The sequence below is a fragment of the uncultured Rummeliibacillus sp. genome (genome assembly GCF_934216135.1).
GTDB lineage: Bacteria > Bacillota > Bacilli > Bacillales_A > Planococcaceae > Rummeliibacillus.
Genome location: NZ_CAKQBI010000023.1, coordinates 1 through 48,798 on the forward strand (window position 1 = coordinate 1; position 48,798 = coordinate 48,798).

Annotated in this window: 71 protein-coding genes; 13 read left to right on the forward strand and 58 right to left on the reverse strand. The window is 33.6% G+C overall.

Going from position 1 to position 48,798, the window contains the following annotated elements; translation table 11 throughout:
* Nucleotides 1–490 precede the first annotated feature (490 nt).
* From Q0977_RS13225 to Q0977_RS13390, 34 genes are all read right to left on the reverse strand, one after another.
* Nucleotides 491–1,192, reverse strand: coding sequence for a hypothetical protein (locus Q0977_RS13225; protein WP_299514779.1), 702 nt, complete (start codon nucleotides 1,190–1,192; stop codon nucleotides 491–493).
* Nucleotides 1,193–1,197: 5 nt separating this feature from the next.
* Nucleotides 1,198–1,977: a hypothetical protein gene (locus tag Q0977_RS13230; protein ID WP_299514782.1), complete on the reverse strand. Its 780-nt coding sequence runs from the start codon at nucleotides 1,975–1,977 to the stop codon at nucleotides 1,198–1,200.
* Nucleotides 1,978–2,301: 324 nt separating this feature from the next.
* Nucleotides 2,302–3,720: a spore germination protein gene (locus Q0977_RS13235; RefSeq protein ID WP_299514785.1), complete on the reverse strand. Its 1,419-nt coding sequence runs from the start codon at nucleotides 3,718–3,720 to the stop codon at nucleotides 2,302–2,304.
* Nucleotides 3,721–4,054: 334 nt separating this feature from the next.
* Nucleotides 4,055–4,843 carry an N-acetylmuramoyl-L-alanine amidase gene (locus tag Q0977_RS13240; RefSeq protein ID WP_299514788.1) on the reverse strand — a complete coding sequence of 263 codons (789 nt, stop codon included), beginning with the start codon at nucleotides 4,841–4,843 and terminating at the stop codon, nucleotides 4,055–4,057.
* Between the two features lie 2 nt (nucleotides 4,844–4,845).
* A complete protein-coding gene (locus tag Q0977_RS13245) occupies nucleotides 4,846–5,097 on the reverse strand; it encodes a phage holin (RefSeq protein ID WP_299514791.1) in 252 nt (83 codons plus the stop codon).
* A gap of 1 nt (nucleotide 5,098) precedes the next feature.
* The gene (locus Q0977_RS13250; protein ID WP_119416641.1) at nucleotides 5,099–5,344 is read right to left on the reverse strand and encodes a BhlA/UviB family holin-like peptide; all 246 of its coding nucleotides are present in this window, start codon (nucleotides 5,342–5,344) and stop codon (nucleotides 5,099–5,101) included.
* 77 nt (nucleotides 5,345–5,421) lie between these two features.
* Nucleotides 5,422–5,670: a hypothetical protein gene (locus tag Q0977_RS13255; protein ID WP_299514796.1), complete on the reverse strand. Its 249-nt coding sequence runs from the start codon at nucleotides 5,668–5,670 to the stop codon at nucleotides 5,422–5,424.
* A gap of 121 nt (nucleotides 5,671–5,791) precedes the next feature.
* Complete coding sequence (locus tag Q0977_RS13260) at nucleotides 5,792–5,986, reverse strand: hypothetical protein (protein WP_299514798.1); 195 nt, start codon at nucleotides 5,984–5,986, stop codon at nucleotides 5,792–5,794.
* An 81-nt stretch (nucleotides 5,987–6,067) separates the two neighbouring features.
* Nucleotides 6,068–7,231: a siphovirus ReqiPepy6 Gp37-like family protein gene (locus Q0977_RS13265; protein ID WP_299514801.1), complete on the reverse strand. Its 1,164-nt coding sequence runs from the start codon at nucleotides 7,229–7,231 to the stop codon at nucleotides 6,068–6,070.
* Nucleotides 7,232–7,329: 98 nt separating this feature from the next.
* Nucleotides 7,330–7,602: a hypothetical protein gene (locus tag Q0977_RS13270; protein ID WP_299514804.1), complete on the reverse strand. Its 273-nt coding sequence runs from the start codon at nucleotides 7,600–7,602 to the stop codon at nucleotides 7,330–7,332.
* A 212-nt stretch (nucleotides 7,603–7,814) separates the two neighbouring features.
* Nucleotides 7,815–8,000 carry a hypothetical protein gene (locus Q0977_RS13275; RefSeq protein ID WP_299514807.1) on the reverse strand — a complete coding sequence of 62 codons (186 nt, stop codon included), beginning with the start codon at nucleotides 7,998–8,000 and terminating at the stop codon, nucleotides 7,815–7,817.
* A gap of 96 nt (nucleotides 8,001–8,096) precedes the next feature.
* On the reverse strand, nucleotides 8,097–8,234 hold the full coding sequence (locus Q0977_RS13280) for an XkdX family protein (protein WP_299514810.1): 138 nt from the start codon (nucleotides 8,232–8,234) through the stop codon (nucleotides 8,097–8,099).
* Between the two features lies 1 nt (nucleotide 8,235).
* Complete coding sequence (locus Q0977_RS13285; RefSeq protein ID WP_299514813.1) at nucleotides 8,236–8,556, reverse strand: hypothetical protein; 321 nt, start codon at nucleotides 8,554–8,556, stop codon at nucleotides 8,236–8,238.
* Nucleotides 8,557–8,574: 18 nt separating this feature from the next.
* Nucleotides 8,575–9,612, reverse strand: a complete 1,038-nt coding sequence (locus Q0977_RS13290; protein ID WP_299514816.1) for a hypothetical protein — start codon at nucleotides 9,610–9,612, stop codon at nucleotides 8,575–8,577.
* Between the two features lie 3 nt (nucleotides 9,613–9,615).
* Nucleotides 9,616–10,683, reverse strand: coding sequence for a hypothetical protein (locus tag Q0977_RS13295; RefSeq protein ID WP_299514819.1), 1,068 nt, complete (start codon nucleotides 10,681–10,683; stop codon nucleotides 9,616–9,618).
* A 13-nt stretch (nucleotides 10,684–10,696) separates the two neighbouring features.
* Nucleotides 10,697–11,545 carry a phage tail family protein gene (locus Q0977_RS13300; protein WP_299514970.1) on the reverse strand — a complete coding sequence of 283 codons (849 nt, stop codon included), beginning with the start codon at nucleotides 11,543–11,545 and terminating at the stop codon, nucleotides 10,697–10,699.
* A 15-nt stretch (nucleotides 11,546–11,560) separates the two neighbouring features.
* A complete protein-coding gene (locus Q0977_RS13305; RefSeq protein ID WP_299514822.1) occupies nucleotides 11,561–15,832 on the reverse strand; it encodes a hypothetical protein in 4,272 nt (1,423 codons plus the stop codon).
* A 3-nt stretch (nucleotides 15,833–15,835) separates the two neighbouring features.
* The gene (locus Q0977_RS13310) at nucleotides 15,836–16,126 is read right to left on the reverse strand and encodes a hypothetical protein (RefSeq protein WP_147414497.1); all 291 of its coding nucleotides are present in this window, start codon (nucleotides 16,124–16,126) and stop codon (nucleotides 15,836–15,838) included.
* Nucleotides 16,127–16,161: 35 nt separating this feature from the next.
* On the reverse strand, nucleotides 16,162–16,617 hold the full coding sequence (locus Q0977_RS13315; RefSeq protein WP_299514829.1) for a tail assembly chaperone: 456 nt from the start codon (nucleotides 16,615–16,617) through the stop codon (nucleotides 16,162–16,164).
* Between the two features lie 59 nt (nucleotides 16,618–16,676).
* Nucleotides 16,677–17,207 carry a phage major tail protein, TP901-1 family gene (locus Q0977_RS13320; protein ID WP_119416239.1) on the reverse strand — a complete coding sequence of 177 codons (531 nt, stop codon included), beginning with the start codon at nucleotides 17,205–17,207 and terminating at the stop codon, nucleotides 16,677–16,679.
* Between the two features lies 1 nt (nucleotide 17,208).
* Nucleotides 17,209–17,640: a DUF3168 domain-containing protein gene (locus Q0977_RS13325; RefSeq protein WP_299514835.1), complete on the reverse strand. Its 432-nt coding sequence runs from the start codon at nucleotides 17,638–17,640 to the stop codon at nucleotides 17,209–17,211.
* Nucleotides 17,641–17,644: 4 nt separating this feature from the next.
* The gene (locus Q0977_RS13330; protein ID WP_299514838.1) at nucleotides 17,645–18,064 is read right to left on the reverse strand and encodes an HK97-gp10 family putative phage morphogenesis protein; all 420 of its coding nucleotides are present in this window, start codon (nucleotides 18,062–18,064) and stop codon (nucleotides 17,645–17,647) included.
* Between the two features lie 2 nt (nucleotides 18,065–18,066).
* On the reverse strand, nucleotides 18,067–18,393 hold the full coding sequence (locus Q0977_RS13335; RefSeq protein WP_299514841.1) for a phage head closure protein: 327 nt from the start codon (nucleotides 18,391–18,393) through the stop codon (nucleotides 18,067–18,069).
* Nucleotides 18,383–18,742 carry a hypothetical protein gene (locus tag Q0977_RS13340; protein WP_299514844.1) on the reverse strand — a complete coding sequence of 120 codons (360 nt, stop codon included), beginning with the start codon at nucleotides 18,740–18,742 and terminating at the stop codon, nucleotides 18,383–18,385. Before Q0977_RS13340 ends, Q0977_RS13335 begins: the two co-directional genes overlap by 11 nt.
* Nucleotides 18,743–19,042 carry a hypothetical protein gene (locus Q0977_RS13345; protein WP_299514847.1) on the reverse strand — a complete coding sequence of 100 codons (300 nt, stop codon included), beginning with the start codon at nucleotides 19,040–19,042 and terminating at the stop codon, nucleotides 18,743–18,745.
* Nucleotides 19,043–19,086: 44 nt separating this feature from the next.
* Nucleotides 19,087–20,133, reverse strand: a complete 1,047-nt coding sequence (locus tag Q0977_RS13350) for a major capsid protein (protein WP_299514850.1) — start codon at nucleotides 20,131–20,133, stop codon at nucleotides 19,087–19,089.
* A 26-nt stretch (nucleotides 20,134–20,159) separates the two neighbouring features.
* The gene (locus Q0977_RS13355; RefSeq protein WP_299514853.1) at nucleotides 20,160–20,477 is read right to left on the reverse strand and encodes a hypothetical protein; all 318 of its coding nucleotides are present in this window, start codon (nucleotides 20,475–20,477) and stop codon (nucleotides 20,160–20,162) included.
* Nucleotides 20,478–20,491: 14 nt separating this feature from the next.
* Nucleotides 20,492–21,106 (reverse strand): DUF4355 domain-containing protein, encoded by a 615-nt coding sequence (locus Q0977_RS13360; protein ID WP_299514856.1) that lies wholly within the window; start codon nucleotides 21,104–21,106, stop codon nucleotides 20,492–20,494.
* Nucleotides 21,107–21,391: 285 nt separating this feature from the next.
* Nucleotides 21,392–22,402, reverse strand: a complete 1,011-nt coding sequence (locus tag Q0977_RS13365; protein WP_299514859.1) for a phage minor head protein — start codon at nucleotides 22,400–22,402, stop codon at nucleotides 21,392–21,394.
* Nucleotides 22,399–23,784 carry a phage portal protein gene (locus Q0977_RS13370; RefSeq protein ID WP_299514862.1) on the reverse strand — a complete coding sequence of 462 codons (1,386 nt, stop codon included), beginning with the start codon at nucleotides 23,782–23,784 and terminating at the stop codon, nucleotides 22,399–22,401. Before Q0977_RS13370 ends, Q0977_RS13365 begins: the two co-directional genes overlap by 4 nt.
* An 8-nt stretch (nucleotides 23,785–23,792) precedes the next feature.
* Complete coding sequence (locus Q0977_RS13375) at nucleotides 23,793–25,064, reverse strand: PBSX family phage terminase large subunit (protein WP_299514865.1); 1,272 nt, start codon at nucleotides 25,062–25,064, stop codon at nucleotides 23,793–23,795.
* Nucleotides 25,061–25,837 (reverse strand): phage terminase small subunit, encoded by a 777-nt coding sequence (gene terS / locus Q0977_RS13380; RefSeq protein ID WP_299514868.1) that lies wholly within the window; start codon nucleotides 25,835–25,837, stop codon nucleotides 25,061–25,063. Before terS ends, Q0977_RS13375 begins: the two co-directional genes overlap by 4 nt.
* A gap of 16 nt (nucleotides 25,838–25,853) precedes the next feature.
* Nucleotides 25,854–26,288 carry a DUF1064 domain-containing protein gene (locus Q0977_RS13385; protein ID WP_299514871.1) on the reverse strand — a complete coding sequence of 145 codons (435 nt, stop codon included), beginning with the start codon at nucleotides 26,286–26,288 and terminating at the stop codon, nucleotides 25,854–25,856.
* Nucleotides 26,289–26,342: 54 nt separating this feature from the next.
* Nucleotides 26,343–27,071 (reverse strand): DUF4145 domain-containing protein, encoded by a 729-nt coding sequence (locus tag Q0977_RS13390; RefSeq protein ID WP_299514874.1) that lies wholly within the window; start codon nucleotides 27,069–27,071, stop codon nucleotides 26,343–26,345.
* A 117-nt stretch (nucleotides 27,072–27,188) separates the two neighbouring features.
* Between Q0977_RS13390 and Q0977_RS13395 the strand changes: the two genes are divergently transcribed.
* Complete coding sequence (locus tag Q0977_RS13395) at nucleotides 27,189–27,320, forward strand: hypothetical protein (RefSeq protein ID WP_299514878.1); 132 nt, start codon at nucleotides 27,189–27,191, stop codon at nucleotides 27,318–27,320.
* Nucleotides 27,321–27,465: 145 nt separating this feature from the next.
* Here the strand turns inward: Q0977_RS13395 and Q0977_RS13400 are convergent, their stop codons facing one another.
* From Q0977_RS13400 to Q0977_RS13410, 3 genes are all read right to left on the reverse strand, one after another.
* The gene (locus Q0977_RS13400; RefSeq protein WP_299514881.1) at nucleotides 27,466–27,945 is read right to left on the reverse strand and encodes a sigma-70 family RNA polymerase sigma factor; all 480 of its coding nucleotides are present in this window, start codon (nucleotides 27,943–27,945) and stop codon (nucleotides 27,466–27,468) included.
* Nucleotides 27,946–27,958: 13 nt separating this feature from the next.
* Nucleotides 27,959–28,114, reverse strand: coding sequence for a hypothetical protein (locus Q0977_RS13405; protein ID WP_299514883.1), 156 nt, complete (start codon nucleotides 28,112–28,114; stop codon nucleotides 27,959–27,961).
* A 219-nt stretch (nucleotides 28,115–28,333) separates the two neighbouring features.
* Nucleotides 28,334–29,116 carry a hypothetical protein gene (locus Q0977_RS13410; protein ID WP_299514886.1) on the reverse strand — a complete coding sequence of 261 codons (783 nt, stop codon included), beginning with the start codon at nucleotides 29,114–29,116 and terminating at the stop codon, nucleotides 28,334–28,336.
* 231 nt (nucleotides 29,117–29,347) lie between these two features.
* Here Q0977_RS13410 and Q0977_RS13415 point away from each other — a divergent pair, with 231 nt between their 5' ends.
* On the forward strand, nucleotides 29,348–29,845 hold the full coding sequence (locus Q0977_RS13415) for an SH3 domain-containing protein (protein ID WP_299514889.1): 498 nt from the start codon (nucleotides 29,348–29,350) through the stop codon (nucleotides 29,843–29,845).
* A gap of 60 nt (nucleotides 29,846–29,905) precedes the next feature.
* Here Q0977_RS13415 and Q0977_RS13420 read toward each other — a convergent pair whose 3' ends face one another.
* From Q0977_RS13420 to Q0977_RS13445, 6 genes are all read right to left on the reverse strand, one after another.
* Nucleotides 29,906–30,100, reverse strand: coding sequence for a DUF3954 domain-containing protein (locus tag Q0977_RS13420; RefSeq protein WP_299514892.1), 195 nt, complete (start codon nucleotides 30,098–30,100; stop codon nucleotides 29,906–29,908).
* Between the two features lies 1 nt (nucleotide 30,101).
* Nucleotides 30,102–30,374 carry a hypothetical protein gene (locus Q0977_RS13425; protein ID WP_299514895.1) on the reverse strand — a complete coding sequence of 91 codons (273 nt, stop codon included), beginning with the start codon at nucleotides 30,372–30,374 and terminating at the stop codon, nucleotides 30,102–30,104.
* A 151-nt stretch (nucleotides 30,375–30,525) separates the two neighbouring features.
* A complete protein-coding gene (locus Q0977_RS13430; RefSeq protein ID WP_299514898.1) occupies nucleotides 30,526–30,708 on the reverse strand; it encodes a hypothetical protein in 183 nt (60 codons plus the stop codon).
* Complete coding sequence (locus Q0977_RS13435) at nucleotides 30,708–30,863, reverse strand: hypothetical protein (protein ID WP_299514901.1); 156 nt, start codon at nucleotides 30,861–30,863, stop codon at nucleotides 30,708–30,710. Before Q0977_RS13435 ends, Q0977_RS13430 begins: the two co-directional genes overlap by 1 nt.
* Nucleotides 30,864–30,972: 109 nt before the next feature.
* On the reverse strand, nucleotides 30,973–31,188 hold the full coding sequence (locus Q0977_RS13440) for a hypothetical protein (protein ID WP_299514904.1): 216 nt from the start codon (nucleotides 31,186–31,188) through the stop codon (nucleotides 30,973–30,975).
* A gap of 4 nt (nucleotides 31,189–31,192) precedes the next feature.
* On the reverse strand, nucleotides 31,193–31,432 hold the full coding sequence (locus Q0977_RS13445) for a hypothetical protein (protein ID WP_299514906.1): 240 nt from the start codon (nucleotides 31,430–31,432) through the stop codon (nucleotides 31,193–31,195).
* A gap of 138 nt (nucleotides 31,433–31,570) precedes the next feature.
* On the opposite strand from Q0977_RS13445, the gene Q0977_RS13450 reads away from it, so the two are divergent.
* On the forward strand, nucleotides 31,571–31,918 hold the full coding sequence (locus Q0977_RS13450; protein WP_299514908.1) for a CPCC family cysteine-rich protein: 348 nt from the start codon (nucleotides 31,571–31,573) through the stop codon (nucleotides 31,916–31,918).
* A gap of 96 nt (nucleotides 31,919–32,014) precedes the next feature.
* On the opposite strand, the gene Q0977_RS13455 is transcribed toward Q0977_RS13450, so the two are convergent.
* The 12 genes from Q0977_RS13455 to Q0977_RS13510 all read right to left on the reverse strand — a co-directional run bounded on the left by Q0977_RS13455 (nucleotide 32,015) and on the right by Q0977_RS13510 (nucleotide 38,872).
* Nucleotides 32,015–32,245, reverse strand: a complete 231-nt coding sequence (locus Q0977_RS13455) for an ASCH/PUA domain-containing protein (protein WP_299514910.1) — start codon at nucleotides 32,243–32,245, stop codon at nucleotides 32,015–32,017.
* An 18-nt stretch (nucleotides 32,246–32,263) separates the two neighbouring features.
* Nucleotides 32,264–32,482: a hypothetical protein gene (locus tag Q0977_RS13460; RefSeq protein WP_119416219.1), complete on the reverse strand. Its 219-nt coding sequence runs from the start codon at nucleotides 32,480–32,482 to the stop codon at nucleotides 32,264–32,266.
* Nucleotides 32,482–32,691, reverse strand: a complete 210-nt coding sequence (locus Q0977_RS13465; RefSeq protein WP_299514913.1) for a hypothetical protein — start codon at nucleotides 32,689–32,691, stop codon at nucleotides 32,482–32,484. Before Q0977_RS13465 ends, Q0977_RS13460 begins: the two co-directional genes overlap by 1 nt.
* Nucleotides 32,692–32,702: 11 nt before the next feature.
* The gene (locus Q0977_RS13470; RefSeq protein WP_299514916.1) at nucleotides 32,703–33,581 is read right to left on the reverse strand and encodes a hypothetical protein; all 879 of its coding nucleotides are present in this window, start codon (nucleotides 33,579–33,581) and stop codon (nucleotides 32,703–32,705) included.
* Nucleotides 33,529–34,308 carry a DnaD domain-containing protein gene (locus Q0977_RS13475; protein WP_299514919.1) on the reverse strand — a complete coding sequence of 260 codons (780 nt, stop codon included), beginning with the start codon at nucleotides 34,306–34,308 and terminating at the stop codon, nucleotides 33,529–33,531. Before Q0977_RS13475 ends, Q0977_RS13470 begins: the two co-directional genes overlap by 53 nt.
* Before the next feature lie 185 nt (nucleotides 34,309–34,493).
* Nucleotides 34,494–35,303 (reverse strand): recombination protein RecT, encoded by an 810-nt coding sequence (gene recT, locus Q0977_RS13480; RefSeq protein WP_299514922.1) that lies wholly within the window; start codon nucleotides 35,301–35,303, stop codon nucleotides 34,494–34,496.
* A gap of 13 nt (nucleotides 35,304–35,316) precedes the next feature.
* Complete coding sequence (locus tag Q0977_RS13485; protein ID WP_367269478.1) at nucleotides 35,317–36,252, reverse strand: YqaJ viral recombinase family protein; 936 nt, start codon at nucleotides 36,250–36,252, stop codon at nucleotides 35,317–35,319.
* Between the two features lie 73 nt (nucleotides 36,253–36,325).
* Nucleotides 36,326–36,517 carry a hypothetical protein gene (locus Q0977_RS13490; RefSeq protein WP_299514924.1) on the reverse strand — a complete coding sequence of 64 codons (192 nt, stop codon included), beginning with the start codon at nucleotides 36,515–36,517 and terminating at the stop codon, nucleotides 36,326–36,328.
* A 382-nt stretch (nucleotides 36,518–36,899) separates the two neighbouring features.
* Nucleotides 36,900–37,169: a hypothetical protein gene (locus Q0977_RS13495; RefSeq protein ID WP_299514926.1), complete on the reverse strand. Its 270-nt coding sequence runs from the start codon at nucleotides 37,167–37,169 to the stop codon at nucleotides 36,900–36,902.
* Nucleotides 37,166–37,693, reverse strand: a complete 528-nt coding sequence (locus tag Q0977_RS13500; protein WP_299514929.1) for a helix-turn-helix transcriptional regulator — start codon at nucleotides 37,691–37,693, stop codon at nucleotides 37,166–37,168. The genes Q0977_RS13495 and Q0977_RS13500 overlap by 4 nt, the downstream gene beginning before the upstream one ends.
* Nucleotides 37,694–37,781: 88 nt before the next feature.
* Complete coding sequence (locus Q0977_RS13505) at nucleotides 37,782–38,078, reverse strand: DNA-binding protein (RefSeq protein WP_299514976.1); 297 nt, start codon at nucleotides 38,076–38,078, stop codon at nucleotides 37,782–37,784.
* Between the two features lie 2 nt (nucleotides 38,079–38,080).
* Nucleotides 38,081–38,872, reverse strand: a complete 792-nt coding sequence (locus tag Q0977_RS13510) for a phage antirepressor (protein ID WP_299514931.1) — start codon at nucleotides 38,870–38,872, stop codon at nucleotides 38,081–38,083.
* 66 nt (nucleotides 38,873–38,938) lie between these two features.
* Between Q0977_RS13510 and Q0977_RS13515 the strand changes: the two genes are divergently transcribed.
* Entirely contained in the window at nucleotides 38,939–39,517 is a 579-nt protein-coding gene (locus Q0977_RS13515; protein WP_299514933.1) for a hypothetical protein, read from the forward strand.
* Here the strand turns inward: Q0977_RS13515 and Q0977_RS13520 are convergent.
* Genes Q0977_RS13520 through Q0977_RS13530 form a run of 3 tightly spaced genes read right to left on the reverse strand, consistent with a single transcriptional unit; the run spans nucleotide 39,488 to nucleotide 40,669 of the window.
* Nucleotides 39,488–39,658: a hypothetical protein gene (locus Q0977_RS13520; RefSeq protein WP_299514935.1), complete on the reverse strand. Its 171-nt coding sequence runs from the start codon at nucleotides 39,656–39,658 to the stop codon at nucleotides 39,488–39,490. The two genes, Q0977_RS13515 and Q0977_RS13520, sit on opposite strands and share 30 nt — an antisense overlap.
* A gap of 53 nt (nucleotides 39,659–39,711) precedes the next feature.
* Complete coding sequence (locus Q0977_RS13525) at nucleotides 39,712–40,395, reverse strand: hypothetical protein (RefSeq protein WP_299514938.1); 684 nt, start codon at nucleotides 40,393–40,395, stop codon at nucleotides 39,712–39,714.
* A gap of 52 nt (nucleotides 40,396–40,447) precedes the next feature.
* Entirely contained in the window at nucleotides 40,448–40,669 is a 222-nt protein-coding gene (locus tag Q0977_RS13530) for a helix-turn-helix domain-containing protein (protein ID WP_299514941.1), read from the reverse strand.
* Nucleotides 40,670–40,816: 147 nt separating this feature from the next.
* Here Q0977_RS13530 and Q0977_RS13535 point away from each other — a divergent pair, with 147 nt between their 5' ends.
* The 9 genes from Q0977_RS13535 (at nucleotide 40,817) to Q0977_RS13575 (ending at nucleotide 48,672) form a co-directional block, all read left to right on the forward strand.
* Nucleotides 40,817–41,224, forward strand: a complete 408-nt coding sequence (locus Q0977_RS13535) for a helix-turn-helix domain-containing protein (protein ID WP_299514944.1) — start codon at nucleotides 40,817–40,819, stop codon at nucleotides 41,222–41,224.
* A 94-nt stretch (nucleotides 41,225–41,318) separates the two neighbouring features.
* Nucleotides 41,319–42,377, forward strand: a complete 1,059-nt coding sequence (locus Q0977_RS13540) for a hypothetical protein (protein ID WP_299514947.1) — start codon at nucleotides 41,319–41,321, stop codon at nucleotides 42,375–42,377.
* A 228-nt stretch (nucleotides 42,378–42,605) separates the two neighbouring features.
* Entirely contained in the window at nucleotides 42,606–43,757 is a 1,152-nt protein-coding gene (locus tag Q0977_RS13545; RefSeq protein ID WP_299514950.1) for a thermonuclease family protein, read from the forward strand.
* Between the two features lie 4 nt (nucleotides 43,758–43,761).
* Nucleotides 43,762–44,595, forward strand: a complete 834-nt coding sequence (locus tag Q0977_RS13550) for a hypothetical protein (RefSeq protein ID WP_299514953.1) — start codon at nucleotides 43,762–43,764, stop codon at nucleotides 44,593–44,595.
* A gap of 187 nt (nucleotides 44,596–44,782) precedes the next feature.
* On the forward strand, nucleotides 44,783–45,559 hold the full coding sequence (locus tag Q0977_RS13555) for an FRG domain-containing protein (RefSeq protein ID WP_299514956.1): 777 nt from the start codon (nucleotides 44,783–44,785) through the stop codon (nucleotides 45,557–45,559).
* 12 nt (nucleotides 45,560–45,571) lie between these two features.
* The gene (locus Q0977_RS13560; RefSeq protein WP_299514958.1) at nucleotides 45,572–46,474 is read left to right on the forward strand and encodes a ParA family protein; all 903 of its coding nucleotides are present in this window, start codon (nucleotides 45,572–45,574) and stop codon (nucleotides 46,472–46,474) included.
* Complete coding sequence (locus Q0977_RS13565; protein ID WP_299514961.1) at nucleotides 46,471–46,857, forward strand: hypothetical protein; 387 nt, start codon at nucleotides 46,471–46,473, stop codon at nucleotides 46,855–46,857. Before Q0977_RS13560 ends, Q0977_RS13565 begins: the two co-directional genes overlap by 4 nt.
* A gap of 70 nt (nucleotides 46,858–46,927) precedes the next feature.
* Nucleotides 46,928–47,395, forward strand: a complete 468-nt coding sequence (locus Q0977_RS13570; protein WP_299514964.1) for an ImmA/IrrE family metallo-endopeptidase — start codon at nucleotides 46,928–46,930, stop codon at nucleotides 47,393–47,395.
* A gap of 104 nt (nucleotides 47,396–47,499) precedes the next feature.
* A complete protein-coding gene (locus Q0977_RS13575; RefSeq protein ID WP_299514967.1) occupies nucleotides 47,500–48,672 on the forward strand; it encodes a tyrosine-type recombinase/integrase in 1,173 nt (390 codons plus the stop codon).
* The last annotated feature ends 126 nt before the right edge of the window (nucleotides 48,673–48,798 follow it).

The window sequence follows — 48,798 nt, forward strand, 5'->3', positions numbered from 1 at the left end:
GCATATACTCTTCGTATGGATTCATGGTTTCATCCTCTTTCATATTTTGTTTAAAATCCTTGATTTATAAGGTTTTTCACTCTATTCATTGTAGCGATTATCTCTAAGAATTTCATCTTTTTTCAATCCAAATGTTACTTTTTTGTTATTTTTTTGTTACTTTTTAATTTTCGTAAACCATTGATATTACTGCAATTGTTGTTTCTATTGAGTAAAATCAGGAGATTTTTAATCTTAAATTTTATTGATAACAAGCAAAAAATTTCATTCTTTATTCCACTAAAACCAAATGCTTTTCAAACAAAAAAGAGCTGGCCATTAGGTCAGTTCTTTTAATATTCTCTATAATCAACTGGTGAAATATTGACCACATATTTTATGATTACTCGATGTTGCCTCATCAAATACGAACGTCTGTTTTCGCTATAAAGAACATTTATTCTTATTTCAAAATAAAAAAGGCCAGTTTTAAAACTGGCCAACATTATATTTAATTTGTTTGTAAGGTTTCTTTGTAAAGCATAGGCTTTAAAAACAATAGTAAATCTATATCTTGCTCTTGTGTAAAGCTTTGCATTATGACTACTGTTCTGTTAGCGGTAATCATAAAATCATATGTATTTTTTGCAAAAGCAATAGAACAATTTAATGAACTTAATTTACCAGCTGCTTTAAAACGATCATAGTCTTCGCTAAGATTCACATGATCGCCATATAGAGCTACACTCTTCAAATTACCATCATTAAACCCATTTAACCATCCACCCCATACATTTTGAGTTTGCTGGATTAAAAATGGAAAGTCTACTGATGATCGTTCTACTCTAAAACCGGGAGTGAATATTTTTTCAAACTTCTTAATAAAATCATTTACTGATCCTTTATTTCCTTCTATTAAAAGAAGCTTCAAATCATCATTATAATATGCACTCATGTCGTTATTTTCTATAAAAGAATTAAAAACGGCATCTTCACCATATGCCCTTCCTTTTTTCTTCTTTACTTTTTCATGATGAATATTAAGTTTATCAAAACCTTTATAATAATCTCTTTTAATTAATTTGATAGAACTTATTGGATCATCAACCATACCTGATAAAGAGATTTGTTGCTCAGTACTAATTTCCTCTTCCGCTTCCAAGTTCTCAATAATTGAAAAATCCTTAACATCTAGAAAATGATACGATCTCATAATTTTTATCCCCCTACTAACGAAATGAAATTTAAAGAAGAATTTTGAAAGTCTGATATGTCAGAAGTTGTACATTCTACACTTTTTTCTGTTACTTTTATATCTCTTCTTCCCAATTTTGTTTCTTCACTTATAGAGTACCATAATTTTCTAATAGTCCCTTGTTTAATATTTTTTGTTATAAGGTTTATAAAAGGATTTTTACCCTCAAAGGAAATCTTGAAAGAAAAAGTTTGATTAGTTGGTTTACAACTAGTTTCGATAATCCTTAGATTTGGAATTATCACATCTTCAAGTTTTTTTATAGAATGACTGTAAGAGCTATTAAAATCTAAAATCCGCATATATATTTTCCCTATTTGTTCGACTCCTTCATCATCTAAAAACTCACTATATTCTAAAGAATAATGAAGACCATTCATTGTTAATCTATATGTTGTATTACTAATTTCAAAAAAATCTTGAATATCATTTTTCTCGCGGATTTTATTCAATATAGCAATAAAATCACTTTCCTCAAAATCCCCTTCATATCTAGCTGCGACGTTCCAAACAGATGAAGAATTACTTAAAATAATAGATACTCTCGTAATAAATAAATTGAAAGAATCCCAGCAATTATAAAGCGTTGTAATTATTCCAATAGCCCCAGTTAGTATAGAAAGAGTGTTAAACCAATCTTCTAAAAACTTTTGCCAGTTGTTATATATAAAAATTGACCCAGTAGAGATTAAAAGGATTACTATGGCTAATAGTACATAGCGGTTGTAGATGATTCTTTTCATTTACTATCCTCCTAATAATCATTATTAACTATTATAATAATTAAAATAACTATATATGTAAATATTTATAAACAAGAATTATTGTTTATATTTATGAACAGAAAAGCCCTATCTCCAATATGAAAGACAGTGCTATTTACAAATTATGTATTCAATCTTTCGAGGTCTTTAAGGATATTTATACTAACTTTAAATAAAGATAAAAAAGCCCCATCCTCCATGTGGAAGACAGGGCATCTAATTACTTCAATTTTATCTTCTGACCAACATAAATCAGATTTTCATTACCTAATTAGCGTATATGAAAATTTTAAATTAATATATTCAACTTCTAGTTTTGTCTTTTGTTTTTAACATCTCTGGACGTGTTTTATATGATTTAGCAGGCAATCTAAACACAGAAGACATCACCGTTTTCCATGATAAATCCCCAAATAAATTCATATATGATACCCCAAATACTCGGATATTAGATAAATAAATCACTAGAAAGAATAATGTCATGAAAAAACCAAATAATCCTAAGAAGCCGGAAGCTATTACAAAAATATATCTAACAATACTTACACTTGTGATAAGCGCTTGATTTACTAACATAAATGTAGAAACAGTCGAAACCGCAATAATAAGAATCATAGATTGACTGGTTAATCCAGCTTTAATTGAGGCATTACCTATAATAAGCCCTCCTATTACCCCTAAAATAGAACCCAGTGATGACGGTAAGCGTAGCCCTGATTCTTTTAATAAATCAAAGATAAATAACATAATTAACATCTCAAATACTGCTGGAAGTGGAATCCCACTTCTTGACTGAACAACTGTTGCTATTAATTGAAATGGTAACTGTTCTTGATGAAACTCTGTAAGTGCAATCCAAAAACCCGGTAGAAAGGTTCCTAATGAAATTCCAACAATCCTTAACAAACGGACAATAGATGTATACAATGGTAGATATTCAATATCTTCGCTTGACTTTACTAATAAGAAAAAGTTGACAGGTAAAATTAATGCATAACTAACACCATCCACTAAAATAAGAAATCTTCCTCTAACTAATGCTTGTAAAGCGAAGTCTGCTTTACCTGTATATTGACTTTTTGGAAAAAGTCCAACTTTCTTAAAAACATGTTCTAATAAAAGATCACCACTAACAATGATATCTGTATCTACATTTTTTAAACTTTTTTTAATTTGCCTTAAGGTTTGCTCATTTGCTATATCATCCAAATACAATATGGCTACTTTTGTTTGCGAACGTTTCCCAATTTCTAGGTTTTCTACCGCTAATGAATTCGTTGGTAATCGTTTTCGGATTAATGCAATATTAATATCAATGTCTTCGATAAAATTATCTCGAGGTCCTAAAATAGTTGCCTCTAAATTTGTCTCTTTGATTTTACGATTTGGTTTTAAAGCGATATTGCATGAGTAAAGTAATTTTTCTTCTTCAAAGTAAATTAGTACAAATCCTCTATATACAATCTTTATTGCTTCTTGTTCTGTATTGACCTTTTTCAGAATAGGTAAATGTAAATCGACCAATATCCGCTTTTCGAGGGAACCAACTAAATTGTTGCAGAAAAAACCAATACGTTCGATAACAAGTTTATTGAATAGATAAGTGTCATACATTGCATCACATGTAATTAGATGTACTGTTTGTTTTTGAAATTTATATTTTTGGAAAGTTACATCAGCTGATTTTTGAAAAAGTTTTTTTAGCACTTCAATATTAGTCAATGATTCATTCTGCCCTATTTTGATCACCACTTTTGAGAATGTTGATTACTTAGTGTAAGTTTTAACAAAATGAATATGTATCATTCACCATATTTATATAAAAACCTTCCACATTAATGTGGAGGGTTTAAAAATTAGCAGAAAAAAATAAAAGGAGATCAACTTTTTAGTTTCAGTTTCGTAATTTTTTTGTTATATGTATTTATTTTTTATTTTTTTATTTAGTTATTACAAATGTAGGGAACATGCAGTAGTGTTTTTAAAAGGACAAAAACAAATCCCCTACATTTATATTTATATAATATTCAGCATGCAAATCACTTCAATGCATTGTTTAGATTTTCTCTACATACTCTTTATTTGCAGTAATAAATAATCCTGATTTTGTTTTTAAGCGATATGTTGAACCGTACTTTACAATCCCTACAATCGTATATTTAGTACCCCTTTGGCACAATTCCACACGAGTTGATTTGTCGCTAAAGCTGACACCTTTATAAGCGTAGCAAGGTTTCTTGATACGAAATAACCCCGAACCGCTCTTATAGTAGCTAGGTGCTTCCACAGTTGGTTTACTTACCGTTGTAACCTTCTTTCTATATCCTAATTCATCAGCAATCACTTTTGCGATTGCTTGGCTTAAATCCTCAAAGTTCTTACGATATGCCGTTGCATCCTTCTTACTTGTTACAAAGCAAACCTCTAAGAGAATTGCCGGCTTAGATGTGTTACGCAAGAAGTACAGTTCTTTTCTTTCCTTTGCTCCACGATCTAAGATGTCTAAAGCATTTGCCATAGCTTTAGACATCTTAGTTGATAATGATTTTTTATCGTAGTACAAGCACTCTGTTCCAGTCGCACCAGCTGAAGCACTATTGAAGTGAACGCTAATGTCTAATGCTCGTTCTTTGCTATTGTGATAATTCACGATATTTGCTAAGTTTTGTTGTTGATTTGTAGCAGTAGTTTCATGGTACTTGTAGCCTTTACCGTTATAATCATTTGTTAAAATGCTATACACCCGATTAACAACTTTTTTAGCTTCATTGTGCTCGTTTAATATCCCAATTGCTCCTGAAACTTTATCTCCATGACCTGAACTGATTACAAATTGTTTTACCATTATTATTTCAATCCTTTCTTTTTCAATAATTCTTCTTGAATTTTAGCTTTTTTGCTTAATAGATAGCTATTCTTATAAACTCCATATGCCACTAAAACAAAAGGTACTGATGCTTCTAATACACCAACAAATGCATCAATAGTTTCATTGTTAAAATGTGCAAGAGTAACTCCAATTGATTGCAAAAATAAAAGGACGGCTCCAAGCCATCCTCCGAATAATCCAATATATTGTTTTAATTTTTCTGTTGTCATTTTAATCATCCTTTTCCGTAAATTTTTCAATGCGATCCACGCGAGTTTCTAAAGAAGATAAACTTCTATTTATCCCCTCTAGCGCAGTCGCCGTTTTTGCTTGGGATTCGTTTGAACGTTCTAAATGAGCCATGAGTTTATTTTCTCGCTGTTCAGAACGCCGCATTACATAAATGGTTAGTAGGACGCATAAAATCGCCCACACTGCTTGGCTTGTTGCTATTTCGCTTGCTGTTTTTACATCCATTGGCTACACCTACTTTTCTGCATAATAAAACGCACCTTAGTTAGGTGCGTTATACCTTTTACTTGAATTAAATTAATTTAATTAAATAGTATTCTTTTTGCATTGTTTAAGTTAGAATGGATGTCTTGTATAAATACATCAAATTCTACCCCGTCATCAATACATTTTAGCGTTTCTCCACCTAAATTTTCTAAGTTACCATAAACAATAGCTTCAATCTCTGGAACATAGCTATCTACTATTTCTACTATAGAGTAATCATGGTTTTCTGTCATAACAGCAACAAAACCTTTATTAACATTTACAAATTCTACTATACCTTTCATCTTATCATCCTCTCTATTTCCTAAATTCGACAAAGAGGATCATTCACCTTTAATAGATTTCCGCTATTTTTGACACTATATAAAAAGCACATCTTGTTCAGATGTGCACTGATCAATCATATTATTTAACGCGCGCTTTTATTTCTACGGAGTAATTATCATCTCTTGTTAATTGACCTAATGTTATTCTGTCATCATTCATTAGTTTTTCAACTGATAGAACAGTTTCACGTACATCTTGTTCATTACTAAATCCCATTACAATCGTATTACCATCAGCTTCTTTAATTCTTTCTAGCACTTGACTTTCATTCAAGGAAAACACCTCCTTTCTATCTACTATTTTCGACAGGAGGAAGGTGCTTCCTTTTGAAATTTTTGACTAATCATTGACAACTTACTGCTTAATCACTGGATTCATATTCTTAAACTGTCGCTTTATGAGATTCATGAATGTTGGCTTATCTTTGTCGAACACAACCTCAATACGTTTTGGATTACCAGCTTCATAAATTTCTTTTACTTCGGTTATACGAGCATCCATGGTAATACCCCAGTTCTTATTCTGCTGAGTAGTTATGTCGCCTAGGTCCCAGTCTCTCTCATAGATGAATGGTGACTTTGTGAGGATCTGTCCTTCCATATAGATTTCTTGTTTATGTTCTGATAACTTTTCATTGCCGCGATCTGTTAAGTCCGTTTCGATTTCTTGTTGTGATCTTGGTGTTTCATTACCATCATCGTCAGTATTTGTCTCCCCTACATCTCGGGCATCAACAAACAGTTCATAACGATTTAAGCCAGATGCGGTATCACCAATTGTAATTACACGTCTATCCACCCCCTCTCCTTGACCAGCGACATACGCCATATTCTTGTAATCAAGGTAAGATTCAGTGTAGCCCATACTCTTTAGACTATTGAACTCTGGGCTAAAGATAACAGGTGGATTATCTCGTTGTGTTGCTACACGGTTTACACCTTCTACCACATCAAATACAAACTGTTTATTTTTTAAATCTACGCTAATATTCCATCCCAATCCGCTTAGTTGTGATATTGTAGTTATTTCATCTGAGAGAACGTCAAAACGAGCTGAACGACTGATTTTATCTCCTCGTTTTTGATCAGTAGCAATTACTAGGTTTGGAATTTTACGTTTAGCATCTACCGGATTAACCGCACAAACATCAACATAATGCTTCATGACTGTTTCAGCCTTATCTTTTAATTCATCATTAGATTTACCTTCTGGCGGAAGAATCAATCGTTGAGAGAGCCATGCTTTCAATGGTTTTGCTTTGATAATCCAGTTCTCCGTTTCCTTTCCATTTTCATCAAGTTCAATTTCTCGATGTTTAATCTGATAGACCTTATGCAGTTGGTTTAGAGGAAAAATTATTCTGTCTTTTGTTAACTCATTTGCGCCCTTTGCATATCGATTAATTTTGATTTCAATTTCACCGATTTCATGATGCTTACGTGTTAACTGTAATGATGCATATTTGGTTATTTCATCTATTAGATTAAAGTTTATGTCGATTATTCTTAGTGGTAGCATGATTCACCTGCTCTCTTTTCATAATAAAAACCCTCCACAGATTGTGAAAGGCATATAAAAAGCACATCCGATATAAATTATCGCTGTGCTCTCTGATGTTAATCTTTTATAGTACTTGGTATTTCTAAAATATTTGATAATACTTCTAAAATTACTGCACCAAATGTTAAATATAAAACATAATTTGGAATAAAAATACCTATTTGTTTAATTCCCTCTTTACTTGGATTTTCTATTTTTAAAATGTCTGCTAATTCATTAGGACCAATAATGTTAACATATAGTGCAATACCTAATGTTCCATAAACTGATGCCTTTAAAAATTTCACTCCAACTAACATAAATTTAGCAAAATCATAATAGTTAAACATAAATATCATTTCCCTCACTTTCTATTAATATTTTACAATAATAGAAGGTGGAATTTTTGATAATTTTAAATCATTAACAATAAAAATAACGCTAGTCGATTGACTGAGTTTACTGCACATCATGTTCCTATTGCGATATAAAAAGCCACCTTATTTACAGCTGACTTTTATCCTTTTATTAATAAAAGATCCTTGTTTATTAGAAAAGGACTTCATCTATTATCATCTAAATCATTATCAAAAAAGGATTTTTTCTTTTCTTCTGTAGTTCCTAGTTTTTTCTCCATTACCTGACCAACTATTGAACTATTAATTCCTCTTCTTACAGCTGTTTTCACAACATTATAAAGAATAAATAAACTAACCATATAAATAAGTATAGAGATAAAAGAATTCATAATTATTCCCCCTAATAACTTTTCTCTATATTTTACCATATAAGAATATTACTCAGTGTTGTACTATATTAGTGTATTATTTGTTCCTGATGTTTATTAAGCTGTGTACTCTTCGCTAGTGATTTTCTTGTAATCTTCTTGTGTGATTTTACTTTTTTCGACAAATATTTTAACTTTTGAATTGTCATAAAACCCTTCATCATAGAAATCCTTAATAGTAGCAAACCAATCCATATTACATCAAACCTCCTAAAGTTAATGCCAAAATAATTTCAGCATTTTGTGATTTTAAACTTTTTACCTCTTTTAAACTTTGTTCTGCTTTTTCTTCTGGAGTTAAAGGTCTATCTTCATATTCGTAGAAGACTTCCTTAATTTCTGGGTTGTAATATGTTACTGCGTATTTACCTTCTACATACTTAGGGTCTGGAAGATTAGTTACCAAGTATCCAGAATTGAGAACCTCATCACTAAGAGTATTCGGTTGATAATGAATAGTTGTGACCTTTACTTTATCGTTTGATATTTTTTCTCCAATCAACAATATTTGATTCATAGCACATCATCCTTTTTATTATTTTGTCAATGTTATATCACTCATTAGAAATGCTGGAATCTCTCTGTCATCGTTGTATGCGATGTGTACGAGAGCGAAGTTACCAAAAACAGAACCGTCTTGTAAAATCTGTGAATGAGTTTGTCCAGAGTTTTTATATATAGATCCGTACATAACTTTTTCAAATTCTTTAGCTCCTGTAGTGGCGTTTATAATTCTTAACGTCTGATACTCAAATATATAATATTTTTTTCTTATCGAATTATAAATGATACGCCCTACAATTGAATTATCAGCAGATATTTCGTTACTGTAAATTGGAGTTGAACCCGGAACACGTTTAATTAGATTAGTACCACGGTTAAGAAATGTTATAGCTCCTGTATTTCGATCAAAATCAAGTATAGATGCGGAGTTATACGTATCAGTTCCAAATATGGAAGTGTTGGTAACTAGTGTTGATAAATTAAACGACGCTATTTTGTTAGAAGACCAATCGCTATAGTAAACATATTGATCTACACACACCCAATTGTAATAGTTACTACCTATAGTTTTGCTGAATATATTAGTGGTCACCCCTGTTGTTTTATCAACGGTGTAAATAGCCAAGGTGCTATTGTTCAGCATACAATATAGTTTACCGTTATAATGATATAATTGAACGTTATATGGATTTGATACCATAGCAATAGACATAAAAGTAGCCCTTTGTAAATCGCCAGTAAATTTTCCTAATTTTCCATTTGTGAATAGTACGTAATAGGCTCCATCTATGATTATCATACTCATCGGTAAATTACTACTCCCTGCATCAGTAGCGTAATATAAGTTCCATGATGGGTCTTCTAATTTGGTTCTTAGATTTATGCGTTTGATAGCATAATCGTCACAAACGTATAAATAATTAGAATCTGAACAAATACCCCTTTTATAATTCACGCCTATTAAAAAAACAAGATACTCTGGAAGATTAGTATCTTTAAGGGGTACTAACGAGTCTTTTCGATACTTACCACCACCGTAAGCCCCACCATGGTCACTAAGTTGTATCATTCTCTACACCTCACTTATACAAATTCCATCGGCATCATACGTCAATGTGAATGTTTCCGTTTTTTCAACGGTTGTTCCATCAGCGGCATAATATGTGTTAGTACGGGTCGTATATTTAGGACTTGTACCACCACTAAGTACTGATTTCTGCGCTAGAGTTCCATCTGACTTACGATAAGATTGGACAGTAGTAAATATACCGTTAGCATCTTTACCGCTCTTAACTGTTTTATAGCTAGTTTGTTCGATACCCTTGCGAACCGCATTTTGAGTAGGTACTAATGATGTTGAATTACCTTTAATATCATCAACTAACTGCACATGGCCTTTCTTTACGTTCGACGCATCATCTGCCTTATGCGCAGCAAGATCTTGTTGAACAGTAGTAATTTGATTAGCCAAATTAGCTGCAACATCGCCATCTAAAATATCATGTAACGATGCAACCCACGATTCAAAGTCTACTTTCTCTTGATTCTGCCATTCAATAATATTTGATTCGTAAATATCTTTTTGACTATTAAACCAGGCATCAAATTGTTGCTGAAAAACAGATGTTGGTACCGTGATTAATGATTGAACAATACCACATAAATCCTCTAGCGCTCTTTCATCTTTAATGTCACTGGCTTCAATACTCGCTGTATTCGCTCTTAATCGAACTTGTGCAAGCGATAATTCATAAATATATTGATCTCGTTGTAACTCTGGGGCTACAGGAGTTTCACTAGCTACTCCTTCTTTTACAAATGCTTTTATATAACGAGATGCATTCTTTAAATCAAGTCGAAGTACTATCCTATCAATTCGATCTAAAGTTGTTTCAGGTAAATTATGAGTAAGAGTCAAATCAGTTGTATTTTCATAGCTATATCCCTTGATAAGTGCTTTACCTGTTGAAACTTTAACATTTAATCCTGAATCATATGTGACTTGCAACCCATATTCTTGATTCTGATCTAACAGAAGACCTGCAGATAATACCGAACTAAAATAATCTGCAAAGTCACTAGCATAATGCCACCGTTCATCTCCCGGTGCCGAATTAAAAAACTTATAAACCTCTGCCATTTTTCCACCTTCCTTATACTGAGTTGTAGCGCTTGTTATAACTGATGTTTACAAGAGCTCCTTGAATGTCGTTATCCGCTGTATATTCAATATCATTTTCTCCAATTTGTAGTTTAAAGAAAGAACTATCAAGATCAATCCAATGGAATACATTCCTTATTGAACCTGTCTCATCTATAAAGTGAACTGACTTGTTATCTTCACTTGTATCAATGACCATCTTTTCTCCCTCGAGCAACTCTTGGTTTACTTTTATAAATTCTCCAGTTGAATTATTTCTGATAATAGGATTTACTGCTGGGCCAAAAAACTCTACAAATAGAGGCGTTGGTGCATCTCCATCATTGTTAATAATCCGCCTATCCTGCTGTAATCCCATTTGAAACGGTCCTTCAAAGGGAAACTTGAATAACGGTTTAAATGCTGGTTCCTCTGCTATTGCAAGTGACTTCCAGTATGGATCAGGAGCAACAAATGTGACTTTCCCTTTTTGCAATACCTTAGTTCTACTACCTTTGTCAGGATATTCAGGAACACTATCAGCCACTGCTGCTATGATTCGAACAAAGTAATCATTCTCATATCGCAACTCACCTGGTCCCAACTTTGGATTACATACACTAGCTATTCTTGATCTTGCTTTTGAAACATCTTCGTATGTGCCAAATGGATATGAGATGACAAACTCTAGCTCAATTTCTCTTTCGTCAAGTAAAGTATCAAGGTATGTTGATCCATCAATATAGGGACTTTTTTGAGATTGAATATTTGCCGATACATCTCCTAGCCCTTCTACTACTTGTAAATAAAAAGGAGAGTCACCAAATTTAACGGACTCTCCACGACTATTCGTAAATATCACTTTTTCCAATGATGACTACCCCCATTCTAAGGCTAGTTTTTGAGCTTGTTTTTTCATTTGACGTGCATTTTCACTTGGAGATAACTCTCTTGGACTATGCAAGTGAACTTCTTGATTTACTACTCCAACGCCTTTTCCGTTGTTATTGCCATCCTCAGGTACATCAACTTTGACTTTAACAGTTAACTCTTTGTTTATAGCACTTGTTGATGATGCAGTGTAACCTAAAACATCACTTTGTACTATTCCATCGGTTAAGCCTGCTTTAACTTCATTTGCTAACTCTAACGCTGTAGATACCGCTCTTGATTGCATATTGCTAATACCTTGAATAATACCTAACACTAAGTTTTTACCAATGAAGTTTTTGCCCCACCTACTTGGTGAATGAATATCCAAAGCACTTTGAATTGTTGCTTTAACGCTTTTAACAATTGACTCAGCCTGAGCTATTAATGCTGGTGTCATTGCTGTTAAACCATTTTGCATACCCTTGATGACGTTTTTCCCGATTGCTGGCATAGATGCAGTTAGGGCATTAAATTTACCTTTTGTTTTGCCCGTTAAATCTTTAATAGCATTTTGCCATTCTACGTTATATTGTTGAAGTTGTGCTTGTGTTTCTTTACGCAACTGTTCTATTTGCATATCAGTATCTTGACGCATATCAGTCAACTGATTTTTTGCAATATCGGTTGCTGTTTCTGATTTTTCTTGCCACAACCCAACATACTCTTGAAGTTCTGTATCGGATAAGGTATTCAATGCTGCTATTTGGCTTGCAGCACTTGGCCCTAATGTTTGTAGTTCTTCAAGTAATCCTTTATCAATTCCTCTTGATGCCAAACTTGCCATATTAGTAGACCAACTACGAATCGTTTCAAGTTGAGCTTGTAGGTTTGCTTTCAATTGTTGTCCGCTTGTTTCTGCAGCTTCAGGAACTGCATCAAAGATTCCGACAAATCCTTTAATTGCATTGGCACGATCAACAACTGCTTTAGCATACTCATCATTTAAAGCTTTTTCTCCATCAATTAGCTTTTGATTAGCTTCTTGAATCTTAGCGGTATACTCATCGTTTAGAGCGATTAAACCATCATAAATAGCTTTTTTCTTTTCTGCTGCTTGTTGTTCGAAATAAACACGTTCTTCTGTCCCTTTTTTGTACTTTTTAGATAAGTTGATAATTTGTTGAACTTGTTGTGTTGCCGTTAACTTATCATTAGCCAGAATTTTATCAGAAGTTTTTTTATCATTTTCAAATCGAACAGCGTTATACTCTTTATCAATCTTAGTAATAGCACCTTTAACGTTTTTATAAGTTTTCTTCAACGTCTCTAGTTTTTGAAGGTACTGTTTAGTAGTAAGATCTCCATTCGAATATTTCATAGATAAGTTTGACATATCATCAGAAAGCATTTTCTTCTTTGTTGCTGCAATTTTCGCGTTGATTTTCGAAGTAGCATTTGTGACAGTTTTATAGGTTTTCTTCAGTCCGCTAAGCTTGCTAATATATTGCTTTGAAGTTAAATCATTAGAAGCATACCTATTGTTCAAGTTAGTCAATTTAGCATTAAATTCTTTTTGAAGCTTTGTTTGTTTTGCTTGTCTTTCTCTTTGCTCTTTCAATGCTTGTGATGTTGTAGCTTTTCTAATTTTTGCTGCAACTGTATTTTGAGCATTTGTAACTGATCTGTATTTATTTCCAAGTGCCTTCGCTTGTTTAACATAAGTAGTTGTACTGATTTGCCCTGCTTGCAGCTTTAAATCTAACCCACGCATTGATTCATTAAATGCTTTTTTAGCTGCAGACGCAACTTTATTAGCCGCTGCTGCAGTATCTTTCACCTTACTTTTAATACCATTTACGTAACCTTGACCTGTATACTCCCCTAGCTTTTTAGTAACCCTAGAAGGTGAATGGATATCCATTGCTTTTTTAATGGTACTTGTCACTTTATTTGCAATGTCGCTTACTGTACTGACCACTGCACTTACTTTGGATTTAATACCGTTAATTAAACCTTGGATAATGTTTGAACCAACGCTTACCAGATCTATTCCATCAAGGAAGGATTTTGCCCTATTCCAACCTGTTTCAATTGCGCTTTTTACTTTGGACATAGCATTCGAAACAACATCTTTAAATTTATTAAAGATGTTTGAAACCACTGTTTTAATAGCATTTACTACAGCTGATGTAACACTCTTTGCACTATTCCAACCATTTGAAATTACGGATTTGACAGTATTTAAAGCACTAGAAACAACGCTCTTAATACCATTCCATACACTTGAGATAACGCTTTTAATCCCATTCCATACGGATGATGAAATAGATTTAATGGTATTCCATACTTTGCTAACGGTAGACTTTATCCCATTGAATGCACTGTTTGCTAATGATTTAAGTCCATTCCAAAGTGATGATAAAACTGATTTAATACCGTTCCAAACCGTACTTGTTACATTCTTGATATTATTCCAAGTATTCTTTAAGAAGTTTCCTATTGCAGTAAAAATAGAAACCGCTGAAGATTTAATACTATTCCACGTTTTGGATAATGACGCTTTGATTGTATCCCAGTTTTTATAAACAGCTATCCCTGCAGTTACTAATAAACCGAAAATAGCTATTACAGCCCCCACAGGACCACCCAATAAGCTAAACCCACGAATTAACCATGGGAGAGCTTTAGATGCAAGATTTAAGATAGTCGTTGCTACTACAGATATTTTTGGTCCAATACTCATTAAGCCTTGCGCAAATGATGTTATAGAAGGAACTACTGCTTTAAAACCAGTACCAACACTCAATATCCAAGGTAAGAACGTCATTACCACACCCGTTAATGATGTGATCACTGCAATTACTTGACCAATGATGGGATTACCAGCCATCAAGCCATTTACCCAAGTCAAAAAGCTATTTGCTATTTCTAATATTTTCTGACCAAGTGGAGCCATTCCCACTCCAAGATTAACTATAAAAGTTGTTAAGTTACCGATTAAGGACATTACAGATGGTGCAGTTTGAACCACGTAATCACAAAACTTCTGGAATCCTTGATTCTCAGAAAGTGATGATGACCACTCTCTGAACTTAGACATCATGCTTTGCAAGTTAGTTAGCATATCAGAAGCCATTGGAGCAAATGCAGAGAAGGTATTCACTATACCTACAATTGCATCACCAACTACGCTCTTAATCTTCGGCATATTCGTTTGAACATAACTGATAAATGCTTGGAACTTCTTAGATTTATCTAGTCCTGCTGCCCAATCTGCAAAGCTTTTCGTCATATCATAAAAACCACTTGCGGTCGAAGCGCTTAAAGGTGCAAAGGCAGTTAACATACTTGCAATGCCCTTGAACACATTACCGAAAGCTTTACCAAAAGTAACAAGCAACGGTGCACCAGATGAATTTAGGTATTCCAAGAATTTCTGTACTGGTGGAGTACCAATTGATTTTTTTAGAGAGCTCATTAAATAGTCAACAGCTTGTGCAGATTGCACGAACAGTGGCTTAAGCTGATTTAGCAATGACTTTGTGATATCCATTGCTTTTGTAAAAGCACTCAATACAGGTTGTTCTGTCGCTTTGACTAATTCGTTATATGTAGCTTTCATATTGTCAAAAGCTGACTTGGCTTTTTGCTGTTCTGTATTTAATTTTGCATTTTCAGCAAATAGATTTTTGATGGTCGGTATTGCTACTGCACCAAATGCGACTGCTGCAGATCCTGCTGCTGCAAATGCACCGACTAATGCAAAGGTACTACCTGCAACTGTTCCAATAACAGGACCTAGTGAACCAATTAGAGCACCAATGTTAGCAATGATTGGTGAAATAGCTGGTACTACTGAAATAAATGCACCTTGTAGAGATGTACTAACTATCTCTCCGAAATTCCTCATTGATGTAGCAATTTTGCTCATCATTTGTTGTCCAGCTTGCCAACCAGCTCTGAAATTGTTCCAGTCTGCTTTGACACGAACTACAACACTACTACTAGAAAGTGCTAGCATTTTAGCTTTTAACACTGCCATTGTTCTATTAAAGCGTGAAATATCTGCACTAACTGTAGCTTCAGACTTTGCGTACTCAACATTCCGCAAACTTTGACGTACAAGTGTCATTTTTGCGTTGAAAGCTTTCACGTTTGCACCAATATCAGCATTCGCACCAGTTGCTGTCTTTTGCAGTACCGAATGCACTTCTCTCATCTTCGCAAGAAAATTTTTGATATTTGCACCAACAATGGCGTTAAAGCGTTCTGTCATCTGTTACCCTCCAATCTTATATTTTTTCATTGCCTCTTTCGCTTTTCTGAATAGCGTAAAGTCTTTTTCTTCAGCAACTTGAGATTCATTATTTAGTATCTGTTTACGAACTTTTTCCGCATTAAATAGCTTTTTAACGTTCACACGTTTTTCATTTTGTGCTCGAGCTGTAAAGATCGCTTGTACTGCCATATCTTCATAATTCTTCACATCTCGTAACATAGCGCCTTTCATAAGATTGTTGTATTCTTTTGGAGTTAAGCTATAAAGATAATCTAAATCAGTGATATTCAAGTGCTGAATAGCATCAATCTCGAGTTGGTCGAAGTCTATGCTTCTATTTCTTTTTTCTTCGCCATCATTAGATCGTAAGCTGTTTTGTTTTCGGTTTTCTCTTCCTCTGTTTTCCCGAAGTCCTTCATCATTTCGAGATTCTTCCAGAATTCCTTGACCGTCTTTTTGAAAAAACCGCTATTCGTCAATTCATGATAGATTTCTTTTAAAAGAGGTTCTGTATCTTCATCAGCTTCAATTCGAGCCTCTAAAGCTTCTTCTATCTTTTCAATAGTAGGCTTGTCTTTTAAATGAGCCGTAGCGCAATCCCAATACTTAGCCGCTGCTTGAACGTCACCTTCAATAACGCCTGATAAAATATTCATTAATCCGCCGGTCATTTCACCCGTTTTCTCTTGAAATGTCCCATATTTAGAATCTGCTAATTTTAAAAACGCAAAAGATGGTTTTCCTTGTACTTCTTTATCTCCAATGGTTAAAAGTAACGACATATTCAATTCCTCCAATTAGTAGTTTTCTGTATTAAAAAAGAGAGGGATACCCCCTCCTGTTAGCCTGCAGGTTGTTCTGTTTGTGTACTACCTAATTCTCCGCTCTTTTCACCAGGTTTTTCAAATCCATATTTACCAAATTCGATAACTTCAATTGGTAATGGATCCAGTTCACCTTTTTGTGATTGACCAAGTACTTGAATTGTGCCTGATAGTTCTACAAATCCTTCTGTACCTGCTTTTTCTTCTGCCGATTCAAAGTAACCATAAGCAAATGTCGCATTATGTTTACCGTTCGCATTATGTGGTAAATCCACCTTCCATACTTTAATTTGCTCTCCGTTTTTTATGGCTTCTATGATGAGATCTTGCCCATCATCATCAGAGTCACCATATGCTGTAACTTCAAATGATTCCGATGTAGTACCGGGTGCCACCACACGTCCAAATTTTGTTTTTTCGTCACTCATTTCAGTTTCGATTGAGTGCGTTAAGTCAGTTTGCTGTGCAATGACAAAAGCAGATTCACCAAGTGCTGCAGTCGCTTTTTGAATTAGTAGAATCGTATCTTTACCGTTTTTCAATGTCATTCTATACACGCTCCTTCTCTAAATTAAATTTCAATGTTAAAACGCCATGTCGTAGCACTCCATCGATGTCGTCAAACACCCGAGCGTCACTCCATGACGTGTTATTTACTGTGTAACCAGTTATATCTAACTTAATTAAAAAAGCTTCGTGACAGGCTGTTAGAATGTCATAAGCTTCTTTCTTACCTTTATAGTTACTCCAAATATGCAATGTAATAAAAACATCTACAATATCTGAATTTTTTACTGTAAATGGATCCGTTCTTGGCTCACCTATCACAATGTATGGATAAGGTATGTCAGCTGGAACGTAGTCACAAACCTTTTTATATTTCTTACCATCAACCGTAGTTTTTAAAAGTGATTGTACCGTTGTATCGCTTAGCAAACGATTGTATACTGCCTGATGTGTTGGTGCAAATGCTAGTGACATTCAATCACCTTCCCAACTTCTTCATTTCTTTTTCGTAATACGTTTTACCAACTTCAATAGCTGGAAACCAAAACGGTTGTGCTTTCATTCCGTGAGTAAATACGAATTCCCCGTATTTCTCGTTATAGTAAACCCAACCATCTTTTCTACCATTTCCTTTCACCGCATAAATACCGGTACCGTACTCAATATAAATACCATATTCACTACCAACTGAAATAAGAGCCGTTAATCCATCGCCAGACAAGTCAATTGTTATAGAATGACGTAAATAACCACTGTCAACCGGTGCAAGTGCTCTTGCTTCACTCTGTATTAGAAGTGCAGTTTCGTGGATAATACGTTTTACTTCTTTTTCAATCTTGTCAGACCATTTATTCAGTGCTCGTTCAAGCTCTTTACTCCCAAAACGAGTAATACTCATAACTACACCTCTTTCAAAGCAATTCGCATGATTTCATGCATACCGCCTTGGTCTTCTGCTTTGGTTTCTGTTTCATAAGTAGTGTCATCATATATCACTCTCATACCTGGCATGATATCTGTACGATATGGATAATACATATAGCGATCTAGCTTATGATTCAACTGCATGGCATTATATACTTCTTTAGCTGTTGGAGTATCGATAAAACATGTGAAATCAGATTCCTTTTCAACCCAATCAGGTGGTTTTTCTCCACCCATCCCATCATCTTTACCATCAACGAATTCTTTAATTATTACTGAGTGCGGAAATTCATCATAAGACATGGAATCTCACCTTTCTACGAGGCAAATACTGAGTATATAGACTTTGTGGAAAGTCGAGATTAAATGTATATGAGACACTTCCCATCGAACGTCCCTTCAAGCCTACATTTGTCATTCCATGTTGAATTGCTTTAGCAATAAACAATGTATAGTTAGCATTCAGAACAGGCTTTCTGTTGACATCAAATTCAATTGGTTTTCCTGTTGCTTCTTTTACCTTTTCATTCACATGGTCTACAAGCAATGGCAACATTGTCAGATAATACTCGTCATGCTTATCTGATTTTTCCTGGTTCAACTTTTTAAATACTTCAATATCTTTTAAGTCTGGTTGCCACAAACTGACCACCTACTCTCCAATGATTAATTTAATGTATTCAGCTTTGGTATTTGCACCATTTAAGTCAATATCATTTGCCTTTAAGTATGCTTTCAATTGGTCTGCCTTAAATTGTTTGTCGAGTTCTTCAGCAGATAAACCAGATACATTAATAATTGGATCTGCAACTTCTTCATAATGTTTAGATACTAGATTCTTTTCTAGTAACTCGTCATAGATTTCTTTTTCAAGCTCAACAGTTTCACCGATTACAGAATGTTTTTTATTAACCTTTACATTTCCAAGTAAAGTAGTTTTCACTTTCGACATAGTTTTCCCTCCAATTTAAAAGAGAGGCTTGAAAGCCCCTCCTACTATGCTACTGTAGCAATAAAGATTTGATTGATATTTTCAAATGATGGCATTACAATTTCAGAAACAATTGTTTGAACGTTGACAGGGTGAACTTCTTTAACTGTAGTTACCGCAACACCAGTGTTTACCACTGATACATTTGCATCAGTTTGGCCATTTAGCAAGTCAGCTTCCTCCGGAGTAGTGCCATACCAAGTATTGCCTAATGTACCTTGAGGAATTAAAGTAAACACGCCATCAGGGAAGAATTTACGAGTAGTACCTACTTCATCAACATACACTTTGTCGTAAACCGCAATAGAGAGATCTAATTTATTTTTGAAGTAATTAATCACGTCTTTTTGTGTAAAAATAATGTTCTCTCCACCTAGTGGATTAACATCTTTACGAATGGATAAATGATTTACTAGATATCCCATTGTTACGCTGTTAATGATTGCGCGATTTGGACGAACACCGGAGTCTTGCTGTACTTTTGTCATCCAAGTTTCAATGTCTTGAACTGGTGTAGAAGTTGATTCAGACCATTTCTCCCCAATTGCTAGCACTTCTTTGTGTGCTGCAGGTAATTGGTAATCGTAATCAAGTGCTAATCCATTTGCAGTAATTGCAATTCTACCAGTCGATAATAATTGCATAATCATACGTTCAGGTTGTACATTCGCGCCATTAACAAGATTTGTCACATCATCATAAATACGAGTGATATTTGTTTTGTACATTTCCTCGTTGCCTGCTTTAATCAATGTTAATAATTGCTGACGGTCTTTTTCACCGATTCGCATTGCTTCACGGAAGAACGGCATTTCTGTTTCAACTTTAGATACACCAATACGATCACGAACAGAAGCTTTTGCATCAAATGCTGCTGGTTTTAAAGCAATTGGTGCACCGTTCGCTCCTTTAATCCAAGATAAATCTAATCCTACTTGCTTTTTAGATGGGAACAATGTCGCCCCTAAATAAGGAATTGTATTAGATGGTGAGTTATCAATATAACTTGCAATGTCTTTTGCATTTACTAAATCAAAAATAGTTTTTGGCATTTATATCGTCCTCTCAGTTTTATAAATTATAGGAATGTTATTTGTTTTAATGCTGCTTTCGCTTCTGCAGAAGGCTGAACATCTAATTTTGTAGAATCTACAAAGCCGTGAATTAATAAAGCACCAGGAGCGTCCCCGTGCGTAACATCTACATCGTAGAATAGTACGCCTTCTGCAGTTGCATCATTTGCTGGCAACACTGTTCCAGCTTTCACGATTTTTCGACCGTCTGCATCAGCTGTAACACCAGTTGCTGATACGGTATAAGGTTTATTTAGATAATGATCTGGAAATTTTAGAATTGTTTTTGAATTACCAAATTCAGTTACTTTGAATTTACTCATTTTTCATCCTCCTGTTATCCAAAATAGTTTTGTTGTGCTTCTTCAATTGTTTTTGTATCTGTTTTCCCTGCTGCTAACTCTTTACCAAATGTGCCTTCATCGTCTTTCTCACCACTTCCAGCACCACCAGGATTACGACCGCCATTTTTAAATTTAGCTTCCACTTGACTTTGTACTGCTTTATTGAAAGTTTCTTCAAACTTAGTTAGATTAGCTGTTGTATTTTCTTCGTTGTCAGCAATGAAGAAATCAATAATGTCATCAGGTAAATTCTTTTCTTTTGCTACCTTCAATGCTTTATTAACCAATGCTTCACGTTTACGAGCATTTTCAGCATCTTCAATTTGTTTGCGAAGCTTTTCAATTTCGATTTGTTCAGGCGTTTTCCCTGGATTGCGTTTTTTTACTTCTTCGTCGATTAAAGCTTGCAAATGATTAGACTTCCACGTTTCCAACGCTTTGTTGTGATGCGTATCCTTCTCAGCATCAAAATAACTTTTAATTTCCTTGTTAGTCTCCAGTACAGATGGAATGTCGCTCTTTTCTAATCCAGATTTGATATATGATTCAAGAGCTGCTTGATCTCCGCCTTCGACTAACGTTCTAAGCTGTTCTAATGTAATCTTCATTTCATATTCCTCCATTGCCCTCTACACGCTTTTGTTTTGCCCATAGAACGCGAGTATTTGTCATTTAACGCTTGACTGCGAGATATTTTAGACCACCATCTTTCCGAGCATATCGCTCTAAATGAAGCCAAAATAAATAAGCCTGTTTAACGTCTAGTGCTTAAAGACGAATATTATTTCTTTTCAAAATTAGATAATGCTGCTGTAACCCAAAAGCCAATTGCACAAATAAAAATTAAAGTCCAATATGGATGTTCAAATAATATTTGCATCTTCTTCTCCTTTCTATGCAACAAATTTCTTCTCCCACTCTCCATATGTTTGGAATGGAACAACAACATTCGGCGGTTTAACTTCTTTTTGTGCCTTCTTAAGAGCTTTAGCGTAAGTAAGACCTTGTTCCATGTATTTATCAATGCGATCAGCAAGCTTTTGTTGATAATTAGCATCTCGATAATCTCTACCACGACTAACCTCTGGCAACATACCATTAACAAGATAAATCACGATACAACGACAATTTATATCCATCTTAGCAACATGCCATTGATGTGGCCCTTTGGCTTTCAAACCATCATAGTGGAAGTAACCATCTCTATCTGCCTTATCACCATCTAATTTCCTATGAGCACTTCTAACATCATTATCTAGTGCTGACATCCATACTTTCGTGACAGTTGCGTGTTTACTAGCCTGTTCAAAAACTTGTTCATCTGAAAGCGATAAGGAACGCCCTCCCTCAGTTCTTGCAACAGCCCTTGCCTTTTTCTTACTGAAGTTGACTGCATTTTCAATTCTCTTAGCCATCTTCCAATATCCCTCACCTGATATTAGTGACTGGGAGATTTCAATGTTCAATCGACGTACTATCTCATTTCGATGTTTTTCTAATATTGATGGTAAAGTCAGATATTTAATTGCATTCGTTAAAGTCGTTTGAATTAATTCTTTAGATGGAGGTGCAAAGCCCATTTCTGTGCTTGTGAACACCTCAAATAGATATGCCATTTTCAAGTAATTCTCGACATATATATTTTCATTCGTTTCGACTATCTTTTTGACAATGTCCTTATAATCTTCAGTAATCTCTTTTGCAATTTTATCTAGTTCTTTGGATAAACGATTGTACTTATTTAAGTCTGTATAGCTTGTCTCATCGCTTTTTACAAACTTCGCATACATTTTATTCAATTCATCTAAAATGCTCTGTAAACGTAAAGAAAAGACTAATTCAATATCTGTTTCAGCACGCTGAATAAGTTTTTCTATTTCCTGTTTAATTTCTTGTTGATTCATGGTTCATCATCTACTCCATCATCCTCTAATCCTCCTAATCTATCGCTATAAGCATCTTCTTCAGCTTTCATCTTTTCGAGTTCGTACTTCACATCATCTACAAAAGAAAGTAAACTTAAGCGAGTTTCTTCGCTCACAATCCCTTTTAATGCTTGAGATGTTTGTGCTTCATCTAAATAGTTCACTGGAATATTACGTTTAAATACGAAGAACACTTTTAAGTAATCTTCTTTGTTAAATCCATAACGTTTTGCCCATGCACTAAAAAGCACTTTCATTTCATAGCGTAAGGTACTAGTAAATTTTCGTTCCATCGTTATAGATTTGTTTTCAAGTGCCATGAGTCTGAATCGTAAAGCTACTCCAGAAATACTTGTTCCAAATTCTTCGCTAGTGAAATCAACTGATTTAGCAAATCGAAGAATGTTCTTCTCTAACCTTTTTAGATGATTTTCAATCATGGTGTCATTGACGTCTTTAGTTAAGTACTTAATCTCGTCATTCTCACCAAACAGTTCAAATATACCGCTTTGATTTACTTTTTTAACATCTTCCTGTTCAATCCCAGCACCTTTAATAATCAGATAAGCTAATCGAAGTTGCTCAATCTCATTAGACACATCTGAGGTTGTTTTGTCATAAGCATCTATTAAACTTAAAACCTTTTCAGCATCACCTTTTAGCTCACGATTATTTGCTGTGCCAAAAAGTGGATTGTAGTCGAATAGGTGAGGCTGCTCACCAGTTGCTTTAAATGCTGATCCATCCTGTTCAAAGAAGTAAATGTTCGTATCATCATAGCATTCAACATATTGAACGCCGTCCTCTGTGTAGTATCTGATTGAGTAAGTTGGTGCATGAATTTCGTCACCAATAAAGATAACTTGCCAAGGCTCAATCAACTTAATACGTTCATGACCTTCCAAATCAATGTAAAGAAGCCTTGCGCCGTATCCGCAAATAGTAGCCATCTTCCCTAATTCACTATCTTCATCTTCTGTACTATTACGCAACAAAAACTCTTCTAACACCTGCTGCATCTTTTCAAATTGACCTTCTGTGTCATCAATCGAGTAGCTAATTGGATGGCCAAATAAATAGCCGACTTTCGTATCAACAATGTCGGCATCAAAACTATTATTTAATTGGTTATTCACTTTATCATCTAGCCTTGCAACAGTTGGCGCACTATCAAATGCATTCGGAAGTGGCTCAGTTCGTTTAAATATTGCTGGCCCATTTTCTTCATCAACCTGGTAACGATCATATAAATGCTTCATTCGCTTTGCATCTTCTTTATGAGCATGAATTATTTTACTGATTAGCTCTGGTGTAAATCCCGACTCATCGATTTTCTTTTTGTACTTCAGATACTTGTTCATGTTTTCACCTACTCTCCTCTATATGCATTTCGACCTTTAAGCGATGCGACTTCATAGTCATCTAACCCATACCAAATTGCACTAAAAGTATGAGGATCAATGTTAAACTCATCCTCGATAATGTTACCGTTGTTATCTTTTTTGAAAGTCAGGTTTTGCAGCTCTCGAATGACATTCGTACAATTATCAGAACAGATAATACGCTTGAAACGCTTTACTTTTTTTGTATTTTGTAATCTTGAACCTGGGCCCTTCTTAGCTCCGTACATTCTAAAACGTCGTTGTTTGAAATAGGCAATAGTTTTCGGTTCTGCACTATCTGCTGTGATGTATAAATGCTTATATGGCTCTAAATCATCAGCTAACTTATCATCAGTTAATCCTCGCTTATAATATTCTTCAAAAATATATAGATATTTATTTTCATGATCTATAGCCATGCGAACAAATGCGTTAAAAGATTCAACAAAGCCAAAGTCTAGTCCATTCTTGAATAGTGGATTACTAATTTTATCTATTTCCTTCATCACTTCTTCATGAGGCATTACCTCGAATTGTGGTAATACTTTAATACCATTCACTCCAAAGCGTCCTTTTCTTGCTACTCGATATAGGTCTGGATCATATTTTTCCATTTCATCAAGCTGTTCTATATAACTTTCAGGCAAAAATAAATTATCATCAGCAGTTGAGTGATGATAATAAGTGTCGTTCGTTATGATAGTACGCTTTTTGTATAATTCTTCGTCATCCAGCACCAATCGATTGTTCGAATCATCCTTAAAAAAATGTTTATACGACCAATTATCAGTGCTTACAGGGTTTGTAGAAAGAATCATATGTAGCTTTAAAGTTGGATGTCTTAAACGCCCTAATAGCTCTTTAAAACCGGCATACTTTATTTCGCTACATTCTTCTAACCATACAATTGAAATATTATTGATTGATTTCAATTTTGCTGGTTTATCCATACCTTTGAAGATAATTTTTGAGCCGTTTGGAAATCGTATTTGCATAGGAGAAACCATGAATTTTACTTTGTGATCTAAACCTAAATCAATAACAATTTCCTCTAACAGCGAGTAAGTAGAATCTCTATGTGTGTCGTATACTTCACGCACGACCAATGCTGTACGCTTTTCTGACAACAACTTTAATATAAGTTTCAATGCTACATGATAGGATTTGCTTGAACCATATCCACCTACAAGAAACTGAAACTTTGTGGACCAATCAAACAGAAAGTCCTCGAAATGTGGATTTACTTCTTTCTCCATCATTTCTCACCCTTCCGTTTAATAACAATTTCAATAGGTTGGTCATCGTCTTTAGAGATGTCTGCATTTAACTTTTCAATTTCAATTTTCGTCTTATCGATATTTAGCTGCATTTGCTCAAGCTTCATTCGGCGTTCATCGTATTCATCTGATAACTCTAAGAATTGTTTTACAACGTTACGCCATTCAGATGTTAGTCTTGCTTCTGTTTTTACATATTCAGCGTATTGTTCAAATGCATAAACAACTTTGTGTCGTTCCATACCACCATCTTCACCATCAGATATCATGTCAATTTCATTTAGAGTGTCATTACGACTTTCAACAAACATGATTTTATGTAGCTGTATAAGTGAAGCAAATTTCGTTTCGATTTGGAACCACAAACGGTCAGCTAGTGTCATGCCTTTAGTGTCCTCAATAATTTCTAACATATCTTGCGGTAACCACTTACGATAGAAACCATGTTTAACCGAAGCTTCATTCCGTTTCGTGAATTGATTCTTCGGGTTACTGCGGTAGGGTTGCTTTTCTTTCTCAACCCTTTGTCCATCAACTTTCAAAGAAGCATTATTTTTCGGAGTACTCCGTTCATTCGTTTGGAGTACTCCGTTCAATTTTCCATTCCAATCATCTTTGGATTTAGATTTCCATGAACCAATGGTCTTTTCAGAAACACCAAGTATTTCAGCAATTTTACGATTTGTAATATCACCGTTATGCTCTTTAAAAATTTCAAATGCTTTATCCCGATTCGGATCGCGTGCTCTTGGCATTAGTCATATCACCACCTCATTTCTTAGAAGTTTCTTTTTCCTTTTTTCTAAATTTACGAGCCTTCTTTAAATTCTCATATTCAATCCATCCACCGTCTATCTTGGACCACATGATGACATCTAAAGGTATTTGATAACGACACTCGAACATTTTCTTTCGTAATGGGAAATCTCGTGATATCGCTCTTTCATTACCTTTGACATCAATTACTCTTGTAGTTCCATCTTTTAAATGAACGATGAAATCAGGAGTAAACTTTATCGGCTGTCGTTTCTTTCCGGCAATAGAATAGCCTTCTAGCAATAAATACGTCTTTTGCATTTCAAACGATTCCACGATACCTTGTTCCTGTAATTGTTTCAGATGCAAATAAAATTTACTTTCTAAAGCTGAATCAAAAATAATTCCATCGACTTCAACTTGCTTATTTTTGTATTTATTACGTGCCATTTTATCACCTCATTTCTGCAAAATAAAAAGCACCCAGAAGGATGCTTGGTTATATTATTTCTTTTGTTTTACTTGCTTTGGGAGCACATCTTTCAAATCATAGTGCATATGCAATAAGTCTTCTATGATTTTTATCATATCTTTTATTAAATGTTTCTGTGGTTTTTTTATTTCATGAGCTGCCGCATTACCAAAATTCTTTATTTCTATAAGAACCTGTAATTGAGGAATAGTTATATATCTTTTTTCATATAACCCAAAAATCTTGCCGTGTAGATCTTTATTTATTATAGCCTTTCCTTTTTTACTTAATTTCGGCTCTGTAAAATCATCATTTAGAATGGTGCCTTCTGTTATCTCCAAATCTAAACAAATGCTTTCTATCAGCATTCTTAACCCCATTGTAGATAGGTAATATAACTTACCATTAAAAGCATCACAAACTTCGTTGTAAACTTTTTCTATCGTGTCTGGGACATTATTAAAAATTCTTTTATCATACAAAATCTCATACCTAGATGTATCCAACGGTGGTTGAGGCGGATATGTAGTTAGTCGGTAATAATTGGTCGGTGAAGTGCTATATCTATCCATATCCTCATCGGTATAAATCTTAACAAAATTAATTTCATCACATCCGGCACATTGAGCAATAAAATAATATTCATCCCAATAGAAATCATTTGGAGTTTCAGACTCTATATTCTCCTTATGTATAACTTTGTGATTTGTGTGAATATTGCATTTGGAACAATATACTTTCTCTGGTAAACTTTCAAACATCTTAAACCTCCTCCTTTAAATATGATTATAAGAAATATCAATATTACAGTATATTACATATTTTATATAAAAATAAAAAGGACACCATAAAGATGTCCAATAAAGGGGATTTCCAATGTGAGATATACTTCACCATTTGGCTTTGCATCTCATATAAACGAACAATACCGCCAAGCCAGTTGTCATTCGATACTAAATGCTTCGTATCATTCGCTTATATCAGATGTACTCCATTTTAGCGGAGTATAACCAACGGAAAATATCTTCTTGGGTTGGTTGGTCGGTTGATTTAAACCTTTAGAAAATACCTTCAAACATTTTTCGGAATGCCGAAGGTATTCTTCTACCTGGGAACTTCTACGCCCCGCACCTGCCTCATAGTATACAGGTTGAATTATTTTGCTTGCAAAAAATGGTCTTTTTGTGCGTTTTGTGCGTTTTGTGCTTTCTGTGCACTGACAATTACATCAATAATATGATGTTTACGGTCTTTTACATAAGTAACACTTACGTTTAATTCTTCAGCGATTGCTCTGTAAGTCCACCCATCAAGTAAGCGATCATAGATAATATTTGTTGGTAAATCTGAAAAACTATCAGTATAGCTTTCTAGAATTGTTACTTTTGCACGTAAAACTAAAAGCCTGTTATGTTGTCTACGCTCTCTCAGGTCCATTTGTTTTAATTCAGCTTGGCTCTTACCACTTGAACCTTTTGGCATAGCTGCCTCGATACCGTATTGTGCCACTCCCCAATTATCCATTGGAATGGTATAACCAAAAATGATTTTTTCTAGTCTCACAACTTCTCTTTTCATCATCATATAATCTTTAATCATTTCATTGACTTTGTTTGTTGTATCTGCAAGTAGCATATTATTCACTCCTCTATTTCTGTCTAAAAGCTCCACCACATTTTTCGTAACGCGGTCTATGTACGCCCATCAGTTCTTCTATTTCCTTTTTAGTTAGCTTTTCGGTTGGTTTCCTATGTATGTTCTTAGCTGTTTTCTTTTCACTAGTCACCCACTTAATCACATCCATACTTACCACCCCTTTTAGGCAAATAAAAAGGAGCACCAAATAAACGCAGTAATTGCGTAAATTCAGTACTCCTGGTTGTTCCAGTAAGCTTATAAAGTTATGAATATTTTAGCATATTCGGTAAATTTTTTATAGTTAAAACACATTACTTAGTTATTATAATAAATAAACAATTCTATTCGAAGAATAAGTTCATATGTTTTCTTTAAGATTGTAGAACTACTTATCCTTTTTTTCTAAATGAATTTTAATAATTTCAATAAACAAACGATTTTTATTTGATATCTCGTAATTTAATTTTACAGTATGAATAAGTAATAACACTAAAAAAAAGAAAACACTTATAATGTCAATAAAATAATCAAAGGTAGGTGATACAAAACTATCTTTAGCATTTTTCAAATTATCATATCCATATTTCAAATACCATATTGCACCATTAGAAACAAATCCAGCAATTGCAACTATAATAATATTAATATAAGTATCATTTTTTTCTTTAGACAGCAAATCAGCTAATAACAACCTTTGATTTCCTATACTTTGTTTGCTTAATTTTTTAGAAATTGCTCTCATGTTGCTCATATAATCATTTCTATAATTTAATTCAGAAGTTAAATTATCGAGATAATAATATAGTTCCCCTTCTGTTCCTGAATTTATCCATTCACTCAAATCCCCAAAATTCTGCTGCTTATTTTTTCTCTTTATCTTGGGTATTTTAGATAGAATCCAGTTCATTCCATAAAAGTAAATACCCATAAATGTGGTATATATCACTCCGCGGAAAATTTTACCTAAAGACGGAATAAATAAATCAACAATCGCTGATATAAAAGCTGATAAAAACATAAATAAAATCATTAGGAAGACTATAAATACAACCTTAAAGAATTTATTTTGTATAATCGCAGTAAAATTTTTTCTGATTTTATTTTGTTCTTTTGGATATTCTAATTCTTCAATGTTGGTTTTCTTATTAGATTCAGTATCAGTATTCATATAACTCTTCACCGTTATTTAGTTACGTTGTTTTATATCCCATCGATATATCTCAACCTTCACCAAACAAAGGTAATTTTCCTCCTTCACGTAATAGGTATAAATAATCATAACTTTACTAATATAAATATATCTAATTTCCAATAATTTTGGATATCAATTTCTAATTTACCTATTTTATATGTATATATAAAGTTAATTTGGTATCGTATAAGAGAAGGAGGTTCTATTATGAAAAAAATAAGTACTTTATTATTTACATCTCTATTTTCCGCTTTATTATTAAGCACAATTCCAATTCATTCACAAGCTAATAATTATGATAAAGCACACGCAATAAAAGCTCTAACAGTTAGAGCTGATGCAGGCACATCTTATAAAGCCCTTGGCAAAATTAAAAAGAAATCAGTTGTAAAAGTTTATGGGGCAGTGGCTGTAGGTAAGGACCAAATGAAATGGTCTGGCGCAAGTCAATATGGTTGGTCCAGAATAAAATATAAAGGACATGTAGCATATGTGAAAACACATGAATTGACCTTTGTGAATCCATATAAATGGACACCTGGAGTTAAACAAAAAGTTGTCAAAAGTTTAAAAAAGAATTATGGAATAAAAGAATATAAATTTGTTAAACTATCTCCACAATATTATACCTGTAAAACAAAAATAAATGGTAAATGGACTGATTTTGTAACGGTTAATTGTAAAACTGGCTGGTATCATGGTTAATATAATGTCTAGACAACATAAACCCTCCTATCCTAATAGGGGGGTTTTGTGTTTAATATATCAAAACTTCTGCGTATATTTAATCTCACTATGGGTAGGCATCCCTTTTTGCCAACTTATCTCCTGCTTTCCGTATCCCGTAGGTGGTGGGTCCACTTGTTGCAACTTCCCCTCACTTACCACATACACAGCATTTTCATGTAAATCAATCTCAGCAATCATATCTGGATCCGTTTGTAATTGTCGTTCTCCCATACTACGCCTCCACTCTAATCTTGTTGTTATATGGATTCTTCCAAGGCTTAGTGCCTTTCATTTGCCCTGGTCTTTCTTTTATCTTTCCACGCAAAAATCTATCTTGTGCCAGTAATATAACCTCATTTTTCTTTCGTTGGAGTTTGAATGCTATTTCAGATACGGAACAGCCTTCATTCCACATTTTGTCGAATGTCTTCACTTTATTTTCAGTGATGGATAAATCGATTCCATCAATATCAAACATGATGTATTGTTTCACTCGTCCTGGCATCTTTATCCCTCCAAAAATATTTTTATATACACGAATCTTTCTAGATTCTTAAACGTATAAACAGATAACAAATTGTTAAAAATAGTGAAGACGGTCCACTAAACCGTCTCACAAATTATCCCTGTTAGTTTTTGCACGTTTGAATTGCAGTTCAAGCGTGTTTTTTATTTTCAAATTGCATTAATACTGCATATAAACCACTATTTTTACATTCCGTTTGGATTTCACTAATTTGTCGCCATCCGCGCTTTTGGTGTGCTTTGATTTTTCGTTCAACATCATACGGAGTGGAAGCTCTTATAATCTTTCGATTGTTTTCTCTTCCCCAAGCCATTACGAAGCACTTCCTTTCGCAAACTTGTTATACTCGTCTTCCAAATGTTCATCACACCAATGGCTGTAATACCCTTTACGAGTCATATTGATATACTCTAGGTATTCCTCCATGGCTTTGCGTTCTTCTTTTGATAGCTTCGACTTAGATATCACTTATTCCGTCCCTCCAATTCCATTTTCGCCATGAGAATTACTCCTGCTATGACTGTTGTTGTAAGTAAAATATCAAAACCTGACAATCTGTTATCCTCCTAATTAATAATCACCAAACACGTTTATATTTTCGCAATTGTGTTTCAGTCATTGTGTGATTTGTTTGCAATGGATCATCACAATATTGAAAGTGCACATAACCGTCTTCATCCTTAAAAAGAACATAAATCAATTCCTCTTTTTCTGCGATTTCGTATAAACCTTCATGCAGCCTTTTTCCTGTTTGTTTCTCGGTTTGTTTTAGAATTGCATCCCAATCAACCAATCTACTATCCTCCTAATCTAATTTGAAAGTCGTCAACTAACTTGTAACCCTCACGTTTGAGTTGCTTGATATACGCTTTATCAAACGGTGTAACGACTGAGTTATACTTGTCCAATTTGTGTATCATTTGAACGTATCTGTCGTAGCGTTTAACGCTTTGTTTCTTTTGAACTCTCACTTTCACAGACTTATTTTTTCCGAATGTTCTGTCATCAATGATGATGCCATGTTTGTTAGTGACCATTTAGTGCCTCCTTTGCTTCGCATTTTCTACTGATGTGCAGTAAGCTAATTATTTCCCCCCTTTATGCTATAATTACAAGAAACTAAATAATTAGTGACTTTTTGTGAATAAAACATACTGGTGTGGAGGTATATAAAAATGAAAAAGAAAAAGAGAAAATATAAATTAAAATACGTGCCAATAATAAGCTATGAAGAAACAAGTAGTGATGAATTTGACACTGAATCCGAAATAGTTGGAAATTCACCTTGTCCTTGCTGTGGATTTATTACAATTCCGAATGATGGCGATGCCATTGCCTATATCTGCCCGGTATGTTGTTGGGAGATAGATTGTTTTATTCAAAGTAATGATGAAGAAAGTGATCAAAACCATGGCTTAACACTGACTGAAGCAAGAAAAAATTATCAACAGTTTGGGGCAGTGTTACAAAGGTTAAAAGATCATTGTAGGCCTCCCAGAGAATATGAATATCCAACAAAATAAATAATAGGTAACTAATTGACTCCATATGTTTAAAATTTTAGGGTTATTTTTTATATTCATTGCTAAATCACTTATTGCACATCATTCTTCTACTGTTCACTTAATCCCCATCACAACAAAGCCTGGCTTTTGCTCAAAATCTGTGATGTAAGTAATTTGCTTTGAAACAGCCTGTCCAGTAAATTCATTGCCGTTCCATTCCCTTAGCACGATTAGATCACCTTCATGAAATCCACGGTCATTCTTTCTAATTTCGAATGTTTTACGACCTTCTACAACTGCTGCAAAGTATTGTGGTAAAATCTTTAAGCTGTGAGTTATGGTCATGTTTCTTCACCTCTTTTATTACAAATACCGATTCACAAACTCATAGCATCCTGCAACATCATGAAAGATTTCTTCAAAATCAGAAGTCTCTACTACATAAAACTTTTCTGTGCGTTCAATTTGCATATCTTTCACAACTAATGCGTGCTCTGGTGTAAGCTCCATCAACTGTTGAAATACATCATCTTTTTGACGAATCTTTTCATCACAATCAAAAATGTTCAACTGAATAACCATTATGCAACACCTCTATGTTTGCTTTGAGCTGCTAAAAAGTTAACTGCATACTCTAAAGCACCTTCTCGATCTAAACCAGTTGCATCCATCAATCGAGATGTGAAATCCTCAAAATCATTTCCAAACTTTTCATCACGAAACTTCTTGTAGTTGCAATAAGCAATTACAATTTGGTCTACGATGTACTTAATTTCGCTTGTTACTGGCATTATTCACCCTCCTAAAACTCTAGTTTTGATGGTCGTTTATCCACTGATTCTTTAAATACAATTGATTCAATATTCACCATCGCACGACTTATCATTTTCTTGTCGTACATACCAGCGTGTTCATTTCCATCTTTATCTTTATATCCAGTTAACAGTTTGCCTGATAGGTTAGTCGTAATGATTGTTGATTTATCTTGCCTAGCGTTGAAAATACTTCGTAGTACTTTGCTAGTGTACTCAGATGCTCTCTTATTCGAGAAAATGTCTCCGGTTTCAGCTCCAAGGTCATCTAGGACTAGTAAATCAACCTCTCCACATAGAGTTGTGAAATACGTTCCTGTGTAGATGCTTTGTGCATCTGCAGCCTTATTTTTGTTATCAAATGAATCTAAAATAAGTTCCATCATTCTGGCCACATCTACGAATAAGCATGATGTTTCTTGATTGCCGTAAGCATTAACAACCTTTAAGATGCTCATGGCCAAATGCGATTTTCCAACTCCTGTTTCTGCTGATTGAATCCAAGTGTTAAATACATCACCTTTGCAATATCTCATAGCTACATTCAATGCATGATCTTTGTTTCTTTGTTCCTCAGCATTTGTTGGTTTGAAGCTATCAAATGTTGCTGCTTTAATCGTGTTGTCTTGGATAATTGATTTACTACCAAGTGTTTTATGTTTTTTTACACGATCTACATCAAGTAATTGTTTAGTGAACTCTTGAGATAATTTCTTCGTTTCAGCATCTCTCCAACAGACTGGACAATAACTTTCACCAGATTCTTGACCACCTGGCATATATAAGAAGTCTGAGTTATGAATATCGCAATGTTTACTAGAATCCCAAATCAACATTTCCGATTTTAGTTGTTCCTTGATCGCTTCCATTGTTATTTGAACCTCCCTTTCTGTTGGATTCATAGATTTCAGCTTGTTGACGAGTAGTGACTAAGTTCTCTTTCCATTTCTTCAATATGGATGTTGCATATTTAATTGGATTAGTCACTTTAGGATTTGAAGCTGTGATTTCTAAAGCATATAAAACTAAATCAGCTGTAAAGTCATCCACCAACCCACCAAGTTTTTCTCCAGTCATTGGTCTTACGATTGAGATATTTTTTTCGTAGAAATCTATTACTTTAGCAAAACCTTTGTCTGGTTGGTTGTTGTTAGTACTTAGTAAATTATCAGTATTTGGTTTATTCAATACTTGGTTACTATCAGTACTTAGTAGTGTTCGATTCTCTACTTCTTGAAAACCTACTTCTTGATTTTCTACTTCTTGCTTTTCTAGATGTTGAAAATCGGTAAGTAGAGAATTATCAAGCGGTACTTCATGTACAATAGTTTCCCATTCTTTAATACGTTGACCTTCTCTGACAGGTCTTCTTTCAACATAACCACATTTTTTTAATTCGTTGAATCCCGCTCTAAACGATGCCTTACCATCGGTTGAATGCTTAACTAATTCATCAAAATAAAATATCCAATCATCAGGCATTGAAAGCATGTAAGCCATAATACCTTTTGCTTTCCATGAGAGCCGTGTGTCGTTAAGTGCTGTTCGATTCATTACTGTGTAGTTGCTATTTTTAGCGACTCGCATGATTCCCATTTTGCATTTACCTCCTTAAAATCTATCAGTCTCACAAACTGCAAAGCCTTTGCTAACTTTGATTACCCTGTAGCCCTCGTAACGCTTCATATACTCGAGTACCAGTCGTTTGATTTCATCTGTATTGCCCTGTGCCTGCTCGAATATCCAAGCAGGTAGGACAACTTTTGATTTTGTGTTCACTGTTATTGAGCCTCTTGAGCTTCAGCTTCTAAAATTTGATCTGGAGCTTGTACAAAAATATCTTCATCAGGTGTTACATCTTTAATACTTCGACCTACGCCCTCGTCATAAGCAACTTGCTCTTGCACTTCTACACTGATAGGCAAGTACTTCCACATATGACGGACAACTGTTTTCTTAGCCATTTCTTCGTAGTCTGTAGACCATGGAGAATAACTAGAATTTGCAGATTTTGAACGTCCTTTCCTTTTTTCGATATCAGCTTTAGACATGAACTCGAATTGATATCCACCATCTTTGAAATGAGCTACTGCATAAGCCCCAATAAACGCTCCTTTTTCAGTTTCCATTGTTGGGGTATGTTTTAACTTTGGTTCAAGACCTAACTCGTATTCGAATGTATCTTTTTCATACACTGCATGAGCATAAATAGATTGAATATGGCCACTACGTCTAGCTAGATCAATCATTCCTTTGTAACCAATGATGAATTGAACTTCTGTGATACCTTTTTTGTTGTTTTTGAAAGGTAGTAAGTAGCATTGACCAAGCAATCCCGGTTCCAAACCAAGTTGTGCAGCTTGCATTACCGCTCCTAGCAAACTAGATACATCAGCTTCACGTAATGCCGGAGTTGTTCTAATTGTTGTCATTGCCAAACGAGTTAAGCGATCTACACTCATATGTTTTGGAAGTGCTTCAGCCATTGCCGGACCCATTTGTTTCATGTAATCCTCAATTGTTTTTGTTTTTTTAGTGTTAGTAGGTGTTTGTTGCTTCATTTGTTCTTTTAATTCATTAGTAGTTGCCATTGATTAAATCCTCCTAGTTCACTTTTTTATATCCAAATTTGCGATATGATGACGTATTACTGTACTTAGCAAATATGTTCGGTAATTCTTCTTTAATTTTTTTAGAATCCAAGCGAGTTTGATTGATAGTCTTATAGGTCAATTTGTAATGCTCTGTTAGACCTTCTGATGCTGTTTCTAGCGACATTTTTAGTTGATTAGTATATTTGTTCTCCAATTCTTTCAAAGCCTTGATTTCAGCTTTTACGTTGTCTAAAGCTTCAATAATCTTCTCCTTCTCAGAATCAAGCATGACAACTTCGCCAGGATTTTCTTTATAGCGATGGGAGATAAATTCAACTGCTGCATCAGAACCATCAATTTCTGGTGGTATTTCAGCGAGCACATGATTTTCCCAAAAATCTTTTTCACGATCTATCATGATGTCGATTAACTCTTGATCTCGTTTGATTTCTTTCCAAACGTATTTGTTACCACCGATAAGAACAGCTATATATGCTTTTTCAAAACCAGTAACCGCCATATAGTGTTGTACCTGGCATAGATAAGCTGCAGGAATGTCCTCACCATCCCATTCCCCTACTTTATATGCAGAAGTAGTTTTGCATTCCAGAAAGGCTTTTTCTCCGACAATTACACGGTCAAGATTTGCTGTCATAAAGTCATACTCCGGATGTCTGAGCATTTTGTTCATTCGACGTACCCTTTTCCCTGTTCTTGCTTGAAATTCTTTAGCAACAACATCTTCAAGTACATTTCCCCAATAAATAAATTCGTTATCTGTTTCTTCAAGTGGACCACCTGTTTTGTCCAAATACAGTTGAAATGGTGATTTCCGTTTGTTAAATCCTAAGATTACTGCAGCATCACTGCCACCGATTCCAGAACGTCTAGCTTCAAGCCATTCATCACGACTCATTTCTGCAGTAGAAACAAAATTTTGAACCATGATTTATCTCTCCTTCTGTGATATAATCACTTAAAATATGTTTTGTTATGACCACTTTGCCGAGTGGTCTTTTTTATATTTCTCCAATTACTCCATCACCTTTAAGATGATCTACTAAGCAAGTAGTACAACAGAATATTTCATCTTCAAATGTCACGCCTGAATAGCCTTCAAACACTAGGTCATTACATTCAGCACATTTGCCAACTGGTTCCGCAAATGATTCTTCATACCCTTGACCAAGAACCATTGGATTTTCTAACATATTTCCACCTTCTTTCTATTAATTTGAGTAGCGATGCAACGCCTAACAACGTTGGTCATTGCCGTTACACCACACCCAGATGCTTAACTCGCATCATGAAGTACACGAATTAAATGAATAGTAGTATGTAATTGGAGACCTATTCACCTCACTTTTGATTTTTTCGTGTACTTCATGACAGGAATTAACCTGTCTGTTATAATGAATATTGGATATTTCATAAGGCTTTACTAAATCTCCGCTGATTAACTTCTGGACAAAGTTAGTCAGCTTTTTTAATGCCATAAACCAAATACTCCGATAGTGATCATCAATGCTATTCCACCGTAAAGCCAAAGCTTGTCCGATAAGCAAACATCTTCTGTTTCGAAAAAGTATTTGTTCAATTTACGCATTTGGTCACCACCGTTAAATCGATTCCTTGTTTTTGAAGTCTTTCTACTGTTTTTAACAGCCGTTCATGGTCTTCTTTTCTTTTGCGATATTTACTAAGTTCTCTAAGAGATTTATCAATATCTTTTAGTAACTCACGCGCTGTTTCGTATTCTTCCCTTTCAACATGGATAGATAGTTCAGTTTTTAATGTATCGATGCAGTTGTGTTCTTTGATCACTGCGTTTATATCTTGTGGTCTGAAATTTAATCTGTTCATCGTGCACCTCCTAAGGCTAGAAATCCATCGCTCTTAAGTGATTTGTAGTGATCATTCCAAATCTCCACATAGTTAAAATCACCTTCCATACATATAACGGCCACTAGATGATCTAAAGACGTAATAGCTTCAACAGCTTCACTCAGTAAGTCTTTTGTTTCTTCTTTTTCATAAACTGTTTGCATTCTTAGCGGCTTAGAAAAATCAATTCTCTTTAATTTTTCTAATGCTTCAATCATTTCCTCTATGGTTTTTTCTTTCACAGCCGATCTATGCAAATCAACATTTGGACCATCTAACCAAACTGGACCAGTACCTGTATATTCATGACGCAATGTAATAGCAAACTTTGGATTGTCATACTTCCTAGTAAGTTTTCTGCCGATATCTGCCGGTATTTTAGAACGGCCATTTTCATATTTTGATAGAGTTTCTCGAGCAATGTTTAATTCCGATGCAACCTTTTGTTGGTAGTCTTTTCCGCGCATTTCCTTCAGGATGTAGCGTGTTTTGTTTTTATTCACTTGAATTTCCCCCTTGGTTTAAGGCGGTCACATCTCAAATACAAGTAATCTCTTAGTAGACCGCCGTATTTTGATATGTTTGATAGAATTAAATTACAGATTTAAAATATTGCGTATTTGTTTCAACCCAATTAGTGTGTTTATCTATCCATTCGAATAATTGCTTTGTTGGAATAAGCACACCAGCTTCACGAAATACCGGGAAATCAGCTCTTCCTAGTAATTCAGAAGTCTTTGTTTGGCTAATATGGAATAGTTCCATTAGTTCTTTACGAGTAAGTAATGGTGGTAATTGTTTTGTACTGATAGCATCTGATATCGCTTGTTTCACTTCTTCACGTATCATTTGACGGAGTTCGTCTGTATCAAATTGGATGTTAAACATAATCAAACAGCACGCTCCTTTGCTAACTTGTTTAAGAAATACAATTGACCTTTCCCAGTTACTTTTGGGGTTTTGCTAATGGTTATAATTCCGCTAGATCTCGGAACTGGTGTTTCTTTAATTTCAAATAAACCCAGTTCCATGCTTCGTTGAGTTGGCATATTGTAATCGGTGCCTGATTGTTTGATTAAATAACCATTTTCACGTAACCAAGCGAAAAGTCTTTTTTCTCCAAAATCAACACCATTTTGTTTAAGTATCTTTGCTAGTTCACGAACTAAAATGGATGATTTACTTGTTTCTATTAATTCAGCGAATAAAACTTTTGGCCTTTGTTGTTGGATAATTGACTGTGCTTCTTTATGAGCAAGTTCAGCTGCACGACGTTTTTGCTGTTCTTCTTTTAAACCGTTTAAGATACCGATTAAAAAGTCTGGATCTTGCATCGTTTGCTCTAATGTTTCTGGTGTTAGATATGAGCCGTGTTTTCGAATCGATGGAAGAACTTCTGATGTTACCCAGCGTTTGAAGCGTTTTGCTGATTCTAGTTTTGATGAAAGCACTAGACTGTACATTCCAGATTCGTTGATAATTGTTACTTTACGTTTCTGACCTGAGGTGGTAATTTGCCACCCTAGCTTATCTTCTTTTTCAACATGAGATTTAAGAGCATTAACTGTATCTTTATAACCAAGTACTGTTGCGACATCCTTTCCAACGAAGAATGGCTCGTTGTTGATTTCGATAACTCGTACTTGTTGGTTCTCAAAATTAAAGAATTGTAATTGATTCATTTATTTCACTCCTTAGTAGGTATTTCCTCGCTCTTTGTCGAATATTGACATGAGGAGGTGAAAAATATGGATTCAGATATGATTAATTTTATTGATGAAAACTGTGAAGATTTCGTTGTAATTAGAAACTCAGTTAAATCTCATGAAATCCGAGCATTCTTTGCAAATGAAAATAAAATTCAAACAATGCCAAATATAGATGTTCAAGAAGACGATTGGTTACTTCAAAAATCTTCAGGAAAAAAGTTTTTTATTGATGATGTGAGACCAATTATGGAAGGCTCAATAAATTATGGTTATATCCTCAAATATCTTAGTGAAAATAAATACAACCGAGAAAAACAAACTAATTCACCATCAATTTCTATTGGCACCATCAATGGTGGAGCGATTATTGGAAATCAAGAATCCGCCACTATAAACAATGGATACAACATAGAAGAAATTAGAAAATTGATTTCTAAAGCTCCTCTTGAAGAACAAGAAGAACTAAATAAAATGCTTGATGTTGTCCAAACATTTATAGAAAATGAAGTACCTTTAAATAAAGGCGTTCTATCAAAATTCTCAGACTTACTTGCAAAACATAAAGAAATAGCAATATTTTTAGGAAATTCAATTCTTGGTTTTCTTACTCAAAAGTAAAAGAATATTTAACAAACCTTGATCTGTAATAGCATGATTAAGCAGTTCTTCAAATACTTCTTTGTAAGCCGCTGCTCTTTCAGCAGCTTCATTTTCAAGTAATTCTATACGTTTTTCCAAGTCTGCTAATCGCTGTTCCATTATTCTCACCTACCTTTCAGTTCTCTCTTGCACCCACCAATAAAGAATTAATGTCATGGCGATTGGCTATCAAAACACTTAAAGACAAATTCTTTATATTCTGCAGGGGTCATGTTATTAGAGGTAGCTAAAAATTCTATAGCTTTTTTAAAGTTCTTAACATTCAGTGAGAATTCACTTGAATTTTCTTCAAACCATTTAAATATGTTTTTATTGGATTTAGACTTGTTCAATTCACGTGTTAAAGGAAGCATGTTCCCGTAAACTGTTCCGACCTTCTTAATAGATAGTGGAATAACGTGATCTAATTCAACATCTTTATCTGTACCTGTTAAAGCGCATTTGTAAGAGAAGAATTCCATTGTTTTGTTGTAATCTTTAATGTTGAAAGTATCTGGCAAACCAATTTGTCTAGCCCTTCTTCTGCTTTCTCTTATGACACGATGTGTAGTATTTTCTTTGTGCGTTGTTCGATATTTTCTTAAATAACTTTGCTTATTAGCATCACGGATCATTTTCTTTTTGATAGGAATACTAGCTTCCTTCTTAGGGATACATTCATTGCAAATAGCTCTAGCATGAGCAAATGCTTTTTTATCAAATCCAAATTCTTTTAAAGGCTTCATCTTGTTGCAAAAAGTACATTCTCTTGCTATTACTTTGCCTTCCTGTTCAATGTACAATGATTTTTTCTTGCTATATGGAATTCGTTTTACATTTCCAGTCAAAGTACTCATTAAGTGTTCACCTCGATTAATTTCTTATTGGTAGGTGCAAAGTGCCATTTATTCAACAACACATTTTGTGTTGTTTAAAGTTAAAAAAAATTTCCTGTACTGTAGTTTTGTAATATTCAGCTATTCTTACTTTGATATCATCGCGTGGAATTCTTTGTCCATTCTCATACATTTGTAGAGCACTAATACTTATTCTTAATGCATTCGCTACTTCTTCTCTGGACCTGTTACCTCGCAATTCAAGAAGTTTTTCGCCGATGATTTCTTTGTCCATTTGCAACCTCCTCCCGCACATATTGTGTTGCTTATGGTTATATAATACACAACACGTTTTGTGTTGTCAACACATTTTGTGCTAATTAATTTAAATTAACACGTATCGTGCTAAAATATACAAATAATGATGCTTAGGAGCTGTAATATGGCGACTTTAGGAGAACGTTTAAGAAAGCTTAGAAAAAATAAAACTTCATTATCGATGAAAGAATTTGGGAAAATATTTGGCCTCAGCGAAAGCGCAATAGGCATGTATGAAAGAAATGAAAGAGAACCCGATTTAAAAACTATTAATAAAATAGCTGATTATTTTGATGTAACAGTAGATTATTTAATGGGTCGTTCTGATATCATGAACCCTAGAATGTTTGAAAACGCTGGCATTACAAATGAAGAATACACAAACTTAACTTCATATCAAAAAGAAGTAGTTGATTTCTTTTTAACAAGGGAAGATTTATTCTTCCATGATCGTCCAGAGAGATTATTAGATGCATTAGAACAATTTGAAATCTTCTACGAAGTGTGGAAGAAACAGCAAGATAAGAAGTAATTCAAAAGAGATATAGTTTTCTGTGTCTCTTTTTTTACATACATTAAGTAGTTATAATTACTTATATTTTTTCTAAATTTAAGGGGGTATTTAAATGATTTGTTCAACAAAAATAATAAAACCACTATTATTATTTATTTTACTATTCGGAGTGACACTGATAACAAATGTACAAATAAGTCATGCTGAAAGTAAGTATCAAGTCGAATTAGAACCATCTTTTACTGATAAAGATTCTGTATTAAGTTTTGAAATTAAAAATAAAGATGAATACCTGATTGGAGCTAAAGCAATTGTAAATGGTAAAACCTATGAAGTTGACGAAGATGAATTATATTTTTTTACTAGCAACGACATCTATTTCCCTAATACTTTTAAAGGTGGCACAGAAATCAAATTATATATTACATATAAAGATGCTGTAACAAATGAAGAAATAACAGAAGAAGTTGCAAATATTAAAGTAACAGATACTACACCGCCTGTTATAAAGGTTCCCTCTGTAGATTTAAGATCAACAAGTGTAAAAATCACCTCTGAAAAGGATGCTGATGTATCAGCTACTTTTAACGGTAAAAAGATAAAGGTTAAAAAGAATTCAGATACCCAGTGGACTTTATACATTAGTAAGCCTATTAAAAATAAGAAATTAGTTATTACAGCAAAAGATGCTGCAGGGAATACTAAAAAAATTACTAAAACTTATAGTGTGCCTTATGACATCTATTTATCTGGGTATTCTATTCAGGTTGGTGATAAATATGCAAAAGGGTATGCTTTCGGCGGAAAAAGTTCAGATAAAGTTTACTTAAAAGTCGGTTCCAAAACTTATAAAGGATCTGTTAAAAAGGAAAATTTCTCAATTAGAATACCTAAAAATATCTCTTCTCCAAAAACTGTAACACTGTACTTAAAAGATAAATATAATAATACTTTAGCCACTGATAAAGTAAGAATTTATAAATACGGTAAAATTAAAATTGGCATGACTAAAAAACAAATTAAAAACTCATTTTATGGTGCACCAGATGGTACAGAAACTTCCGTATACGCTAATCAAAAATGGGAGCAATGGCATTATTATGTTGGTAATGACTTAAAAACAATTCTTAACTTTTTGAACGGAAAACTTTATTCTATAGATAAGTTTTAATTCTATTGAGAATAGCATAAGTTAAAGCGCACTTCTTCAACTAACTAACCGCTAAAAATCGTTGTTGAAGAAGTAATCCATAAATTCAAAGCACTAATAGTTAGGACTTTATTTTGTATACTTACGGACACAGAAATGTGTCCTAAAAAAATAATACAAATTGTAATTTTTTATCATTTTATATAATACTTTATATTTTTTAGTAGGATTTATACGGAGGGATAATGCATGAGTAAAGGCGGTATGGGCTGCTTAAGTATATTTATAATAGCTTTTATCATCGGAATTATTATTAATATTGTAAAATTTATTTTTCATCATATAAGTGATATTTTCCTATTCATATCATTAATGTCACTACTATTCGTTATTTTAGGATTCATATTCCCAGCAAAATTAGCTTTTTGGTCCAAAAAGAAATCTAGACTAGCTGGTGGTCTCGGATATCTGGCAATTGCTTTTATTTTTTTCATACTCTTTGGAATAACTGCTCCATCTGCTGATACACCAAAAACATACTCAGATACACAAACTGCTTCAAGTAATGTTAAAAAAGACAATGAAAAAACAAGCAATGGAGATAAACAAACCGCTGCCAATAAAGATGTTCAATCAGAAGATTCAAAAACAGATGATAAGAATGATAAAACAACAGCAAAAACAGTCGTGTCTACTTCTTCTAAAAGTAAAAAATCTAAATATGTACCTGTAACTCTTACGGAGACAGTAGACGGCGACACAATAAAAGTTAGATATAAGGGTAAAGAAGAAACGGTGCGTTACTTATTGGTAGACACTCCCGAGTCTAAAAAAACTGGGACATGCGTTCAACCATACGCGAAGAGTGCTTATACCAAAAACAAACAACTTGTGAATAGTGGCAAGCTATCTCTTGAATTTGAGAGTAGCGCAAAAAGAGATAAATATGGTCGATTACTCGCTTATGTTTATGTAGATGGGAAATCCGTTCAAGAATCATTGCTAAAAGGCGGTTATGCAAGAGTTGCTTACATATACGATCCCCCATATAAACATTTAAGCCAATACCAAAAAGATGAAAATATTGCTAAAAATAAAGACTTAAACATTTGGTCTAAATCACGTTTTGTAACTGATCGAGGATTTATTGGCTGTGCTTCTTCCTCTACTAAGAAAAGCACTTCTAATGTTAAGAAAAGTTATAACTCAAATTCAACAGGTTCAAATAGTTCATCAAGTTCTGCTTCAACGAACAGTTCAACAACATCAAGCTCAGGCGCGGAGTATTTCGCAAATTGTACAGAATTGAGAACTAAGTATCCTAACGGAGTGCCTGCTTCTCATCCAGCTTACCAAGCGAAGATGGACAGGGATAAAGACAATTTTGCTTGCGAGAGGTAATTATATGGGCACGGAATGTGCCCTAAAAATATTTAATGAAAAAATTTCAGGAGGAAAGAAGGATTTTAAATTGGCTGAACTGTTAGACAAAAGTAAAGAATACATCGCTGCAATTACTGCTATTCTTACTTTTCTTTTGATTTTCAAAAATACTATCAGTTTTATGAGTTCCACTGAATTCGAAAGACAATTTTTTAGCAAAGAGAAAAAATTTTTATTTGAAACGGCAAATTATTTTTTAATATTTATCCTATTTCCTACCATGTCTTCTTATGCTTTGTTAAAGGAATTTGAATCTATAAAATCTTTTGCCAATAGTATATTTTTCTCCTTGAATGTTAGTGCATTCATAATATTATTAACTTACTTAGGTATATCAAAATTTATTACTGTTATTTTAAAAAAGAAAAATAAAAATTATAGATTTTTTAAAAATAAAATATTTACTACCACTCGCAGGATAGGAAATGTAATCTTAACTATTGCAACTTTTTTTCTTTATGGCTTAATTAACGCTAATCTTCTTCTAGATTTCAATAACAATTATATTAAATTAACTCTTATTTTAATTTTATCTGTCTTTGAATTGTTTTTAATTTATGTGATTTTTAAAGGAATTATTGATATAAAATTTACCAAACCCATACTTGTAGATATTAAACTTGATAATTCTCAAACATACAATGAATATTTTATCTACTATCCTAATGGCAAGTTTATCTTAATTGGAAAGCCTGAATCAATTGATGATTGCAAGGAGCCAATACTCATTAATATAGATAAAATTGTATCATGTAAGCAAATAACCGAAAAGTCTTCTCTCTTCTTATTAAGATAATAGTGCTTAGTACATTTTTCGCGGAATTACTATTATAAAATTACCAATAAAATCAAATAGTCAATATATTTATATGAATAATATTCTATATACTATTATAAAAGACAAATATAGGAGTGAAAGAATTTGTTTAGAAAGGTAGTGAAAAACCCAAAAGCAAGAGAGTTGGAAGGAGCGAAATTATAGAATGAAAGAAATATTAGAAAAAGTTTTAGAGCTCTCTGCTAAACATTCTACTTTATGGTTTAGAGGTCATAGTTCTACTAATTATAAGTTAAATAGTGGTCTTTATAGAATTGATTCAGATAAAAAAACAATCTTAGAATATGAAAACAATATTTATAATGCATTTACTAATCTTGGATCAAACTATGTCGATAATTTTTATTCCGAAAAAGAATGGAATACTTTATTTATGATGCAACATTATGGAATGCATACTCGACTATTAGATTGGACATCAAGTTTTTCTACCGCACTTTATTTTGCAAATTTAAATAGGAAAGCAAATAAAACTGCAGCAATTTGGGCGATAGATCCAATAAAACTAAATAATCACTGCTATAATCTTTATGAAAGACAAGTGGATCCAGCATATGCGGGTATAGGTCACATAACATTAGATTCTCTTCCGAACAGGATAGCAAATTATACATCATACTTTAATGAAAACATTCACATCAAGTCATTTGCATTAATGCCTAGAAGAAGCAACGAGCGCTTATTATTGCAAAGTGGTTTTTTTACTGTTCAGGGTACAGAAGCTCTACCTCTTGAAGAAGAATATAAAGATTTCATTAACGATTTTATTTATAAAATTGAATTACCACCTGAAACTTATTCAAGTTGCATTGATTATCTAAAGATAAATGGAGTAAATTATTATTCTTTGTTTGGCGGTATTGATGGATTATGCCATTATATTTCTAAGGAATTGCTAAATATAAAATTAAATAATATATAGAGGTGTGAATTTATGGCAATTATTTCTTTTATGAATATGAAGGGTGGAGTTGGAAAAACTACGCTTTGTGTAAATCTAGCGGATGCACTCGCTACCTATCATAACAAAAAAGTATTGATAATAGATATGGACCCGCAATTTAATTCTAGTCAGTATTTATTGAGGGTTATGCATGGTAAAGACCATATAAAAGTTTATGAAAATTATAAAAAAAACCATAAAACTATATATAGTTTATATGATGAAAAACAAACAGATAATAGAGACAATAAAAAGTCTTCAGCTGCTTTATTTAATACTAAAACAATTGATGACAGTCATTTAAAGAAAAGTTATACTGTAAATATTAAAAAAAATCTAGATATAATACTTGGAGATATAGATTTATTAGAAATACAAATAAATCAAAAATCTGGAGCTGAAAACATATTAAAGAAACATATTGAATTAGCTGATTTGCGAGAAAAGTATGAATACATATTTATTGATAGCCCCCCTACTTATTCAGTTTTTTTTATTAGTTCTTATTTAAGTTGTGATGCCTACATACTACCGGTTAAACCAGACTATTTATCGTCTACAGGAATTGCGCTATTAAGTCGCGCTGAAGATTCTATTTTCCAGACTTTCGCTGAGAAGAAAATTGCGTTAGGTATTATCTATACATTAATTGATCCTCGGAATCATCTTCATGTACCTGTGCAGGAAGAAATTGAAGAAGAAGTAGGCAAAGAAAATATTTTTAATGAAGAAATAAAGTACTTTAAGTCTATACCTGAGGGATTAAGTAATCAGAAATTAATGTTAGAAATATTTGAAAATAAGATATCTACATCTATTAAAAATTTAAGTGAAGAGTTTATATCTAGAATCGAAAATAACTTATTATCTATAAGAAAGGAGGAAGATGAATGAACTCTAAAGACGAAAAACTAATTAAAGATTTTTTACTTGATTTCTCAAATTTAAAGGAGTCTCATTTTAATTTATGCTGGATTATTCCTCCGTTATTGTTATCAAGAAAAATTTTAAAAAATAGAAATGAAACAAGTAAATTTACGCAAGAAATTATCGGAATTACATACAAAGACTATGTATATCGTTCACGTCCCATGCTTGTTGGTAAAGTATTAAAAGATGTAATGAATATGGATTCAAATGAAACTTTGAAAGTTTTAAATAATCTAACTGCTTTTTATGAGTCTTTAACGCAGGAGGAAGATCCTAATACTCCGAAAGACAATAAAAATAAAAACTCAGATTTCTTCAGTGATTGGTCAAAATTTTTAAAAAAATAAACCCCACTACCAATTAGTGGGGTTTTATTTTATAATAATAGGAACATATGTTCTAAGAAGGTGGATAATAATGAGATTTTGCTACAGTCATCTAGAGGATTACATCAAAAATCTTTATCTAAATATTGGAATTACGCAACCAGAACAGATAAATATGAAAACTATAGCTTCACGATTGAATCTGAAATTACTACTTGTTCCTTTTAAATCAATGTGTACCGGAAATTTAATTTGTATTGATGCTAGATTGCGAAAAGAGAAACAATGGCAACATTTCGGTCACGAATTATGTCACGCACTTTGGCATTCTGGAAATCAACTTGGCATATCCCCTACTTTTCGGGAATATCAAGAGTGGAAGGCAATTGGATTTGCTTACCACATGTGTGTACCAACTTTCATGTTAGATGATATTTATTTACCTAATACATATAATGATGCAGCTTTTATAGTTTCAAAGATGTTTAATGTTGAATACGAATTTGCTTTTAAACGTATTGAAAATTACATGTCTAGAGAACTTTTGTATTCAAGTTAATTAGTATTATTTTTTATTTTCTTCACAACACAACTATATTTAACTGTGAATTAGTCCATCACGAATGATTTATCATGATAGCTTAGAATTAGAGGTGAACGCTTATGTATTTCAAAAAATTAGACAAAACAACATGGCTTTGCATTGGAGAGGTTCCGAAACATCCTGTCACTGGTAAGCGAAAACAGATTTCCAGAAGAGGAAAAACTAAAAAAGAAGCCGAAAAACGAGTAATAGAAGCAATTAAAGAAATTGAAAAAATTTATCTTTTTGATCCTAAAATTAAATTCAATGATTTCGTTGATTCTTGGTTTGAACTATATAAAAGACGCGGTGTTAAACAATCTACACTAGATAATCGACGTTATAGCATTAATGTCCTTAATTCACATATGGGGAAAATGGAAGTTAAAAAAATCACAACTGTCTTTTATCAAAATTTTTTAAATAAATTGCAAGATGATACAACATCTCATTCATCTCTAAAAGGGATCCATAGTGTAGCCCAAATGATCTTTAAATATGCTGTAGAAGTTGGAATCATTGATAAGTCTCCAACTGAAGCTGCATTTGTTCCACGCCCTAGAAGAAAGATTGAGGATATCGACGGTTCTGCAACCGAAAAACTTTATTTAAACGCCGATGAACTAAAGCTATTTTTACAAGCATTAGATAATTATAATAGCCCTATCATTAAAACAATATTGTATTTAATTACATTTACAGGTATGCGTCCAGGGGAAGCTGTATCACTATATCCTGAAGATATTGATTTTAAAGCCATGACGATCAATATTAATAAAACAACATATCGAAAAGATGGAAAAAAGGGTGACTTCGAATTAACTACTCCAAAAACGGCTAATAGCATTCGTATTGTAGATGTTGATAAATTTATCTTAGATAAAATTCGAGACATGCAAGATTTTCAATTCGTACGAAATTATGTAGAAAGTGAATATTTATTTAGAATGCCTGATGGATATCCACCAACTGTTGATTATTTGCGTACTGTTACTCGTAGATTAGGAGAAAAAATCGGTGTAAATAAACAGCTGCACACATATATGCTTCGTCATACCCATGTAAGTTTACTTGCTGAAGCTGGTGTAGATCTTCCTTACATTATGAATCGAGTTGGTCACAAAAATTCTAAGACAACAACTGAAATTTATTTACATGTAACAAAAGGCATGCGAGTAAATGCTAGAAGTAAAATGCACATGAAATTTAATAAATTAATAAATTCGGGAGAAATTGAGGATAAATGTTATTAAAATGTTACTTTTTGAATAAAATACAACAAAAAATATTCTATAAACGTTGATATATCAAGGATTATAGAAACCACGAACGCATATACTCTTCGTATGGATTCATGGTTTCATCCTCTTTCATATTTT

Coding starts and splice junctions, on each gene's coding strand:
- Q0977_RS13225 (WP_299514779.1), bottom strand. CDS start 1,192: ATGAGATCGTATCATTTTCTAGATGTTAAGGATTTTTCAATTATTGAG.
- Q0977_RS13230 (WP_299514782.1), bottom strand. CDS start 1,977: ATGAAAAGAATCATCTACAACCGCTATGTACTATTAGCCATAGTAATC.
- Q0977_RS13240 (WP_299514788.1), bottom strand. CDS start 4,843: ATGGTAAAACAATTTGTAATCAGTTCAGGTCATGGAGATAAAGTTTCA.
- Q0977_RS13245 (WP_299514791.1), bottom strand. CDS start 5,097: ATGACAACAGAAAAATTAAAACAATATATTGGATTATTCGGAGGATGG.
- Q0977_RS13250 (WP_119416641.1), bottom strand. CDS start 5,344: ATGGATGTAAAAACAGCAAGCGAAATAGCAACAAGCCAAGCAGTGTGG.
- Q0977_RS13255 (WP_299514796.1), bottom strand. CDS start 5,670: ATGAAAGGTATAGTAGAATTTGTAAATGTTAATAAAGGTTTTGTTGCT.
- Q0977_RS13265 (WP_299514801.1), bottom strand. CDS start 7,231: ATGCTACCACTAAGAATAATCGACATAAACTTTAATCTAATAGATGAA.
- Q0977_RS13270 (WP_299514804.1), bottom strand. CDS start 7,602: ATGTTTAACTATTATGATTTTGCTAAATTTATGTTAGTTGGAGTGAAA.
- Q0977_RS13275 (WP_299514807.1), bottom strand. CDS start 8,000: ATGAATTCTTTTATCTCTATACTTATTTATATGGTTAGTTTATTTATT.
- Q0977_RS13280 (WP_299514810.1), bottom strand. CDS start 8,234: ATGGATTGGTTTGCTACTATTAAGGATTTCTATGATGAAGGGTTTTAT.
- Q0977_RS13285 (WP_299514813.1), bottom strand. CDS start 8,556: ATGAATCAAATATTGTTGATTGGAGAAAAAATATCAAACGATAAAGTA.
- Q0977_RS13290 (WP_299514816.1), bottom strand. CDS start 9,612: ATGATACAACTTAGTGACCATGGTGGGGCTTACGGTGGTGGTAAGTAT.
- Q0977_RS13295 (WP_299514819.1), bottom strand. CDS start 10,683: ATGGCAGAGGTTTATAAGTTTTTTAATTCGGCACCGGGAGATGAACGG.
- Q0977_RS13305 (WP_299514822.1), bottom strand. CDS start 15,832: ATGACAGAACGCTTTAACGCCATTGTTGGTGCAAATATCAAAAATTTT.
- Q0977_RS13315 (WP_299514829.1), bottom strand. CDS start 16,617: ATGTCGTTACTTTTAACCATTGGAGATAAAGAAGTACAAGGAAAACCA.
- Q0977_RS13320 (WP_119416239.1), bottom strand. CDS start 17,207: ATGACATTGAAAAACGGTAAAGATACGATTCTACTAATTCAAAAAGCG.
- Q0977_RS13325 (WP_299514835.1), bottom strand. CDS start 17,640: ATGTCACTAGCATTTGCACCAACACATCAGGCAGTATACAATCGTTTG.
- Q0977_RS13330 (WP_299514838.1), bottom strand. CDS start 18,064: ATGAGTATTACTCGTTTTGGGAGTAAAGAGCTTGAACGAGCACTGAAT.
- Q0977_RS13335 (WP_299514841.1), bottom strand. CDS start 18,393: ATGTCTTATGATGAATTTCCGCACTCAGTAATAATTAAAGAATTCGTT.
- Q0977_RS13345 (WP_299514847.1), bottom strand. CDS start 19,042: ATGTCGAAAGTGAAAACTACTTTACTTGGAAATGTAAAGGTTAATAAA.
- Q0977_RS13350 (WP_299514850.1), bottom strand. CDS start 20,133: ATGCCAAAAACTATTTTTGATTTAGTAAATGCAAAAGACATTGCAAGT.
- Q0977_RS13355 (WP_299514853.1), bottom strand. CDS start 20,477: ATGAGTAAATTCAAAGTAACTGAATTTGGTAATTCAAAAACAATTCTA.
- Q0977_RS13360 (WP_299514856.1), bottom strand. CDS start 21,106: ATGAAGATTACATTAGAACAGCTTAGAACGTTAGTCGAAGGCGGAGAT.
- Q0977_RS13365 (WP_299514859.1), bottom strand. CDS start 22,402: ATGAATCAACAAGAAATTAAACAGGAAATAGAAAAACTTATTCAGCGT.
- Q0977_RS13370 (WP_299514862.1), bottom strand. CDS start 23,784: ATGAACAAGTATCTGAAGTACAAAAAGAAAATCGATGAGTCGGGATTT.
- Q0977_RS13375 (WP_299514865.1), bottom strand. CDS start 25,064: ATGATGGAGAAAGAAGTAAATCCACATTTCGAGGACTTTCTGTTTGAT.
- terS (WP_299514868.1), bottom strand. CDS start 25,837: ATGCCAAGAGCACGCGATCCGAATCGGGATAAAGCATTTGAAATTTTT.
- Q0977_RS13385 (WP_299514871.1), bottom strand. CDS start 26,288: ATGGCACGTAATAAATACAAAAATAAGCAAGTTGAAGTCGATGGAATT.
- Q0977_RS13390 (WP_299514874.1), bottom strand. CDS start 27,071: ATGTTTGAAAGTTTACCAGAGAAAGTATATTGTTCCAAATGCAATATT.
- Q0977_RS13400 (WP_299514881.1), bottom strand. CDS start 27,945: ATGCTACTTGCAGATACAACAAACAAAGTCAATGAAATGATTAAAGAT.
- Q0977_RS13405 (WP_299514883.1), bottom strand. CDS start 28,114: ATGGATGTGATTAAGTGGGTGACTAGTGAAAAGAAAACAGCTAAGAAC.
- Q0977_RS13410 (WP_299514886.1), bottom strand. CDS start 29,116: ATGAATACTGATACTGAATCTAATAAGAAAACCAACATTGAAGAATTA.
- Q0977_RS13415 (WP_299514889.1), top strand. CDS start 29,348: ATGAAAAAAATAAGTACTTTATTATTTACATCTCTATTTTCCGCTTTA.
- Q0977_RS13420 (WP_299514892.1), bottom strand. CDS start 30,100: ATGGGAGAACGACAATTACAAACGGATCCAGATATGATTGCTGAGATT.
- Q0977_RS13425 (WP_299514895.1), bottom strand. CDS start 30,374: ATGCCAGGACGAGTGAAACAATACATCATGTTTGATATTGATGGAATC.
- Q0977_RS13430 (WP_299514898.1), bottom strand. CDS start 30,708: ATGGCTTGGGGAAGAGAAAACAATCGAAAGATTATAAGAGCTTCCACT.
- Q0977_RS13445 (WP_299514906.1), bottom strand. CDS start 31,432: ATGGTCACTAACAAACATGGCATCATCATTGATGACAGAACATTCGGA.
- Q0977_RS13450 (WP_299514908.1), top strand. CDS start 31,571: ATGAAAAAGAAAAAGAGAAAATATAAATTAAAATACGTGCCAATAATA.
- Q0977_RS13455 (WP_299514910.1), bottom strand. CDS start 32,245: ATGACCATAACTCACAGCTTAAAGATTTTACCACAATACTTTGCAGCA.
- Q0977_RS13460 (WP_119416219.1), bottom strand. CDS start 32,482: ATGGTTATTCAGTTGAACATTTTTGATTGTGATGAAAAGATTCGTCAA.
- Q0977_RS13465 (WP_299514913.1), bottom strand. CDS start 32,691: ATGCCAGTAACAAGCGAAATTAAGTACATCGTAGACCAAATTGTAATT.
- Q0977_RS13470 (WP_299514916.1), bottom strand. CDS start 33,581: ATGGAAGCGATCAAGGAACAACTAAAATCGGAAATGTTGATTTGGGAT.
- Q0977_RS13475 (WP_299514919.1), bottom strand. CDS start 34,308: ATGGGAATCATGCGAGTCGCTAAAAATAGCAACTACACAGTAATGAAT.
- recT (WP_299514922.1), bottom strand. CDS start 35,303: ATGGCAACTACTAATGAATTAAAAGAACAAATGAAGCAACAAACACCT.
- Q0977_RS13485 (WP_367269478.1), bottom strand. CDS start 36,252: ATGGTTCAAAATTTTGTTTCTACTGCAGAAATGAGTCGTGATGAATGG.
- Q0977_RS13490 (WP_299514924.1), bottom strand. CDS start 36,517: ATGTTAGAAAATCCAATGGTTCTTGGTCAAGGGTATGAAGAATCATTT.
- Q0977_RS13495 (WP_299514926.1), bottom strand. CDS start 37,169: ATGAACAGATTAAATTTCAGACCACAAGATATAAACGCAGTGATCAAA.
- Q0977_RS13505 (WP_299514976.1), bottom strand. CDS start 38,078: ATGTTTAACATCCAATTTGATACAGACGAACTCCGTCAAATGATACGT.
- Q0977_RS13510 (WP_299514931.1), bottom strand. CDS start 38,872: ATGAATCAATTACAATTCTTTAATTTTGAGAACCAACAAGTACGAGTT.
- Q0977_RS13515 (WP_299514933.1), top strand. CDS start 38,939: ATGGATTCAGATATGATTAATTTTATTGATGAAAACTGTGAAGATTTC.
- Q0977_RS13520 (WP_299514935.1), bottom strand. CDS start 39,658: ATGGAACAGCGATTAGCAGACTTGGAAAAACGTATAGAATTACTTGAA.
- Q0977_RS13525 (WP_299514938.1), bottom strand. CDS start 40,395: ATGAGTACTTTGACTGGAAATGTAAAACGAATTCCATATAGCAAGAAA.
- Q0977_RS13530 (WP_299514941.1), bottom strand. CDS start 40,669: ATGGACAAAGAAATCATCGGCGAAAAACTTCTTGAATTGCGAGGTAAC.
- Q0977_RS13535 (WP_299514944.1), top strand. CDS start 40,817: ATGGCGACTTTAGGAGAACGTTTAAGAAAGCTTAGAAAAAATAAAACT.
- Q0977_RS13540 (WP_299514947.1), top strand. CDS start 41,319: ATGATTTGTTCAACAAAAATAATAAAACCACTATTATTATTTATTTTA.
- Q0977_RS13545 (WP_299514950.1), top strand. CDS start 42,606: ATGAGTAAAGGCGGTATGGGCTGCTTAAGTATATTTATAATAGCTTTT.
- Q0977_RS13550 (WP_299514953.1), top strand. CDS start 43,762: ATGGGCACGGAATGTGCCCTAAAAATATTTAATGAAAAAATTTCAGGA.
- Q0977_RS13555 (WP_299514956.1), top strand. CDS start 44,783: ATGAAAGAAATATTAGAAAAAGTTTTAGAGCTCTCTGCTAAACATTCT.
- Q0977_RS13560 (WP_299514958.1), top strand. CDS start 45,572: ATGGCAATTATTTCTTTTATGAATATGAAGGGTGGAGTTGGAAAAACT.
- Q0977_RS13565 (WP_299514961.1), top strand. CDS start 46,471: ATGAACTCTAAAGACGAAAAACTAATTAAAGATTTTTTACTTGATTTC.
- Q0977_RS13570 (WP_299514964.1), top strand. CDS start 46,928: ATGAGATTTTGCTACAGTCATCTAGAGGATTACATCAAAAATCTTTAT.
- Q0977_RS13575 (WP_299514967.1), top strand. CDS start 47,500: ATGTATTTCAAAAAATTAGACAAAACAACATGGCTTTGCATTGGAGAG.